Source organism: Amycolatopsis sp. (assembly GCF_035546795.1).
Classification (GTDB): Bacteria; Actinomycetota; Actinomycetes; order Mycobacteriales; family Pseudonocardiaceae; genus Amycolatopsis_E.
This window is the reverse complement of sequence record NZ_DASZWC010000014.1, coordinates 1-54,971: the sequence shown is the minus strand read 5'-3', so window position 1 is coordinate 54,971 and position 54,971 is coordinate 1. Positions and strand designations below refer to the sequence as shown.

The window sequence follows — 54,971 nt, the reverse complement described above, 5'->3', positions numbered from 1 at the left end:
TCCGACGGCCTGCTCCGGCAGCTGCGCGAAACCGGTCAGCTCGCCGAGGAGGTCGTGCAGGGGCTGCCGTCGGGCCGCATCCACACCCGCGTTGCCGACGGCCGCGTCGTACGGCCGGACGGCACGCCGCAGCACCGCTGGTTCTCCCTCGGCCCGCACACCAGCGCGCGCTCGGCCGGCGCCTTCACCCGGCCACGGACGAACTCCGTGTCATTCCGGCAGAACGACGCGGTGGCCAGGGAAATCCTCCGGACGATCAAGCCGCTTCTTCGGTCTCCCTGCCCGGAATAGCCGCGAGCAGCTCCTGCGTGTACGCGTGCCGTGGGTCATGCAGTACCTCTTCGGCCGGGCCGATTTCGACGAGCTTTCCGGCGCGCATCACGCCGACGCGGTCGGCCACCTGGCGCACCACGGCGAGGTCGTGCGAGATGAACAGGTAGGTGAGGCCGAGTTCGTCCTGCAATCGCACCAGCAGTTCCAGGATCTGCGCCTGCACCGACACGTCCAGCGCCGACACCGGCTCGTCGCATACCACGAACTCCGGCCGCAGCGCCAGTGCCCGCGCGATCGCCACCCGCTGCCGTTGCCCGCCGGAGAGCTCCGCCGGTTTGCGCCTGAGCATCGCCGACGGTAGCGCGACCTGGTCGAGCAGTTCGGCTGACCGATTGGGCAAACCGAAGGCGCGCAAAGGTTCCGAGACGATCCGTTCGACGCTGAGCTTCGGGTTCAGCGAGGCGTACGGGTTCTGGTAGATCAGCTGCATCCGCCTGCGCCACCGCCGCAGTTCGCGGCCGCGCACGCCGGTCAGCTCCGTCCCGTCGACGGAAACCGTGCCTTCGGTGGGTTCGGTGAGGCGCAGCAGCATCCGGGCGGTGGTGGTCTTGCCCGAACCCGATTCGCCGACGAGCGCGAGCGTCTGGCCGCGACCGATCTCGAAACTCACGTCGTCCACCGCGCGCCGGCCGCCGAAGTCCTTCGTCAGTCCACGCACGGAAATGAACGGGCTGCTCTCGGCACGCCGCGCGCGCAGCGGTGTGGTGGAAAGGCTTGGCGCGGCAGCCAGCAGGCGCTGGGTGTACTCGTGCGCCGGCGCCGCGAGCAGCTGGCCGCTCGGGCCTTCCTCGACCACGCGCCCTTCGGACATCACCGCTATCCGCGAAGCGCGATCCGCCGCCACCCCGAGATCGTGCGTGATCAACAGGATCGCGGTGTTCGACTCCGCTGCCAGCTGCTCCAGGTGATCGAGGATCTGGCGCTGCACCGTGACGTCGAGCGCGCTCGTCGGCTCGTCCGCGATGATCAGCTTCGGCCGCCCGGCGAGTGCTGCGGCGATCAGCACTCGTTGCCGCAGGCCACCGGACAGCTCGTGCGGATACTGCCGGGCACGCTCCTCCGGCTCGTCGATTCCCGCGCGCCGCAACAACTCCACGGCCTGTGCCGGCGCGGATCGCTTGTCCGCGAGGCCGTGGATGCGCAGCACCTCGGCGACCTGCGGCCCGATCCGCAGCACCGGATCCAGGGACACCGTCGGATCCTGCGGGATGAGCGCGATCTCCCAGCCGCGCACCGAACGCCAGGCCCGCGGGGAGAGGCTGGTCAACTCCTTGCCGGCAAAGGTGATCGAGCCTTGATCGACCTGCCCGCCGCGTGGCAACAGACCGATCGCCGCATGCGCCGTGGTGGTCTTGCCCGAGCCCGACTCGCCGACCACCGCCACGATCTGTCCGGAATGGACGGTCAGCTCGGCACCGCGCACCGCGGGCACACCCCGGTAGGAGACCTCGAGATCCTTGATGCGCAACAGTTCGTCAGTCATGGCGCTCTCCGTCCAATGCGCGCGAGACCCGGTTCGTGGCGAGCACCACCGCGGCGATCACCAACCCGGGCAAGGTCGTCATCCACCAGGCGGTGGCCAGGTACGAACGGCCGCCCGCCACCAGCGAGCCCCATTCCGGCGTCGGCGGCGTCGCCCCGAACCCGAGGAAGCTCAACGACGAAATCTCCAGCACGGCCGTGCCGAAGGTGAGCACCGCCAAGGCCAGGACCGGCCCCGAGGAGTTCGGCAGCACGTGCCGGTACAACACGCCGAACCAGCGCACGCCGCTCGCCCGCGCCGCCTCGACGAACACCCCGGTGCGCACCCGGAGCACCTCGGCGCGCATCAGCCTGGCGAAGTGCGCGACGTTCGCGATACCGACGGCGATCGCGACCTTCGTCGTGCCGAACCCCAAAGCGGTGACCAGGGACAGCGACAGCAGGATCGACGGGACCGCGAGCAGCACGTCCACCACTCGCATGATCACCGAGTCCAGCCAGCCCGGCCGCATCCCGGCAAGCAGGCCGAGCACGGAACCGGTCACGAGCGCGATCAGCACCGCGAGCACGGCCGCCCACAACGAAAGCGCGGCGCCGTGCACCACCCGGGCGTAGACGTCGCGGCCTGTCTCGTCGGTGCCGAACAGGTGCGCCGCGGACGGGCCCTGCAGCTTCTGCCGCGGGATGCCGGCGATCGGGTCGTAACCGGTGAACCAGTCCGGCACGATCGCCCACGCCACCACCAGCACGAGCACCAGCACACTCAGGATCAGCGCCGGGCGCCGGACGGCGAAACGCGTCCGGCTCAGCGTCAAGACGTCAGCCATTGGTCCTCACCCGTGGATCAAGCAGCGGATACACCAGGTCGACAACCAGGTTGAGCACGACGAAGAACAGCGCGGCCAGCACGATCACCGCCTGCACCACCGGGATGTCCTGCTGGTTCACCGCCGTGGCGGTCACCCGGCCGAGTCCGTCGCGGGAGAACACCGTCTCGGTGACCACCGAACCGGCGAGCAGCTGCCCGGCGATCACCCCGACCAGCGTCAGCGTCGGCATGATCGCGTTGCGCAGCGCGTGTCCGAAGTGGACACGAGACCGGCCGGCGCCCTTCGCCTGCACGATTTCCACGTAGGGCTCGGCGAGCTGGGTGCGCAGACTCTTCGCCAGCACCTGCCCGATCACCGCGCCGGTCGGCAGGGCGAGCGTGATCGCGGGCAGGATCAGCGACTCGAAACCCTTGTTGCCCAGCGCGGGCAGCAGCCTGAGCTGGAACGAAAAGATCTGCACCAGCACCAGCCCGACCCAGAACACCGGCAGCGAAATGCCGACCGAGGGCAGCGAAAGCAGGAACGTGCCAAGCCAGCGCAACCTGGTGAACGTGCCCAGCAACGCCACCCCGCCACCGAAGACCACCGCCAGCAGCAGGCCGAGCCCGGCCGCCGCCAGCGTGGGCGGCAGCGCGGTCAGCACCTGGTGCGTGGCCTGGTCCCCGGTGGCGATTGAGCGGCCGAAGTCCCCGTGCAGCGCGCCGAGCAAGCGCTTTCCGTACTGCACCGGCCACGGCTCGTCGAGGCCGTACGCCGCCCGCTCCTGCGCGATCTGCGCAGGAGTGAGCGTGGTCGAGCCCTCGCCACCGGCGATCTTCGCCAGCACGGCGTCGCCCGGCAGGAGGTACAGGATCACAAAGGACAGCGTGAACGCCGCCCACAGGACCAGTACCGCCTGCAGGATTCGCCTGAGCAGATAGGACTTCATGAGACCCAGGTGTCGAACAGCTGGAGCCGGGACGAAGCCTCGAAGTTCACCGCGTGCGCGTTCTGCCCGACCGCGACCACCTGGGTCAGTTCGAAGACCGGGATGGAGTACGCCTGGTCGACGATGATCCGCTGGGCCTGTTCGGCGGCAGGCTTCCTGGTGGCCGGGTCCACAGTGGACGCTTCGGTGTCCAGCTGCGCGTCCAGCGGGTTGCCCGGGGCCAGCCTGCTGCGGTTGTTCGCCTTGGTGGAGAAGCCGTTGCGCAGGATGTCAGGATCGGCCCTTGTCACGTTGTACCAGAGGAAGTCGTAGTCGAACCGCTGCTGGATCTGCAGGGTCTCCGCCGACGTGTGCAGTTCGAGCTGGAGGTCGAAGCCGATCTTGCGGAGCTGCTGCTGTACGAGTTCCAGCACGCTCTGGCTCTGGTTGAACACGCTGGCGAACAACACCTTCGCGGTCAGCCGCTGCCCGTTCTTGACCCGGATCCCGTCCGGCCCCGGCACCCAGCCGTCCGCGTCGAGCAGGGCCGTCGCACCGGCCGGGTCGAAGGCGAGATCGGTAGACAGGTCGGTGTAGAGCGGAGTCGTGGAGGCGAGGATGCTCGTCGCGGGTTTGTAGTTCGGGCTGAGCACGGTGTCGGTGACCTCCTGGCGGTTGATCCCCTTGGACACCGCCTGGCGCACCTTCTCGTCCGCCAGCACGCCCCGGGTGATGTTGGCCTGCAGGTTGAACACGATGCCGGGATTCGGCCGGGTGTTCTCGCTGAACCCGTTGCCCTGGAACTGTCCCTCGTCCACCGGCTGCACTTCGGTGGTCGCGTCGAGCTGGCCGGACAGCAGACTTCCGGTACGCACGCCGGGCTCCGGCACGATCTTGTAGTCCACCTTGTCGAGGTAGGCCTCACCCTGGTGCTGCCACAGCGACGAGCCCCACGCGTAGCCCTTGCGCTTGGCGATCACGATGTCGGCATTCTGCTTGAAGCTGGTGAAGACGAACGGCCCGGAGCCGATCAGCCCGTCCCCCTGGCACCGTTGGTCCGCCGTTTTCTGGTACGCCGCCGGGGCCAGGATGCCGAGCGACATCGTGGAGCTGGCTTGCAGGAACTGGGCGCTGGGCACGGAAAAATCGATGCGCACGGTCTGCGGGTCGACCACGGTGGAACCGCTGTAGGACGCCAGATATCCCGAACCCAGCTGGGCCTTGGCGCCGAGCGCCTTGATGCCGTCGAAGCTGGTCTTCACCGCGTTCGCGTCCAGCGGGGTGCCGTCGGAGAACGTGACACCGGAACGCAGGTGGAAGGTGAAGCTCGTGGAAGTGGCGTTGCTCTCCCATTTCTCGGCCAGCCACGGCTTGATCTGGCCGGTGGCCGGGTCCTGGTCGGTGAGCGAATCGACGAGCTGCCTGCCCACGTTGAGGGAGGCGTTGGTGCCCGCCTGCTGGGGATCGAGGCAGTCCGGATTGGAGCCGACGGCGATGGTCAGCGTGCCGCCGGGCTTCGGCGGGCCCGCGTCGGCACCGGTCGCGGCTGTGGACGAACAACCTGCGACGAGCAGAACCAGGGCCGTGGCGGGGACGATTTTGGCGCTACGACGGGAAGACACGGGATCACGGTAAGCAGAATTCCGCCCCGTGAACCCGTGTCTCAGTCTGTGGACGTCAGCAGTGGCCGAGCATGTCGGTCAGCGCGGACTTCTCCGCGGAGTTCACCGTGAGGTCGAACTTGTGCTTCACCGCGATCCACATTTCCGCGTAGGTGCACCAATACATGGTGAGCGGCGGTTTCCAGGTGTCCGGCGATGCGTCTCCCTTGGCCTGGTTGACGTTGTCGGTCACCGCGATCAGCTGCGGGTCGGACAGGTCGTTCGCGTAGGCCTGCCGCTGCGCGGTGGTCCACGACGCGGCGCCGGTGCGCCACGCGTCGGCGAGCGGCACGACGTGATCGATGTCCACGTCCGAGGCGGCGGTCCACGTCGCCCCGTCGTACGGGCTGTACCAGCTGCCGGACGTCGCCGCGCAGTCCGAACCGGTGACCACGTTGGTGCCGTCGCGCTTGAGCACCACTTCGCGGGTGTTGCAGTTGTTGCCCTGGTCGATCCAGTGCGGGAACTTGTCACGGGAGTAGCCGTCGAGGCTGCCGTCCGCGGCGACCGTCAGCGTGGCGAGTTCGGAACGGGCGGTGGTTTCGGACGGAATTCCGGGAGGAGTGGCCGCCGCGGTGCCGACGAAGGCGCCGACGGCGAGCACTGACACGGCCAGGACAGTCAACGAACGACGCATTTTGCCGCCTTCGGGTGAGCTGTGCGGGACCTGCCGACACTGACTCACGAAGATGGCGATAGCAATACCTGTGGGTGATTTACCGACGACAGTAGGTTAACGTTCTGTGATCATCGTCATTCACGCGAGACCGCGGATCAGGCGCAGATCCTCGGTGTGGCGGTACCAGGTCCACCGGTTGATCGCGCGTGGGAACGGCACGCCGTCCAGGCTCGGGCGGGTCGGGATGCAGCCGATCTGAAAAGCACGGCAGGCATGGGTCACCGGCCGCTTGAACAGCAGTCCCTTCAGCACGCGGACAACGAGCCCGGGCCCGCCCTCCCCGTCCGGGGAGACCTCGATCGAACGGGCGGCGCCACGGAGCGCGACGTCGTCATCGCAGTACGCGACCCCGCGGACAGCCCCGAATGTGCCTCTCCCCACTATCACTCCGCCGTTGTCGTCGCGGATCAACGGCACCGGGTCCACCTCACCGTTCAGCGCGACCGCCAGCGCCCGCGCCGGGTCGGTCGGCAGACCCCACAGCGCGGCCACCTCCGATGCCGGGTCGGCCGGCACGAAGCCGACCGGGGTCGAGCCGAGCTTTTCCTTGCGCAGCAACCTGATCACCACCGCCGCGAGGTCCGCGTCGGTGCCCGCGACGATCAACGGCCCGGCGTCGGTAAGCGGATCGACCTCCGCCTTGCCCGGCCGCTCCGCGACCCGGTGCACGGACAGCCCCTCCACCTCGGGCAGCGGCGGGGCCGACGCCCCGCAAACCAGTACCTGTCCCCGCACGTCGCGGCCCTCCGTTACGCTCATACATCGGCTTTCCATTCTTTGCCGATTATCTGGAGTGTCACATGCCGGCCATCGTGCTGATCGGCGCCCAATGGGGCGACGAAGGCAAGGGCAAGGCCACCGATTTGCTCGGCGACCGTGTCCAGTGGGTTGTCCGCTATCAAGGCGGCAACAACGCGGGGCACACTGTCGTGCTCCCCAACGGGGACAACTTCGCCCTGCACCTGATCCCTTCGGGCATCCTCACGCCGGGGGTGACCAACGTGATCGGCAACGGCGTGGTGGTCGACCCCGGCGTCCTGCTCGACGAGCTGGACGGGCTGGAGAACCGCGGGGTGGACACCGGGCGGCTGCTCATCTCCGCCGACGCGCACTTGATCATGCCGTATCACGTGGCGATCGATAAGGTCACCGAGCGTTACCTCGGCAGCCGCAAGATCGGCACCACCGGGCGCGGTATCGGGCCCTGCTACCAGGACAAGGTGGCCAGGGTCGGCGTGCGCGTGCAGGACCTGCTGGACGAGAAGATCTTCCGGCAGAAGGTCGAGGCCGCGCTGGAGTTCAAGAACCAGGTGCTGGTCAAGGTCTACAACCGCAAGGCGCTCGACGCCGAGCAGGTGGCCGACGAGGTGCTGGCCGCGGGTGAGAAGTTCGCGCACCGCATCGCGGACACGCGGCTGCAGCTGAACAAGGCACTGGAGCGCGGCGAGACGGTGCTGCTGGAGGGTTCGCAGGGCACGCTGCTCGACGTCGACCACGGTACGTATCCGTTCGTCACCTCGTCCAACCCGACTTCCGGCGGGGCGAGCGCGGGCTCGGGCATCGGACCGGGACGGATCACCACCGTGCTGGGCATCCTCAAGGCGTACACCACGCGCGTGGGCTCGGGCCCGTTCCCGAGCGAGCTGCACGACGAGATGGGCGAGCACCTGCGCAAGGCCGGCGGCGAGTTCGGCGTCACCACCGGGCGCTCACGGCGCACCGGCTGGTTCGACGCGGTGATCGCCCGGTACGCCACGCGGGTCAACGGCATCACGGACTACTTCCTGACCAAGCTCGACGTGCTCTCGGGCCTGGAGCGCGTACCGATCTGCGTCGGGTACGAGGTGGACGGGTTCCGCACCGAGGACATGCCGATGACGCAGACCGACGTGCACCACGCCGTGCCGGTCTACGAGGAGCTCCCCGGCTGGTGGGAGGACCTCTCGGAGTGCCGGACGTACGAGGAGCTGCCCGCCAACGCCCGCGCCTACGTCGAGCGCCTGGAGGAACTCTCCGGCGCCCGCATGTCGGCGATCGGCGTCGGCCCTGGCCGCGACCAGACCATCGTCCGGCACCAGTTCGCTTAGCCCAGCGAGGTTTTCGTCGGCGTCGGGTTGCGGAAGAGGTCGAGTACCGGGCAGTGCTCGTCGACCTGGCGCTTGAGTTCCTCGTAGCGTTCGGCGCCCGCCGGGCCGGTCAGCTCGACGTTCAGGCGCACGTCGGTGAAGCCCGGGCGCGTGTCCGCGAAGCCGAAGAACCCGTGCAGGTCGAGGTCCCCGTCCACGGTCACCTTCACCGATTCGAGCGGGATGCCCAGCTTCGCGGCCCAGAACTGGTACGTGATCACCTGGCACGAGCCGAGTGCGGCGAGCGCGTATTCGACCGGGTTGGCGGCCGTGTCGGTGCCACCGAGCGCGGCGGGCTCGTCGACCGAGAACGAGTGATCACGCACGTTCACCTCGACCACGGTCGCGGTGCCGGCCTTCAGCGCGTGCCCCACGCTGAAGGAGACCGCGGCGTTGGCGGGGTCGCTCTGCACGGCCTCGCGAGTTCCTTCGATGACGTCGTTCAGTGACACGGTCGGCTCCCTCATGATCGGCGGCTGGGAGTACAGGGTGGCCAGCTCCCGGCCCGGCATGCGAGGACTCCCAAACCGTGGGACCCGGAATGGGCTCGGGGCGGGCGGGGTTGGCGAGGACATGACCCTTGGGGTAGCACTCGCGACTTCGGACACCACCAACTACGTGGACGCGACGGTGGAGCTGGCGCGGCAAGCGGCGGACGCGGGCGTGCGGTCCGCCTGGTTCGGGCAGCGGCTGGACTACGACTCCGCCGGGCTGGCCGCGATCGTCGGGCGGGAGGTGCCGGGGCTGCACGTCGGCACGTCCGCGATCCCGGTGTTCGGCAGGCATCCGCTGCTCGTCGCGTCGCAGGCGCAGACCACCCAGGCCGCCACGCACGGCCGGTACCACCTCGGGCTCGCGCTCGGCGCCAAGTTCATCGTGGAGAACGCCTTCGGCCTGCCGTACGAGCGGCCGATCAAGCTGCTGCGCGAGTTCCTGACCGCGTTGCGCCCGCTACTCGAAAAGGGCACGGCCGACTTCCACGGCGAGCTGCTCACCGCCGCGCCGAATCTGCCTACCAAGGTGCCCGGCGCCGAACCGCGCGTGCCGATTCTCGTCGCCGCGATGGGGCCGCAGGCGTTGCGCGCCACGGGGGAACTCGCCGACGGCACGCTGCCGTACCTCGCCGGGCCCCGCACGCTCGGCGAGCAGATCGTCCCCGCCATCACGGAAGCCGCCGAAAGGGCGGGCCGCCCGGCGCCGCGGATCGTCGCGTTCTTGCCCGGCGTGCTGACCGCGAACGTCGACAAGGCGCGCGAGAAAGCCTTGGCGGACATGGCTTTCTACGAGCAGGTGCCCTCCTACCAGCGAGTGATCGCCGCTGAGGGGGCGACGCGCGCGGGCGACCTCGCCGCCATCGGGGACGAGAAAACCGTCGCCGCCGCCGTGCAGAGCTACTACGACGCGGGCGCCACCGAGGTTGTGGTCACCATGAGCGAACTCAACGGTCCCGAGGACCAGCAGCGCACCTTCGAGCTGCTCGGCTCACTCTGATCGGTAAAGCTCGGTTACCCCGGCGAGCACGGCCGCGCGCAGCTCGTCCGGGGGGAATCCCGGTGGGGCCGGCGGACGGCCCGCGCCGCGTGACCGCGTCGGCGGAGCTGCTCGTCCCGCTCACGTGAGCCGCGAGGTGAGCGTGTCCGACAGCGCCAGCTCCTCCAGATCCAGTTCCCGCAACACTTTCCGGAGCACGTCGTCGTCGAGCTCCCCCGCGTCGCGACATGCCAGCACCGCTTCCCGTTGTGCCAGCAGCAGTTCCCGGCGGGCTTGCACGAAAGCGGCGTGGGGGCTGGCTTCGCGATCCTCCTCGGACAACGAGATCGCCGCCAGCGCGCCCCGGTAGCGCGATTCGACGAGCCCGCGCAACCGGGCGGTCAGCCGTTCCGCCCGCTCTCGTGTGATGTCCACTTTGGACAGCAGCTCGGGCATCAGGGTGTTCAGCCGGTCCAGCGCCGCCTGCATCGCCGCTTCGCGGGCATGCAACTCTTCGGCCTCGTCCCGCTCCGCCTCCGCGTCGCTGTTCACCTTCAGCTTGCGGATCAGCACGGGCAACGTGAGCCCCTGGATGAGCAGCGTGCCGATCGCCACGGTGAAGGCGAACAGCTGGATCTCCTCCCGGCCGGGGAACGGCGCTCCGTCCCGGGTCAGCAGCGGCACACCGGTGGCCGCGGCCAGCGTCACGACGCCCCGCATCCCGGTCCACGACAGCACCGTGAAATACCGCCACGGGATCTTCATGCGGTCCCTGTCGAACAGCCGCATCGCCCGCGGCACCACGCCCGTGAGGAACACATAGGGGATCCGGATCAAGATCGTCACCGCGAGCACGACCAGCGCGCAGATCACGAGCGTGGTGTTGTCGGCGGCGGCCTGCTCGGTGTCCTCCAGCACGAACGGCAGCTGCAGGCCCATCAGCGCGAACACCAGTGTTTCCAGCAGCACGTCGAACGAGGCCCAGATCGTCGAGTCCTGCACGCGGGTGGCCGAGCCCGCGTGCAGCGACTGGTTCCCCAGGTACAGCCCGGCGGCGACGACCGCGAGCACGCCCGAGCCGCTGAAGTCCTCGGACAACGGGTGCAGATGCTCGGCGATCACGTACACCGCGAACGGCACGATGATCCCGAACGCCGATTCCATCAGCGGATCGTCCAGCCGCCGCCGGATGAACCCGACGATGACGCCCGCGAGCAGCCCGACCCCGATCCCGAGCACGGCGGCCACCAGGAAGATCAGGAACCCGTGCCCGATCGAGCCTGCCGAACCGAGCACGGCCGCGAGCGCGATCTTGTACAGCGTCAGCGCCGCCGCGTCGTTCACCAGGCTTTCCCCGGTGAGCACCGTCATCAGCCGCCTTGGCAGCCCGAGCCGTCGGCCGATGGCCACCGCGGTCACCGCGTCCGGCGGCGCCACCACCGCGCCCAGCACGAGCGCGGACGCCACCGGCAACTCGGGCAGCAGCAGGTGCACCACGAACCCGACGCCGAGCGCCGTCACGACGACCAGCACCACACCGAGCGCGATGATCGGCCGGGACGCCGACCTGAACTGTGCGAACGAGCTCTCCAGCGCGGTCGAGTAGAGCAGCGGCGGCAGTACCAGTGTCAGGATCAGTTCCGGGTCGAGCTCGACTCGCGGGACGCCGGGGATGAACGAAACCGCCAGCGCCACCACCACGATCAGCAGCGGCGCGGACAGGTTGTACCGGCGGGCGAGGGCTGTCAGGCCGAGCGCGCCGGCCAGCACGCCCATCAGAACCAGCAACTCCATGCCGGCAATCTTCGCTCAGCCGCGCGGTTCACACCGCGCGAAGATCTTCCTCCACGGCTTCCAGCTCCGCCGCCGAACCCTGCACCTTGGGCCCGGTGAACCACTTCCGCGCCGAGACGAACCACCAGATCGTCGCTCCGCCCAGCACGATGAGGAACGCGACCGGGGTGTAGTTGAAGGTGTCCACGGTGACCGGCGAGACCTGCGGCAGCATGAACAGCACGAAGATCAGCACCACCCAGATCGTCGCGATGATCCCGACCGGCCTGCCCCAGCGGCCGAGGTGCCACGGCCCCGGCTCGAACGCGTCGCCCTTGCGCACGCGCAGAAACACCGGGATCACGTACGCCACATACAGTCCGACCGTCGCGATGGAAGTCACAGCGGCGTACGCGGTGGCGCTCCACAGGTACGGCAGCGCGAGGATCAGCGCGCCGACCGCGGCGAACCACACCGAATTGGTCGGCGTCCGGGTGCGTTTGTTGATGCGGTGCCACAGCCGCGAACCCGGGATCGCGCCGTCACGGGCGAAGGCGTAGATCATCCGCGAGTTCGCCGTCACCGAGGCCATCCCGCAGAACAGCTGTGCGCCGATCGCGATCAGCAGCAGGAACTTCCCGGTGGTGGCGCCCGCCGCGTCGATGAAGATCTGCGCCGGCGGCACTCCGGTGGAGGTGTTTACGGCGCCGTCGTAGTCCTGGATCGCGAAGGTCAGGCCGATCAACAGGATCCAGCCCGCGACGAGGGAGACGAGGATCGAGTTGACGATCCCGCGCGGCCCGGCGCGGTCGGCGTTCTTCGTTTCCTCAGTCATATGCGCCGATGCGTCGTACCCCGTCAGCGTGTACTGGGCGACGAGCAGCCCGAGCGCGAACACGTACGGCGCGTAACCCCAGCCAGTGGCGTTCTCGAAATGGCCGAACACGAACGACGCCGACTGATGCTTGGCGGGCACGAACACCAGCACCCCGACGATCACCAGCACGCCGATCAGGTGCCACCACACGCTGACCCCGTTGAGCACCGCGACCAGGCGCACGCCGAAGGTGTTCAGCAGCCCGTGCAGCGCAAGGATGATCGCCAGCAGCAGGATCGTGTGCCCTGGCGTGGCGGCGAAACCCCATTGCAGGTCGAGGAAGGCGTTCAGGAACAGCGCGGCACCGAAGTCGATACCCGCGGTGACCGCGACCTGGCCGACCAGGTTGAACCAGCCGGTGAACCAGGACCAGGCCGCGCCGCCGGACGGGGCGAGCTTGGCGGCCCAGTAGTAGAGCCCGCCAGCCGTGGGATAGCTGGAGCAAACCTCGGCCATGCCGAGGCCGACCAGGATGACGAACACCCCGACCAGCGGCCAGCCCCAGATCATCGCGACCGGGCCGCCGGTTTTGAGGCCGAACCCGTAGAGCGTGAGGCAGCCCGACAGGATCGAGATGATGGTGAACGAGACGGCGAAGTTGGAGAACGCCGACATCGTCCGCTTGAGTTCTTGGGCGTATCCGAGTTGATGAAGCCGCGCACTGTCGTCGTCCACCGGGCTCACCCCAAAGGTCTACGAACGTTCCATTGCGGAATCGCAGCAACCTAGCCCGGTGGACGAACGCAGGTCAAGCAGCCGTCTCGGCAACCACCTCAGAATCCACCACCGGCACCGCCGGCCTACGCGGCAAGAACAACGCCGGAATCAGACACAACGCGATCAACACCAACGCCCACATGAACGTACTCGAAAACGCATCCGCCGACGCCGACGCCGCCACCTGATGCGTCTGCGGACTCATCAACGCCGCCGTCGCCGCCAGCTGACCCTGACTGGTGGGGACACCGAACTTCCCCGCGAGCAGGCTGGCCAGGATGATCGACACCACCGCGGCACCGATCCCGCCCGCCGCCTGCTGGATGATGTTCATCGACGTGGACGCGCGCGCCACCGAGCGCTGGGTGAGCGTCTGCAGCGCCGCGGCGCTGATCGGCATCATCGTCATGCCCATGCCAAGCCCCATCACGAACAGCCCCGCCAGCAGCAGCGGATACGACGTGTCCGCGCCGACCTGGGTGAACACCGCGAGCCCGGCGAGGATCACCACGATCCCCGGCAGCACGATCTTGCCGGGGCCGATCTTGTCCGCGAGCCTGCCGCCGATCGGCATGGTGATCATCGCGCCGATGCCCTGTGGTGCGAGCAGCAAGCCGGCCTGCAGGGCGGATTCACCGCGCACCAGCAGGAAGTACGTCGGCAGCACCAGCATCGCGCCCATGAACGCCACCATGAAGAACGTCATGGTGATCATGGCGACCGCGAACGTCCTGTCCTTGAACAGTTTCAGGTCCACCAGCGGGTTCGGGATTCGCGTCGCGCGCAGCACGAAGGCGACGATCAGCGCCAGACCCACCAGGCCCGGCAGCCACACGCTCGGCGACCCGATGCCGCCCTCCGCCGGGATCTTGGACACTCCGAAGATCAGCAGCGCGAGACCAGGCGAAAGCATCAACATGCCGGGGAAGTCGAACTTCTCCGTCGCGCGCGGGGCGTCCTTCGGCAGGATCCTCCACGCCAGCAGGAAAGCGACCGCACCGATCGGCACGTTGATGTAGAAGATCCAGCGCCAGCTGACCGCGTCGACGAGCCAGCCGCCGAGGATCGGGCCACCGATCGGGCCGAGCAGCATCGGCACGCCCAGCACGGCCATCACGCGGCCGACGCGGTGCGGGCCCGCGGCCCTCGTCATGATCGTCATGCCGGCGGGCATCAGCATCCCGCCGCCGAGGCCCTGCAGCACCCGGAACGCGATCAGCGACTCGATGTTCCACGCCATCCCGGCGAGCACCGACCCGAGCAGGAAAAGCCCGATGGACAACAGGTACGGCCGCTTGGTGCCGAAGCGGTCGCAGGCCCAGCCGGTCACCGGGATGACCGTGGCGAGCGCGAGCAGATAACCCGTCACGACCCACTGGATCGTGTCGAGCGAGGTCTGGAACTGCAGCGTGAGCGCCTGCAGCGCGACGTTGACGACCGTGGTGTCCAGGATCGCCATGACGGCGCCAAGGACGACCACGCCCGCGACCTTCAGCACGGCGGAATCCAGCTTGTCGGAGTCCCCGGGTCTTAGTTCGGCTGTAGTCATGAGGTCCGTTTCTCGGTGGCAGGAGGGCAGCGGGAAGCCGAAGAAGAACCGCAGCCCCGCGAGATCCCCCTCGACGTGCCACCGAGATTAGCGAAACGGAAAAACCCGGCGCTACTACATTTCGCTATCGGTAAAACGAGCTACGAACCGGTTACCGCGAGCAACGCCGTGTCCGGCTGGTCGGCGAAGAAACCGTCGATTCCGGTTGCCAGGAAAGCCGATTCCTCCGCGAAAATGTTGCCCCAGGCCGTCTTGTCACCGGCGGAACGCAGATTCGCCGGGAGGAAGTTGTTCTCGTTGCGGAAGGTGTACGGCGCCACCTTGAGCCCGGCGTCGTGGGCGTCGCGCACCAGCGAGGTCGGCTTGGTCAGGTTTCCGGCCGGGTCCAGCGGGATGATCTGCGCCTTGTCCGGGCCGATGTAGTTGGCGTAGGTGGAGATTTCCTTGAGCCCGGCCGGGGTGACCAGATCCGCATAGGTGCGCTTGTCGCCACTGGCGACGAAGTCGGCGGGCGCGCCGGTGGCCGAAGTCAGCTGCAGCAGCGGAACGCGCACCTGCTTGCTCAGCGCCTTGAGGTTCGCCACCTCGAACGACTGAATGATCACGGGCGCGCCGGGGCGGTTGAGCCCGTTGCGGTCGAGCAGGTCCACCAGCTTGGGCTCGGTCGGGTTGCCGATCGAGGCGAAGTACGTGGAGTGCTTGACCTCCGGGTATGTGCCCAGCGTGCGGTGCAGTTCGCGGCCGAGTCGCTTGGTCAGGTCCAGCACCTCCTGATAGGTGGGGATCTGCCAGCGGCCGTTGTAGATCGTGTTGTGCGGGCGCACATCCGGAATGCGCTCGGCCGCACGCAGGGTCTTCAGCTCGGCCAGCGTGAAGTCCTCGGTGAACCAGCCCGTCGTGCTCACCCCGTCGATGACCTTGGTGGTCCTGCGGGAGGCGAACTCGGGGTGCTGCGCCACGTCGGTGGTGCCGCCGATCTCCGGCTCGTGCCGGGCGACGAGCTGCCCGTCCTTGGTCGGCACGAGGTCCACGTCCACCCAGTTGACGCCCTGGCGGAACGCGAGCTCGTAGGAGGCGAGGGTGTGCTCGGGCCGGTAGCCGGGCGCGCCGCGATGACCGACGACCACCGCCCCGGTGTCGCCGTGCCCGCGGTCCTCGGCAGCCGTCGAGGAACCCGCCACCCCGAGCAGTGTCAGCCCGGACAACACCGCCACCACCAATCGTTTCCGCATGCTCTGCCGACCTCCGCATAGGGGACCTTCGGGACGTCCGGGCCACTCTCACCGGCCGGCACTACCGCTGCCAGTCGAGTGGACGAAATGCGGACAACGGGCAGGTGAACGGCACGTGCCCCCGGGCGACCATCTAGGCTTGGGCATCGTGCGCGTTCTCGTTGTCGGGTCCGGTGCCCGCGAACATGCCCTTGTCCTCGCCGCTGCTCACGACCCGGCGGTGACCGCGCTCGCGTGCGCCCCCGGCAACGCGGGCATCGCGGCCGTGGCCGAACAGCTCGGCGTCGACGTGGCCGATCCGGCCACCGTCGTCGAGGCGGCCACCGGCTGGCAGGCCGACCTCGTCGTGATCGGGCCCGAGGTGCCGCTGGTCGCCGGTGCCGCGGACGCGGTGCGCAAGGCGGGCATCGCCTGCTTCGGCCCCTCCGCCGCGGCCGCCAGGATCGAGGGCTCGAAGTCCTTCGCCAAGGACGTGATGGGCGCCGCGAAGGTGGCCACCGCGCACAGCGAGATCGTCGACAACCCCGCCCACCTCGACGCCGCGCTGAACCGGTTCGGCCCCACCTGGGTGGTCAAGGACGACGGGCTCGCCGCGGGCAAGGGCGTCGTGGTCACCACGGACTACGACCAGGCGCGGGCGCACGCGATGACGCTGCTCGACGGCGGCCACCCGGTACTGCTGGAGTCCTTTTTGGACGGACCGGAGGTGTCGCTGTTCTGCCTGGTGGACGGCCGCACCGTGGTGCCGTTGCTGCCGGCGCAGGACTTCAAGCGCGTCGGTGACGGCGACGCCGGCCCGAACACCGGCGGGATGGGCGCGTATGCGCCGCTGCCGTGGGCGCCGCCCGGGCTGGTGGACCGCATCGTCGCCGAGATCGTGCAGCCGGTGGTCGACGAGCTGGCCGAGCGCGGCACCCCGTTCGCCGGCCTGCTCTACGCCGGGCTGGTGCTGACCGCCGACGGGCCGCAGGTGATCGAGTTCAACTGCCGCTTCGGCGACCCCGAGACCCAGGTCGTGCTCGCCCTGCTGGCCACCCCGCTGGCCGGGCTGCTCAACGCCGCCGCCACCGGCACGCTGGCCGAACACCCGCCGCTGGAGTGGCACGACGGCGCCGCGGTCACCGTGGTGATCGCCGCCGACGGGTACCCGGGCGTCCCCCGCGCCGGGGATGTCATCACCGGTTCCGAAGCCGAGGGTGTGCTGCACGCCGGCACCCGCCGCCGTGACGACGGTGCGGTGGTGGCGCACGGCGGCCGCGTGCTGTCGGTCGTCGGCACGGGCCCGGACCTGACAGCGGCGCGCGAGCAGGCGTACGAGCGGGTGGCGAAGGTGCATCTGGCCGGTTCGCACCACCGCACCGACATCGCGCTGCGCGCGGCCGAGGGTGACGTCACCATTCCGGCTCGCTAGAACTCAGCCCCCGCTCATGCTCGCGTTGGTAGCCTTTCCTGCGGGAACTGGTTGGCTACCGTCCGTGAACGTGAGGTGTGTGCGGCAATGGCAGAGAACACCGTCAGCGCGTTGAGCACGGCCGTGCCCGCGGTACCCGGGCTGCTGGACATCCAGGTCGAGCCGGGGCACCTGCTGCAGGTCGCCAAGATCGTGAACGATCAGGCGGACGCGCTGGACGACCGCACCCGCCAGCTGCTCGTGGAGCTGAACATCGACGCCCCGGCGGGCGACGTGGTCAGCTCGACGGCGGCGGACGCGTGGAACAGGCTGGTCGCGCGTGGCGACGGTTCGTACGCGCATCGCGTACAGAACTACATCAACGCGCTGCGGCAGCTGTCCCGGCAGCTCCGCGAAGCGGCGCAGCACTACCAGTCGGGCGAGGACGAGAAGGTCGCGGCGTTCGGGGACCGCGGTGGCCACCAAGGCTGAGGCCGCCGCGGCGGGCCTGCTCGCGATGCTCACCCTCGGCGGCTGCACGTCGAGCGTGTCGGGCGTGGCCGCGCCGCCGTCGTCCACATCGGCCGTGCCGGAGCTGGTCGCGCGCTCGAAAGACCTTTCGCTGCAAGGAATCGACCCGTGCCGGCTGCTCACCGCCGCGCAGCTGACGGAGTTGAAGGAGAACGGCGCGCCCCGGCAGGCCCCGCCGCGGGACGGCCCGACGTGCGCCTTCGACGTGGACGCGACGGCGCCTTCGTACACGTACTACCTGGAGACGATCACGACGGCCGACGTCGTCGACTGGCTCTCCGGCGCGCGGCACAAGACGAGCATGACCCAGCAGCCGGTGTCCGTGCCCGGGTTCCCCGCGCTGGTCAACTTCGCGCCCAGCAACGGAATCCAGGACTGCGAAGCGCTCGTCGGCGTCGCGCCTGGGCAGACACTGCGCGCGGAAACCGCCCCGGACGACAGTTCGTTCAGCCAGGAACAGCTCTGCGACATGGCCACGAACGTGGCGAAAATGGCCGTCGAGACCTTGGAGACGTTGCGATGACCACCTTCGACAGCAGCCAGTACGACATCCCGACGCTGATCGGCAAACTGCGGGACCAGCGGTTCGACGGCTACGACAACGAAAGTCTCGCCCGCGAGGTGGAGAAGTTCCGCGACGGCGGCGGCACGGCGAGCATGGGCGACGCGGTGGACGCGCTGAAGCAGATCGCGGGCGCGCTCTCGCACACCGACACCACGTTGCGGGATCAGCTCAAGGCGCTCGGTGTCACCTGGCAGAGCAAGGCGGGCGGGCAGGCCAGCGCGGTGCTCGCCGAGCAGGCCGGTTTTTCCAGTGATGCCAACACGAAGGTCGCGCAGGCGGCGCAGCTCATCTTCGACCAGGGCGAGGCGTTCAGCCGCACCAAGAACAAGCTGCCGGATCCGGAGGCGCTGCGGCAGAGCGACGGCACGTATTCGGCCGCGGATTCGCTGTTCAGCCTGTTCGGTTTCGAGACCGACCACGCGAAGAACGTGCGCGGCAGCATCGAGGCGCACGCGCAGGCAGTGGACGCGCTCAACGCGTACGCGCACGACACGGGTGATTACCTGTCCTCGTCGCAGCCGGTGGAGGCGCCGCAGTCGATCGAGACGTTCGCGTCCCCGGGTGCGGCCGCGCAGAGCGTCGCCTCGCCGTCGATCCAGCCGGTGCCACCGGTTTCGTCAGTGCCGGACACTTCGCCGACGGTCGCGGCCGGCGCGAAGGACGCTCCGGTGGTGCACACCGCGCCGGTGGTGCACACCGCACCCGCACCGGCCGCCGCGAGCGCGCCCACGCCGCCGATCGGAATCCCTGCCCCGCAAACGGGTTCCGCCTCGGCGACCACGCCGCAGCACGTCACCGCGCCGAGCTCGTCGGCCCCGTCGCAAGGGCCCGCGACCACTCCGATCACCGGCGTGGCTGGAGGGACGAACCGGCCGGGCAACGCGGGAGACGCCACGCGCCAGGGCGGACCGAGCGCGGGCGTTCCGGGCGGCACATCCACGGGCGGCCCGGTCGCCGGCGCGCTCCCCGGTGGCGAGCGCTCTTCTTCGGCATGGGGCAAACCCGGTGCGGCGCAAGGGAATCCTGGCGCCCTCGAAAGCGGCGGTGGGGCACGGGTACCGGGCGCGGGCGAATCCGCCGCGCTGGGCAAGGGGAAGGTGTTCGGCTCGGCGCAGGTCAGCTCGTCGGCCACGAACGTGGGGCCAGGCCTGGCGAACGTCCGCGCGGCAGGCGGCGTGGGCGGTCTCGCCGAAGGCGCCCCCGCGATCGGCGCCGCGGGCGCGGCCGGAGCCACCAGCGGCGAGCGGGAACGCCAGGGCCGCGGCGCCGGCAAGAACACCGCCGGGAAGCGCGTGAGCCAGCTGCCGGTGGGTGACCTGCCGGAGGAAGAGGAGGCGCAGCGGGCGAAGAAGGCCGCGCCGGAGCCGCCCAGCCGCGAGCGCACGCGGTCGATCCTCGAGCCGGCCGCAACGCAGGACGGCGACGAGGACGCCGAGCACATCCGCCGTTACGGCGTCGACGACCGGGACCTGTTCACCGACCAGCGCGACGTCTCGCCGGACCTGATCGGTGAGGGCTCGGTCCCGGAAGACAGCCCGTGACCACCACCGAGGCACCGCACGCAGTGGGCGCGACGCAGGAGCGATCGCGTGGAGGACCGATCGGGTGTGGGTGTCCCACATGAGCGCTGTTCTGTCCACTTTGGAATTCGAGATGCTGTGGCAGGACGCGCGCCTGCCACCGCCGCATCCCGCGCTGCGTGTGCTCAGCCCCGGCCGCACCCACACCGAGCGGCGCGAGCTGGTCGGCAGGGCATGGGAGTCACTCGCCGCACGCGGGCTCGCGCGCGGGCAACGGGCGTCCGGCGAGGTCGTCGATCAGCTCAACCTGCTGGCCAATCCCAAGGTGAGCATCGACGTATGGGTGTGGAGCGACCGCGAGATCAAGGGGCTGGCCGTGAGCACCGGCAGCCAGGCGCTGCTCGGCGTGGTCGACCGCGACGAGGTGTGGCTGATCCCGGCACGGGACACGTCGCTGCCCGAGTCGGCGGTTTCGGTCGCCGGGGAGCTGGGCGCCGGGGTGGGCCGTTCGGTCAGCCTGCCGCACCAGGTGGTGCGTGCTGCCGACGCCGAAGCGAAGGGCGAGCCGAAAGCGCTTGTCACAGCGCTGGAGGACAAGGGCGTCGAGCTGTGGCAGGCCCAGGAGCTGGCCGGGATGATGGTCGGCGGGGTCGCGCGCGGCCAGTTCGGGGTGGAGCGGCTTGGCCGCGACGGCGCGATGCGCCGGGCCGGGCGGGTGATCGCCTTCCACGACACCGACGCCGGCCGGTACCTCGTCCAGCTCAGCAACAAGGGCGACGGGCAGGATTGGCTCACCGTGGCGCCGGCGGACAACCAGCTGCTCGCGACGCGGGTATGGGAATTGCTGGACGAGGTGTGAGCGCCGGTCCTGCCTGCTAAAAAAGACTCCGGGAACCGGCGCCCGCGTGCGGGCGTCGGATCAGGCGGAAGCAGCCGCGCGAAGGGGGATGACAGGCGTGCCGCAGAGCGATCCGGACTCATTGGAGCACGTGGCCGGCAAGGTCGAGGTGCTGCACGACCATTTCAAGGACTCGAAGGCCAAGATGACCGGGGTGACGGGGCAGAACCCGTTCGGCGACATCAAGCACCCGGACAACCGGCCCGGCGAGCACCCGTCGGAGCACGCGGTCAACGCGCTCGGCGGGTTCAAGGACCGGATGCACGGCCAGTTCGACGCGGCGGCAGAGTTGATGAAGTCCAGTGGGGGCGCGTTGCGCGAGGCAGCGAAGGCGCTGCGTGAAGCCGACGACGCGGCGAAGGACAGCATCACGGTCAAGGACGGAAGCCTCGACACATGAGCGAGCTTGCGAGTGAATCATTCAACACAGCGCGCCCAGGAATGCGGCCGCTGAGCGTCAGCGATGAGGCGCTATGACGGCGAAGGCTGAGTTCCCGCCGAACTGGCCGGACGTGGAAACCAAGACCCAGCAGGTGGAGAACGTCCGCCCGGCGGAGATCCAGAGTGTGGCCGATCAGTTCCAGCAGGCCTCGAAGGATTCCGCCGACCACACGGTGGCGCTGCGCAACGCGACCGCGGTGCTCGGCGGCGGCACCTGGACCGGCCCGTCCGCGGACGCGTTCTTCGACTATGTCAAGAAGATCGGTGACGCCGGGCAGAAGGTGAACGACCACCTCGACGAGGTGGCCACCGAGCTGGGCAACCTGCAGTCGTTCCTGGACCGCACCCAGAAAGAGGTGCAGCAGCTCCGCGACGACGCGCACACCAAGATCGACGGGCTGAACAAGGACGCGCAGGGCAAGGCCGACGCGGCGCAGGCGCAGATCGACGCGGTCAACGCCAAGCAGGACGGCGCCACCATGCCGGCCCAGACGCCGGACGCGATCATCGCGGCGAACCTCCAGGTCACCACCGGCATCGCGAACGACGCGCAGTCCCAGATCGGCGGCAAGCTGGACGCCGCGAACCAGGAGATCCAGCGCGTGATGGGCCTGGTGCAGAAGGACGTCGAGGGCGGTTATTCGTCGGTGCCGCCGCTGGGCACCGCGCCCGCGGCGGCGAAGAGCACCGGCGGCCTGTCCTCCGGTGGTTCACACCATGCCGGCGGCGGCGGTTCCGGTGGTGGCGGGGGCGGTGGCCTCGGCTCCAGCGGTGGCCCGCCGTCGAGCCCGCCGCCCGGCAACGTTCAGCAGTGGATCGAGGAAGCGATCAAGGAGCTGCAGGCGGCGGGCGTGAACGTGACCGACGCCGACATCAAGAACATCTGGTCGATCATCCAGCACGAGTCCGGCGGCAATCCGAACGCCATCAACCTGTGGGATTCGAACGCGTCCGCCGGCCACCCGTCCAAGGGCCTGATGCAGTGCATCGACTCCACCTTCAACGCCAACAAGCTGCCGGGCCACGACAACATCTACAACCCGGTGGACAACATCATCGCGGGTGTCCGGTACACGATCGGCCGCTACGGCAGCATCGCGAACACCCCCGGCCTCGCGGCGATGGCACACGGCGGCGGGTACGTCGGCTACTGATTACCAATCCGACTGAAAGTAGGCGGATACGGTCTCGGGCCGATCTGCTCGGAGACACCCGTTTCCGCCGTGGCTGCCGTCGGACTGGTAATGAACGACACAGCACTCACAATGTCGGCCGTGTGACTGACGGCAGCCCCTAACCTGGAAAGCATGGTCGATATCGCGGCACTTCCGGGTCCGGCAAGGCGCGCGGAGGTCGCGCCGTTCCATGTGATGGAGGTGCTGTCAGCCGCGGAGGCGCGGCAGCGCACGCACGGGGACGTGATCTCCCTGGCTGCCGGGCAGCCGACGGCGGGGGCGCCCGCACCGGTACTGGCAGCGGCCGAACGGGCGTTGCGGGAACAGAACCTCGGCTACACCGTGCAACTCGGCATCCCGGAGCTGCGCGAAGCGATCGCGGGCCACTACGAGCATCGGTACGGGCTGGCCGTGAGCCCGGAGGACGTCATCGTGACCACGGGTTCGTCCGGCGGTTTCCTGTTGTCCTTCCTCGGCGCGTTCGACGCCGGCGACCGGGTCGCGATGGCGCGGCCGGGCTACCCCGCGTACCGCAATCTGTTGACCGCACTGGGTTGTGAGGTCGTCGAGTTCGCCACCGACGAGCGCACCAGGTTCCAGCCGACGGTCGAGTTGCTCGACGAACTGGGCCCGCTGTCCGGCCTGGTCGTGGCCAGCCCGACGAATCCCGCGGGCACCGTGCTGCCGCCGGGCGAGCTGGCGGCGATCGCGGGCTGGTGTTCGAGCCACGGCGTGCAGCTGATCAGCGACGAGATCTACCACGGCATTTCCTACGACACCGAGCTCGGCTGCGCCTGGCAGAGCTCGCCGGAAGCGATCGTGCTCGGCTCCTTCTCGAAGTACTTCGCGATGACCGGCTGGCGCCTCGGCTGGATGCTGGTGCCGCGACGACTGCACCGCGCGGTCGACGTGCTGACCGGCAACCTGAACATCTGCGCCCCCGCGATCGCCCAGCACGCCGCGGTCGCCGCCTTCGAGCCGGAGTCGTACAAGGAGCTGGATCGGCACGTCGCCCACTATCGCTCGAACCGGGATCTGCTGCTGGCGGGGTTGCGGGGCATCGGCCTGGACAGGGTCGCCCCGGTGGACGGCGCCTTCTACGCCTACGTCGACGTCTCCGAGCACACCCGCGACAGCCTCAGCTGGTGTCAGCGGCTGCTCTCGGACACCGGCCTCGCCATCACTCCCGGCATCGACTTCGACCCGGTCGACGGCGGGAAGTTCGTCCGGTTCTCGTTCGCCGGCGCCGCGGCCGAGGTGGACGAGGGCGTGCGGCGGCTCGGGGACTGGCTCCGGTCAGGGGGAACCCCGGCTTTCCCCTGAACGTTGGCCAGAACACGAGCTTCGCGCGCCAGGAACTGGCAGCCTTGGCTCCAGCGGGCCGGACGGTTCGCGCGGCAACACCCGGAGGGATGCCATGTTCTGGAAGATCGTCGGGGCACTCATCGTCGCCTGGCTGGCGTTCATGGTGATCGGATCGGTGATCGGCTTCCTGCTCAAGGCCGTCATCTGGATCGCCATCATCGGCGGCGCCGTCTTCCTCGGCACCGCGGCCTACGGCGCCATCAAGGGCCGCAACGAACCGAAGCGCCTGCGCTAAAGCACCGCGTACGCGGAGCCGACGCCCTGCCAGCGGTGGGCACGCAGGCCGACAGCCCGCGCACCGTCCACATTGGACTGGCGGTCGTCGAAGAAGAGGCACTCGCCCGCCTGGGCCTCCAGGCGGGCGAGCAGCAGCTCGAAGATCTCCGCATCCGGCTTGGCGACACCCACATCGCCCGAGAACAGCCGGACCCGGAAATGCCGGGCCCACTCCTGCTTCTCCGCGTACCTGGCGAACGACGAAGGTGCGTTCGACAGCAAGGCCAACGCCGACCCGGCCTCGTCCAGCGCCGCCAGCAGCTCCAGCGACTCCGGCCGCACGCGGGACCAGCCGGCGATGTCGATCTCCGTCAGTCTGTCCGAAGTGGACTCATCAACCGAGACTCCGAGCGCGCCACCGATAGCGCCCCAGTACGCCAGATCCGGGCACCCGCGGTCGTAGGCGTCCCGCCTGGCCCAGTACTCCGGCTCGAACCGGGCGAGTTCGACTCCGAGCGTGGCGGCCAGTTCGCCCAATGCGTCCGTGCGGCCGCAGATCACCTCGCCGTAGTCGAAAACGACCCAGTCGGTCACGGATGACCCCCAGCCTTGATCCGGCGCAACGCCTCGTCGATGTCGTCCAAGGACAGGTCCCGGTGCGTGATGAACCGTACCTTTCCGGCCATCGGCAGGGCCAGCACACCGAGCGCCCGCAGGGATTCCAGAGTGACCGAAATGTCCGCGACGCGCGCCAGCACGATGTTGGTCTCCGGGGTGTTGACCTCCCACCCCAGCTCGACCAGTCCGGTCGCCAGCCGCCGCGCCTTCTCGTGGTCTTGTTCCAGGTCAGCGATCCGATCGAGGGCGACGAGCCCGGCCGCGGCGAGCACGCCGCCCTGGCGCACCCCGCCGCCGAGCATCTGCCGCATCCGCCGCGCGCGTTCGACGAAATTCGCACTCCCCGCCACCACCGAGCCGACCGGCGCGCCGAGGCCCTTGCTGAAGCAGGCCGAAACCGTGTCGACGCCGACTGTCAGCGCCGCGGGCGGCAGCCCGAGCGCGGTGGCGGCGTGCCAGAGCCGGGCGCCGTCGAGGTGTACCCGCAGGCCGGCCTGCCGCGCGGTAGACAGGAGTTGCGCGTGTTCGTGCGGCGGAGTCACCGCACCGCCGGCCGCATTGTGCGTGTTTTCCAAGCACAGCAAGGTAGTGCGCAGCGTGTAGTACGGGCCACCGCGCGCGCCGATGGCGGCCGTGAGGGTTTCCGGGGTGGGCCTGCCGGGGCCGGCGTCGTGCTCCAGCGGCTCGGGCATCCCGCCCGCGAGCCAGGCGGCCGAGCCAAGTTCGTTGGTCAGCACGTGCGCGCCCTTCGGCGCGAGAAACCTGTCGCCGCGCTGCAGGTGCACGCTCAGCGCGATCAGGTTGGCCATCGTCCCGCTCGGGGTCCACAGCGCCGCCGGCATACCCAGTACGCTCGCCGCGCGCTCTTCCAGCGCCCGCATCGTCGGGTCGACGTCGATGACGTTGTCCCCGACCTCCGCGGACGCCATCGCTCTCCGCATCGCTTCATCCGGCTGGGTGACGGTGTCCGAGCGGAAATCGAGCGAAGTGTCGCCAGTGAAGGTCACGGGGAGATCACATCACACGAAATAGTTGATCTACAACCCGCTATGCAACCGTAAAGTGCACAACTTCCGTCTATCCCTGTGAGACGCCCGGGAGGCCGGTGGACGCGCAAGAGGAACGTCAGTTCGCGGAGTATTTCGCTGCCAAGCGGGACTCCGTGCGCCGAAGCGCGTACCTGCTCTGCGGGGACTGGCATCGCGCGGACGATCTCGCGCAGACGGCGTTCGTCGCGCTGCACCGGCGGTGGCACAAGATCCGCGACCGCGGCGCGATCGACGCCTACCTGCGGAAAACGCTGATCCGTGCCTCGATCGACGAATCGCGCCGGCCGTGGCGAAGGGAGCAGTACACCGACCGGCTGCCGGAACCGGAGCCTGCCGGGGTGCGGCTCGACGAGCAGGTGGCCACCCGCGCCGACCTGATGGCCGGGCTGCGCGAGGTGCCGCCGAAGCAGCGGGCGGTGCTGGTCCTGCGATATTTCGAGGGCCTGGACGTGGCCGGGGTGGCCAAGGTGCTCGGCTGCAGCGAAGGAAACGTGAAGAGCCAGACGGCCCGCGGGCTGGCGCATCTGCGCACGGCACTCGGCGAGGAGGTGGAGACACATGGATGAAAAGGAGCTCGAAGAGCTGTTCCGCGCGGCGCCGGGGGAACCACCGCCGCCAGGGTTCGGCCTCGCCGAGGTGACAGGTGCCTCCGCACGCGCTGCCGCCCGGCGCCGTCAGCTGGTGCTGCTCGTGGCGACTTGCCTGGTCGTGCTGGTCGGCACTGCCGGAGTCGTCGGATTGACCTACTTTCGGAGTAACGGGACGTCCGCCGCGCAACCCGCGCTGGCACCGGCGCGTCCTCCGGACATCCTCACCACCCCGTCGGCCTCGCAGGGAACCGGCGGGAACGGGGAGGACGGCCCTCGGGCCGAAAGCACCTCCGGGTGCGACAAGGTCGACCGGGAGCTCGCCACTGCCCTCGCTGGCGAGCTTCCGGCGACCGGGGTGACCGGCCCTTATCCCGGTCGGGGCTGTGTGGCGGGCGCCCGCTCGGCGATGTTCCACGTGCCCGGCGGTTCGATCTCCGCGGCGCTGATTCCACACGGCGTGGAGTACCGGCTCGATCAGGTTCCCGGCCAGGTCGTGGCGAGCCAGCTGGCCCAGGTCAGCAGCGGCACGATCGTCGTGGTGAGTGTGCCGGACGCCGGGAGCACGGCCCCGCTGTCCGAGCAACTGACCCGCATCGCGACGGGCCTGGCAGCCCGTTTCTAAGGCCGGCCCCTCTCCCACCACCACCCTCAACGGAGCCGCTGCGCGCCGCAGCTAGATTCCAAGAATGACCGCAGCCAGCACGCCGAAGGGCGAGCGCAGGCGTTCCGCGTTGATCGAGGCCGCTGCCGAACTGCTCGCCGAGGGCGGGTTCGACGCGATCCGCCACCGCGCCGTCGCCGAGCGCGCCGGGCTGCCGCTGGCGTCGACCACCTACTACTTCGACTCGCTCGACGACCTGATCACGGCCGCGGTCGGGCACAAGGGCCGCGAGGAGCTGAGCGAGGGCTGGGCGCAGCTGGCCGAGCTGAGCACCGAACACCGCGACCTCGACGCCGTGGTCGAGCTGCTGCTGGATCAGCTGCTGGGCGTGGACACCAGGTACGAGGCCGTGCTGCTGCGGTACGAGCGGCTGGTCACCACCGGCAGGCGGCCGTACCTGCGGCCGTTGATGCGCGCCATGCAGGGCGAGTTCCACGAGCTGCTCACCGAGATCCTGCGCCGCTCGGACATGCCGATCGACTCCGACCGGCTGAGGCAGCTGATCGCGCTGGTCGACGGCGCCGTGGTGAACGCGCTGATCGAGGTCGACCCGGATCCGCGCGCCGTCGCCCGCGCGATGTTGCGCAAGGCACTGGCGGCCGACCGACCTCGGCGGGAGTGACCGACCGGCGTCTACGCTTGGGCCGTGACGCAGAAGCCCAGCATCCCGAACGTCCTCGCCACCCGTTACGCCTCGCCGGAGCTGGTCGCGCTCTGGTCCCCGGAACGCAAGGTGACCCTCGAACGCGAGCTGTGGATCGCGGTGCTGCGGGCGCAACAGGAGCTGGGCGTCGAGGTGGCCGACGAGGTCATCGCCGACTATGAGCGGGTCATGGAGCAGGTCGATCTGGCCTCGATCGCCGAACGTGAGCGGGTCACCCGGCACGATGTGAAGGCGCGGATCGAGGAGTTCAACGCCCTCGCCGGGCACGAGCACGTGCACAAGGGCATGACTTCGCGCGACCTCACCGAGAACGTTGAGCAGCTGCAGATCCGGCGTTCACTGGAGCTGCTGCGCGGGCGGGCCGCCGCGGTACTGGCGCGGCTGGCGTCGCTCGCGGTCGAGCATTCGGACCTGGTGATGGCCGGGCGTTCACACAACGTGGCGGCGCAGGCGACGACGCTGGGCAAGCGGTTCGCCACCGCCACCGACGAGCTGCTGGTCGCGTTCGAGCGGCTGGAGGACCTGATCAGCCGGTACCCGCTGCGCGGGATCAAAGGCCCGGTGGGCACCGCGCAGGACATGCTCGATCTGCTCGGCGATCAGTCCACTTTGGACCTTCTGGAGCGGAAGATCGCCCAGCACCTGGGTTTCCACCGCACGTTCACCAGCGTCGGCCAGGTGTACCCGCGCTCGCTGGACTTCGACGTGCTCTCCTCGCTGGTGCAGCTGGCGGCGGCGCCGTCGAGCCTGGCCAAGACGATCCGCCTGATGGCGGGGCACGAGCTGGTCACCGAGGGCTTCAAGCCGGGGCAGGTGGGCTCGTCGGCGATGCCGCACAAGATGAACACGCGCTCGTGCGAGCGGGTCAACGGGCTGGCCGTGGTGCTGCGCGGTTACCTGTCGATGACCGGTGAGCTGGCCGGCGACCAGTGGAACGAGGGCGACGTGTCGGACTCGGTGGTCCGCCGGGTCGCGCTGCCGGACGCCTTCTTCGCACTCGACGGGCTGCTCGAAACGTTCCTCACCGTGCTGACCGAGTTCGGCGCGTTCCCCGCCGTGGTAGCGCGCGAGCTGGACCGGTACCTGCCGTTCCTCGCGACGACGAAGGTGCTGATGGCCGCGGTACGCAAGGGCGTCGGCCGCGAGACGGCACACGAGGCGATCAAGGAGAACGCGGTCGCCGCCGCACTGGCGCTGCGGGAGCAGGGCCTCACCGAGAACGACCTGCTCGACCGGCTCGCCGCGGACGAGCGGCTGCCGCTGGACAGGGCCGAGCTGGACAACCTGCTGACGGACAGGCTGTCGTTCACCGGGGTGGCTCCGGCCCAGGTCACGGCGGTGGCGAAGCAGGTGGAGAACGTGCTGACCCGCTTCCCCGAGGCGACGAACTACGTGCCGGAGCCGATCCTCTAGCCCACATTGTGGAACAATCCCACAAGTCCACACTCACTCGTTAGGTTGGCGGGACTATCCCGTTGACCTCACGAGTACGGACAAAATTCATGAGATCCCCCCTCAAGGCGCTCGCCGTCCCGGTGCTCGCCGTCGCTTTGCTGGCCACCGTGACCGCCTGCGGTGGCGACGATTCCGGCACCCTGCGCGTCGGCACCCTCCCCGACGCGCCGCCCAACATCTACGTCCAGAACGGCACCTACACCGGATTCGACAACGAACTGCTGCGCGCGATCGCCACCAAGGAGGGCCTGCGGCTGGAGTTCGCGTCGACGGACTTCTCCGCGCTGCTGGGGCAGGTCGCCAACGGCCAGTTCGACATCGGCAGCTCGGCCATCGCGCAGACCGAGGCGCGTAAGAAGACCGTGGACTTCTCCGACGCCTACGACTTCGAAGTGATGAGCATCCAGACCAAGGCCGACTCGCCGATCACGGACGAGACCGCACTGGCGGGCAAGCGCGTCGCCGTCATCCAGGCCACCGTCGGCGACAACTGGCTGACCTCGACCGTGCCGAGCGCGCAGGCCGTGCGCTTCCCGGACTACGCCGCCGCGCTCACCGCGCTCAAGAGCGGCAGCGTCGACGCCTACATCCTGGACGAGTCGATCGCCGAGCAGAACGTGCAGCAGACCAAGGACAGCCCGCTCAAGGTGGTCAAGTCGTTCACCACCGACGTGCCGCACGGCTTCGCGGTGCGCAAGGGCAACAGCGACCTGCTGAACAAGCTCGACGACGGGCTGCGCCAGGTCATCGCGGACGGCACCTGGGTGCGCCTGCACCAGCAGTTCCTGCCGACCCAGCCGGTGCCCGACCGGTTCAAAGCCACGGCCTGATGGACCTCTTCCTCAACACCTTCCTCAACTGGGACTACATCCGGGAGGTCTTCCCGGACCTGCTGCGGACGGGGATCGAGAACACGCTCCTGATCGCCGTGTGCTCCGCGGCGATCGGGACCGTGCTCGGCATGGGTCTGGCGATCTTGGGCCTGTCCACGAAACGACGGCTGAGGTGGCCAGCGCGGGTGTACACCGACGTGTTCCGCGGCCTGCCCGCCATCGTCACCATCCTGCTGATCGGGCAGGGGCTGGCGGTGCTCGCCCGCGGGCTCGTCGGCCGGAATCCCTACCCGCTCGGCATTCTGGCGCTCAGCCTGATCGCGGCGGCCTATCTCGGGGAGATCTTCCGCTCCGGCATCCAGAGTGTCGACAAAGGACAGTTGGAGGCCGGGCGGGCGCTCGGCATGAGCTACGCGAAGGCGATGGCGCTTGTCGTCGTGCCACAAGGCGTGCGCCGGGTGCTGCCCGCGCTGGTGAACCAGTTCATCGCACTGGTCAAGGACTCCAGCCTGTTGTACGTGCTCGGTTTCCTTGTCTCACAACGGGAACTGTTCCGCATCGGGCAGGATCTCGCGGCCAACACCGGAAATCTGTCGCCACTGGTCGCGGCCGGGTTCTGCTACCTGGTGCTCACGGTCCCGCTGACCCACCTGGTCAACTACATCGACCGGCGGCTGCGCACGGGTCGGAAGGTCACCGACGAGCTGGTCGCCGCCGGAAAGGTCGCCTGATGCGTTCGACGAGTGTCCAGCTGCGGGACATCCACGTGTCCTTCGGCACGACGCAGGTGCTACGCGGGGTGGACCTGGCTGTCGGTCAGGGCGAGACGGTGTGCGTCATCGGGCCGTCCGGCTCCGGCAAGTCCACCCTGCTGCGGTGCGTGAACCGCTTGCAGGAGCCGGATTCCGGCGAGGTGTGGCTGGGTGGCGAGAACGTCACGCACGCCGACCCGGACCGGCTGCGCCAGCGCGTCGGGATGGTGTTCCAGCATTTCAACCTGTTCGGGCACCGCAGCGTCCTGGACAACATCATGATGGCGCTGCGCAGTGTGCGGCGGTTGAACAAGGCCGACGCCGAGGAGATCGCGCGGGCCCGGCTGGCCGAGGTCGGGCTGGCGGACAAGGCGCCATACCGGCCGAGCGCGCTGTCCGGCGGGCAGCAGCAACGGGTCGCGATCGCGCGTGCGCTGGCGATGGAACCGGAGGTGATGCTGTTCGACGAGGCGACCAGCGCACTGGACCCGGAATTGGTGAAGGGCGTGCTGGAGCTGATGGCCGGGCTGGCCGAGCGCGGGCTCACGCTCGTCGTGGTCACCCACGAGATGGGCTTCGCCAGGCAAGTCGCCGACCGGGTCGCGTTCATGGACCAGGGCCGGATCGTGGAGTCCGGGCAGCCGGACGCCGTCTTCGACGAACCTTCCAGCCCGCGCCTCCAGCAGTTCCTCTCGCAGGTGCTGTGAGTTCAGCGTCAGGTCACCCGTGCCTGTCTCAATGGAGTCATGGCTGCCCGTCTGCTGGTCTCACTGTCCGGCATCGGTCCCCGGACCCTGCATCGCTGCGCCGACCTGGCCTCGGAGCTGGACCGGCGCGAAGTCCCGTTGTCCCTGTTGTTCGCCCCGCGCACGGAGAGCACTCCGGCCGTCGACACGTGGATCCGCACCCGCACGCAGAACGGGGACGGGCTGCTGTTGCACGGTTCCGACCACCGGATCACGCCTTCACACCGGGCGCATTTCGGCCGCCGTGCCGAGTTCGCCGCGCTGCCGGCGCACGAGGCGCGGCTCCGGCTGATCGCCGCGCAGGCGGCGCTGGAATCGGCCGGGCTCGCCGCCGACGGGTTCGCGCCACCGCGCTGGCTGGCTTCGCGCGGAACACTGGATGCCTTGCGCGGTCAGGGTTTCCGGTACTGCGCGAGCCTCACCGCGGTGCACGACCTGCGCACCGGGGCCCTGCATCGCGCCCGCGTGCAGGAGTTCTCCAGCCAGCAGCGCGCCGAAACCGTGCGGTGTTTCGCGCTCGTGCTCGCCGCCGCACGGACCGCCAAACGCGGCGGTCTCGTACGGCTCGGCGTGCACGCGGCCGATCTCGCCCGGCCCGGTCTCCGCCAGGCGCTGCTCGACGCCGTGGACGTTTCGCTGGAGAACCGGGCCTTCGGCGCGACCTACGAAAGCTTCTCGAACTCGCCGCGGGCGGCGACCCGGACCTCGGTGCCCTCCGGCGCCAGGTTGGTGAACAACCCGTAGTGCAGCCCCGGGTTCGCGAGCACCGCCTCGTGGATCGGGACCGCGAGCCGCGGGGAGACCGCGCGCAGGAAGTCGACCGCTTCGCCGGCCTTGAGCCAGGGCGCGCCGGTCGGCAGGCCGAGCACGTCCACCTGCTGCTCGGGAACGTGGAACGAGTCGCCGGGGTGGTAGAAAGCGCCATGGCCGAACAGGTAACCGACGTTCGGGATGACCGGGATGTCCTGGTGGATCACCGCGTGCTGGCCGCCGACGACGTTGACCGCCGTCCGGCCGATCTCGAACGCGTCACCCGGGCGGGCGACCTCGAACTCCAGGCCCAGCTTGGCGACGGTCTCCTCGGTGCCGGGGTCGACGATCAGCTTCGCGCCCGGGTTGGCCTTGAGCAGCACCGGCAGCCGCTCGGCGTCGATGTGGTCGAAGTGCTGGTGGGTGATGAAGACCGCGGACAGCTCGCGTTCGGCCTCGAAACCCTGGGAGAACGCGCCAGGGTCGAGCAGGATGCGCTCGTCGTCGGTCTCCAGCAGCACACAGGCGTGTCCATAGTGGACAATGCGCATTTTGGTTCGCTCCTTGGGCAGATGACCGGTTCAGCGTATGCCCGCCAGCAGAGCCTCGCCAAGATCACTACGTCGGTATCGCACCTGGTGTCCGGTCCTGGCGGCGGTGAGGATGCCCACGTCCCGCAGCGCGGTCAGGTGCTCGGACACCGTGCCGGGCGCCAGTCCGAGCCACGCCGCCAACGCCGTGGTGCTCGCCGGCTCGTCGAGGGCCAGTAGTAAAGCCGCCTTGCTCCGGCCGAGGACGGCGGCGAGGCGGGAGTCCGGTTTCGGTTCCGGCGACCACAGCCGGGCCACGCCGCGCGCGGGGTAGAGCAGCGCGGGCTGCCACGGTTCGAGCAGCATCACGCCGACGCGCGGCCAGGCGAAGGTGCACGGGATCAGCAGCAGCCCGCGTTCGTCGAGCCGTCCCTTGGCGCGGCCGAGGCTTTCGATCAGCAGCGAGTCGCCGGACAGCCGGACGCGCGGGCTGAGTTCGTTCAACGCCAGGCCGATGCCGCCTTCGGCCAGCCGCCTCGACCGGTACGCGATGTCCTCGGTGAGCGCGGCGCGCATCCGCGGCCAATGCGGTTCGACGAGTTCGCTCCACACGGTCGCCATCTCGTCGGCCAGCTGGTCGCGCGCCTGTGCCGGTTCGGCAGGCAGCTCCGACAGATCGGCGTCGACCATGGCGAGTTCGGCAGCGACCTGCGCGGGCGGGGTCCGGCGGATGGCCGTGAGCTGGAGTCCGGCGGTGGTCTCCGGGCCTTCCGGCGGTGGGCTGAGGAAATCGGTGATGTACTGCCGCGCCGACAACACCCGGCGCAGCCCGTCGATCGGTAGTTCCGCCGCCGTCCGCCGGGCGCCGTCCAGCCAGGGCAGGTAGGCGGGATGCCCGCGCAGACCGAGGATCACCTGCACCGCTCCCAGCGCCTCCTCCAGCGGGGAGATGGCGAACCTGATCCGGTGCGCGCCCGTGGTGGTCAGTTCCAGCTCGATCATGCGAACCCGACTTTCGGCTATACCCGAAACAGTACGACGGAGCCAGCGTGCGGAGAAGCGTTTCCGGCATGGCACTGACGCGTGAGTACTGGCGCTGGTCGGCCGGGATCCAGCTGGCGCGGCTGCCCGCGAGCATGGCCCCGCTCGCGTTCACGCTGCTGACCAGCGCTATCACCGGCTCCTACCGGCTGGGCGGGGTGATGATGGCCGTGTTCGTGGCCGCCGAACTGCTTGGCGCCGTGCCCTCGGGCCGTTTGCTCGACAGGCTCGGTCGCGCACGTGGCCTGGTGCTGCTGTTGACCTGCGCGGGCGGCACGCTCGGGGCCATCACCTTCGCCGCGTGGGCCGGGCTGCCCGGGCCCGTGCTCTTGGCGCTCGTCGTGTTGCCGGGCGCGATCACCGGCGGGCTGTCCGGCGGCTTCCGGTCTTTGCTGCCTGGCAACGGAAACTCGTTGGCCCGCGCGGTGTCCGTGGACGCGATGATCATGGAAGGGGTGCTCATCGCCGGGCCGCTGCTGGTGTCGGTGTGTGGTCTCGCGAGCGCGTTGCTGCCGCTGGGCGTGATGGCGGGGTCGTACCTGACCTCGGCGATTTTGGTGCCACGCAAGGAAGTCCGGTCCGAGCGAGCCACCGGCGCGAAGTTGCCACTCGGTCCGGCGGCTCGATGGCTCGCGTGTCAGTTCGCGATCGGGCACCTGCTGTCGACGATGGAGGTCGCGCCGTTGCCGCTGGTGCAACGGCTGGGCGCCGGGCCAGGAACGGCCGGGCTGGTCATCGCCGTGCTCAACGGCGCGAGCATCCTCGGCAGCGCGCTCTGCGCCTGGCGGACGCCGGGCTTCGCGCCCGCCCGCCAGGCCAAGATCCTGTTGTGCGGCTTCATCCTCGGTGGGTCCGTGGTGGCCGCGAACCTCGGCTGGGCCGGACTGCTCGGCGGCGCCGCGATCATCGGCCTGTGCACCGGGCCGTTGGTCACGGTGGCCTCCGTCCAGCTGCAGCGACTACTGCCCGATGGCCGACGCGCGGAGGGGTTCTCGCTGTCGTTCGCGGTGCAGGGCACGGGCTTCGCGCTCGGCTCGCTCAGCCTCGGGCTACTACCGTTGTGGGCAGCACCTTCGCTCGCGATAGTGAGCTCGGCCACGGCTTGTGCCATGCTGTCCGTACTGACCAGTAGGGAGGCTCAGGATGACCGCGGTGGAACCGAAACCGGCCGTCACGCAGGACACCTTCGACTCGCTGAACCCGGGGACGGATGAGGTCGTCGGTACCTACCCCGTGCATTCCGCGGAGCAGGTCCAGCAAGCCGTCGACCAGGCCAAAGCCGCCGCGAGCTGGTGGGCGTCGCTCGGGTTCGACGGGCGCGCGGAGCGGTTGCGCAGGTGGAACGCGGCGATCACGCGGCGGATGTCCGAGCTGATCGACGTCGTCTGCCAGGAGACCGGGAAGCCCTACGGCGACGCGCAACTGGAGATCGTGCTGGCGATCGAGCACATCGCCTGGGCAGGCAGGCACGCCGGCAAGATCCTGGGCCGCAAACGCCGTTCCTCCGGGCTGTTGCTGAGCAACCACACCGCGACGGTCGAGTACCTGCCCCTCGGTGTCGTCGGCGTGATCGGGCCGTGGAACTACCCGGTGTACACGCCGCTGGGCTCCATCACGTACGCGCTCGCGGCGGGCAACGCCGTGGTGTTCAAGCCGAGCGAATACACCCCTGGCGTGGGCAAATGGCTCGCCGACACCTTCGCCGACGTGGTGCCGGAGCAGCCGGTGTTCCAGCTGATCACCGGCTTCGGCGCCACCGGTGCCGCGCTCGTCGGGGCCGGGGTGAACAAGATCGCCTTCACCGGTTCGACGGCCACCGGCAAGAAGATCATGGCCGCCGCGGCGGAGACGCTGACCCCGGTCGTGATCGAAGCCGGCGGCAAGGACGCGCTGCTGGTCGACGACGATGCCGACGTGGACGCGGCGGCCGACGCCGCGGTGTGGGGCGCCTTCTCGAACTCCGGCCAGACCTGTATCGGCGTCGAGCGGGTGTACGTGCACGAGCGTGTGTACGACTCGTTCGTCGACAAGGTGGTGGCGCTGACCGGGAAGGTCAAGCCCGGCACCCAGTACGGCCCGATGACCATGCCCTCCCAGCTGGACGTGGTGCGCCGGCACATCGCCGACGCGCTCGCCAAGGGCGGCCGCGCGCTGACCGGCGGCAAGGACGCGGTCGGCGACCGGTTCGTCGAGCCGACCGTGCTGGTCGACGTCCCGGAGGACTCCGAAGCGGTGCGCGAGGAGACCTTCGGCCCGACCATGACGGTGGCCAAGGTCAAGGACATGGACGAGGCCGTGGACAAGGCCAACGCGACCACGTACGGCCTGGGTTCGACGGTGTTCTCCAAGCACAACGGACCGCGGATCGCCGAGCGGCTGCGCTCGGGCATGACCTCGATCAACGCGCCGTTCTCGTTCGCCGGGATGGCGTCGCTGCCCTTCGGTGGCGTCGGCGACTCGGGCTTCGGGCGCATTCACGGGCCCGAGGGGCTGCGCGAGTTCTCCCGGCCGAAGGCGGTCGCGCGGCAGCGGTTCAGCGCGCCCATCAACCTGACCACCTTCTCCCGCACGGAGAAGACTGAGAAGCTGGTGCAGCGCCTGGTCACGGCGCTGCACGGGCGCGGCGGGAAACGCTGAAGCGTCCGATATTCCGGACGGGGCTTGGGTGCCAAGCCGATCTGAAGTAGGCCGCCCCGATGATGGGCGGCCGTGGCTGACGATCGGCTTGGCACCGGCCGGCGCAGTATGTTGACCACATGCCCCGCCTCGTACCCGCCGTGCTGCGGGCGGCCGACATCCTCGAACTGTTCCTCGGTCCCGAGGCGACCTTGACCGCCGCCCAGATCACGACCCGGCTCGACCTGCCACGGTCCACCGCGCACGAACTGCTGACCACGCTCGTCGCACGGCGCTATCTGGCCAGGCAGGCTGGCGAGGAAACCACGTACCGGCTCGGCCCGGTGCTGCTCGAACTGGGCTCGCGATACCAGCAGCGGCTGGAGTTCGCGGCCGAGGCGGACGCCGTCGCCAGGTCCGTCGCCGCGCAGTGCGGGGAGACCGTGCACGTCGGCGTGCTCGACGGGCTCGACGTGGTCTATGTGTCCAAAATAGACTCGACGCATTCGGTGCGGCTGATCTCCGAGGTGGGCAGCAGGCTGCCGGCGCACTGCACGGCGGTGGGCAAGGCCCTGCTGGCCGGACTGCCGGCCAGCGAGCTGGCCCGGCTACTCAAGGGGCACAAGCTCACGGCGCTCACCCGACGTAGCATCACCTCGCGCACGGATTTGCTCGCACAGCTGGACGAAGTCCGCACCACGCGCATCGCCCACGAACGCAGTGAGTCCAATGTGGACGCCGGTTGCGTCGCCGCACCGGTGGTGGACGCCGAGGGCAGGTGGGTGGCCGCGATGAGCATCTCCATCCCGACGTCCCGGCACAACGAAGAGGCTTGGAGCCGCTGGGAAAAGCTGGTCCGCGACGGAGCGGCGGAGTTGTCTTCGAGGCTCGGGGCCGGGTTTAGGCCTTCGGACGCCAATCAGCAGCCCAGGCGTCCAGCCGGAGAAGGGTCTTCAACAGCGATTTCCCCTGTCCGGTAACGCTGTAGCCCGCACCGGCGTGTTCGACGAGATCGGCTTCGCCGAGTTCGCGAAGCCGATCCGCGAGCACGCTGGACGAGATCCGGTCGCAGCGTTGCTGAAGCTCGCGGAAGGTCGGGGCCGCGTCGTCGCGCAGCTCCCACAGAACGCGCAGCGCCCAGCGCCTGCCGAGGAGATCGAGCAGCGCCATGATCGGGCGGCCGGTCTCCGAGCCGCGCACCTTCCGGCCGGGAAGCGGGGTCGGTTCGCTTGTCATCTGCTTTCCTTTCCGAAGCGTCGATGTTAGCGTACCGACATGCCTCTGAAATCGAAGCGGCCGCGGATAGCGCCGCTCGAACCGCCGTACGACGAGCAGACCGAGGTCGCACTCGACCTGCTCGGGCCGCCGATCCAGCTGTTCCGCGTGTGGGCCCGCAGGCCCGACCTCGCCCGGGGGATCGCGGGCTGGGGCCGCTACTACCTTTCCCGGCGTTCCGCGCTGACGCTCCGCCAGCGCGAACTGGTCATCGACCGGACGACCTCGCGGTGCGGCGCCGATTACGAATGGGGCGTGCACGTGGCGACCTTCGCCGAAAAGGCGGGGTTCGACGCCGAGCAGATCCGCTCACTGGCGACCGGCAGCGCGGCGGACGCTTGCTGGGACGCGAACGACCGGGCGGTGCTCGACGCCGTCGACGAACTCCACGCCACGTCAGACCTCTCCGACGAGACCTGGACACAGCTCGTCGACGCCGTCGGGGAAGACGCCACGCTCGAGGTGATCCTGATCTGCGGCTGGTACCACGCGATTTCGTTCACCGTCCGGGCGCTGCGGCTCCCGCAGGAACCCGGCACGCCCAGCCTTACGTCCCCCGACGGTTTCGGGTGTTCTTCGTACCCCTGAACTGCCAGTCCTCCGCGTAGAGATCGAACGGCGCGGCCCGGAACGGGTGCTCCGCGATGAAGTCCGTGTTCAGCTCCACGCCGAGCCCGGGCGCCTCCGGCAGCGGGAAGTAGCCGTCCACCACGGCGGGCAGGCCCGGCGCCGCCTCTCGCACGTGCTCGTCGGCGAAATCGTTGAAATGCTCCTGGATCTTGAAGTTCGGTGTGGTGGCCGCCAGGTGCAGGTTCGCGGCGGTCAGCACCGGGCCGCCGACGTTGTGCGGGGCGACGAGCACGAAATGTGTTTCCGCGGTGGCGGCGAGTTTGCGGGTCTCGGCGATCCCGCCGAGGTGCCCGATGTCCGGCTGGATCACGTCCGCCGCCTGCAGTTCGAACAGCTCGCGGAACTCGGCGCGGTCGTGGATCCGTTCGCCGGTGGCGATCGGCAGATCCACCTGCCCCGCGACCTTGGCCAGTGCCTTGAGGTTTTCCGGCGGCACGGGTTCTTCCAGCCAACCGGGGTCGAACTGCGCGAGGGAGCGGGCGATGCGCACGGCCTCCGAGGGGGCGAACCGGCCGTGCATCTCCACCAGGATCTCCACGTCCGGCCCCACCGCGTCCCGCACGGCGGCGACCAGATCGATCGAGCGCCGGCGCTCCGGCGCGGACAGTTCCCATTGCCCCGGCCCGAACGGGTCGAACTTCAGCGCCCGGTACCCGCGTTCGACCACCCGGCGGGCCGCGGCCTGGAACTCCGCTGGCTCACGTTCGACGGTGTACCAGCCGTTCGCGTAGGCCTTGATCCGCTCGCGCACCTTGCCGCCGAGCAGCCGCCAGACCGGCTGGCCCAGCGCCTTGCCGACGATGTCCCAGCAGGCCATCTCGACACAGCCGATACCCGACATCACGATCTCGCCCGCGCGCCCGTAGTCGCCGCGTTTCATCCGCTGCACCAAGGATTCGATGTCGAACGGGTCGCTCCCGACGACGTGCCTCGGCACGGCTTCGGCAAGATACCCGCGCAGCGCTTCGGTGTGCCCGAGCATCCTCGTCTCGCCGACGCCGGTCAGCCCGTCGTCGGTGTGCACGCGGACGAAGGTGAGATCACGCCAAGGCGTGCCGAGCACGAACGTTTCGACCCGGCTGATCCTCACACCAGCTCCTCGACGGGTTTGGGCACCGCCAGGCCCGCGGCCGGCAACTTGGATCCGATCGCGCCGGGCGCGTAGCACTGCAACAGCTCCAGCCCGATTTCCGCGCGGCGCACCCGTTCCCGGCTCAACGCGACCGCGGTCGGCGTCAGGTGCGTGCCGCTCGGGTAGATGTTCGGCGCGTTGCGCAGGCCGAACTTGAGGTACACCGGGGCGGCGACGCGCACCAGCTCGGCGATCTCGAAATGCCGGATGAACCCGCCGAGGTCGTCCGGGGCCTCGACGTAGATGTCGAGCGGGATGTCGATGGTGGCGCGAATGGCGGCCAGCTGGGCGAGGCTCAGGTCCGTCGGCACGTTGTAGGTGTCGGCCCCGGCCTGCTCGGCGAGCCGGATGGACGCCGGATTCGCCAGCCCCATCTGCACGCTGATCTTGAACTGCAGATCCGCCGGCAGCTCCCCGGCCGCGCGCATCTTCGCCGCGACCGTGAGTACGCCGAGATCCGTGATCAGCACGCTGCGGATCCCGGCGGCGGCCGTGCGGCGGATGTCCTCCAGGACGTGTACCAGCTGCTCGGTTCCGCGCGCCTGCGCGGCGAACGGCCCGCCACCGGTCGCGACCGACGCGGCGCCGGTGTCCCAGGCCGCTACCGGCCGGGCGAACAGGCTCACCTCGACCGAGCGCGCGTGCGCGTAGCGGCCGATCGAGCTCAGCTCGCGGCGTGTGAGCAACATCCCGCCGCTGCCCTGCGAGACGCGATGGATGACGACCCCACGGGCGTCGGCCTCGGTGTACACGGCTTCGAGCGCTTCCGGCCCTTCGACGCTCGGGATCTCGACCCGGTACTGCGCCCCGTCGGGGAAGCGTTTGGTGCTGCTGGGCAGGTCGGCCGGGTCGCCACCCGGCAGGCCGAGCGAGCGCAGGAAGTTTCGGGTCCGTTGCACCGGCACACCGCCTTGTTCGATATTTCGGACCATATTCGTGATCTCAGACGAGAGTAAGGAGGCTCACCGCGGCGGTCAAGGTATCCGGCGAAGGCGTTGGTAAACTCCGGAGGTACCGCCTACCTGCGAAGACATGGGAGCGCCCACCGTGGCCCGAGTCGTGGTCGACGTCATGCCCAAGCCCGAGATCCTGGACCCGCAAGGCCAAGCCGTGGCAGGCGCTCTGCCGCGCCTCGGCTTCACCGGCGTGGCCGAGGTCCGGCAGGGCAAGCATTTCGAGCTGGAGGTCGACGACTCGGTCGACGACGAGACCCTCGCCAAGATCGCCGAGGGTTTCCTGGCGAACCCGGTGATCGAGGAGTGGACCGTGCGGAGGGTCTCGTGAAGATCGGGGTCATCACCTTCCCCGGCACGCTGGACGACACCGACGCCGCCCGCGCCGCCCAGTACGCCGAAGCCGAGGCCGTGTCCCTGTGGCACGGCGACGAGGACCTGCACGGCGTCGACGCGGTGATCGTGCCCGGCGGTTTCTCGTACGGGGATTACCTGCGCTGCGGCGCGATCGCCCGCTTCGCGCCGGTGATGAACTCGGTCATCGAGGCGGCGGGCAAGGGCATGCCGGTGCTCGGCATCTGCAACGGCTTCCAGATCCTGTGCGAGGCCGGGCTGCTGCCCGGTGCGCTGGTGCGCAACGACAAGCTGCACTTCGTGTGCCGCGATCAGTGGCTGCGGGTGGAGAACACCAGCACCGCGTGGACCACCCGGTACGAGAAGGACGCCGAGGTGCTCATCCCGCTGAAGTCCGGCGAGGGCGGCTTCATGGCGGACAAGTCCACTTTGGACGAACTGGAGGGCGAGGGTCGCGTGGTGTTCCGCTACGTCGGCGAAAACCCCAACGGCTCACGCAACGACATCGCCGGCGTGTGCAGCGCCAACGGCCGGGTCGTCGGCCTGATGCCGCACCCCGAACACGCGATCGACGCCCTCACCGGCCCCTCGGACGACGGCCTCGGCATGTTCTACTCGGCGATCGACGCGCTGGCGAAGGTCGCCTAGGGAAGTTTCGCCGGGCCCCGCGGCGGGGCCCGGCGGCGCGGCTCAGTGGTCGTTCAGGAACGTGTGCGTGGCCGAGAACTTCAGCCCGGCCTGGCCGCTCTTGCCCAGCCCCACGGTCACCGTCACATTCTCGTTCTCCGGAATGTTGTCAATTGCGCTCGTGCTCGCCCCCTGCTGATTACAGTTTCCGTTCCCGCTCGCGGACAGCCCGTTGCCGACCGGAATCCCGTCCGAACCCTTGTAGTTGTAGCCGACATACGCGTAGTAGCCATCCGCGTCGGTGTCGCAGATCCTGACCACATCGCCGTATTCCCGGATATAGACGGTCGCGCCCGGGTTGGCGTCGGTACTCGTCCAGACGTGGTCCCAGCTGGCGGCGGCCGCGGTGCCCGTGGTGGCAAGGCACGCGCCTGCCGCCCCGAGCGCGACGGCGAGCGTGGTGACCGATTTGGCAAACTTCATCCGTTTTCCTCGTTTTAGGTAATTCCAAAAACCATCCCTCGAAAATTACCGAGCACGACCGGCAATTCCCGGAAACAAAGGGAACGCCTTTCCGGCCATCAACGTGCAGCCTGCGGGAAAGGCGCGGCCACGGTACGGCTCAGGCCGCTGCGCCCGCGGCCACCAGCCCGGCATAAGACCCGCCGCGCGCCAGCAGTTCCGCGTGCCCGCCGAGCTCGGTGATCCGCCCGTCCTCCAGTACCGCCACCCTGTCCGCGGCGGCCGCCGTGTGCAGCCGGTGCGCGATGGCGATCACCGTCCGCCCGGCCAGGACGCCGTTCAACGACCGCTCCAGCGACCGCGCCGACGACGTGTCGAGCAGCGAAGTCGCCTCGTCGAGCACCACCGTATGCGGGTCGGCGAGCACGACACGGGCCAGCGCCAGCTGCTGCGCGGTGGCTGCGGGTACCGCGCGCGCAGCCGTGCCGAGCCGGGTGTCCAGCCCTTCCGGCAGCGCGGCGAACCACTCCCGCAGGCCCACGGTTTCCAGCGCTGCCACCAATTCCGCGTCGCTCCACTCGCCGGCGGGCAACGTCAGGTTCGCCCGCAGCGAGCCCGCGAAGACGTGGTGCTCCTGCGTCAGCAACAGCACCTCGCCGCGCAGCACGTCCTCGGCCAGCCCGGACACCTCCGCGCCGCCGATGGTCACCGAACCCGCGCCGGGCGCGGCCACCCCGGCGATCAGCCTGCCCAGCGTCGACTTGCCCGCACCGGAAGGACCGACGATCGCCAGCCGCTCACCCGGCGGCACCCGAAGGTCGACGCCGTGCAGCACCTCACGCCCGGCCGAGTAGCCGTACCGCACAGCGCGCACCACGATTTCCCTGCCACGCGGCCGATTCGAGGACACCGTCGGCGGAACCCCGCGCACGCCCAGCACGCGGCGCAGCGCCGTGCCGGAGACCTGCACGTCCTCCATCCACCACAGCACCTCCTCCATCGGCCCGCCGAGCGCCTGCACGTAGACCACCATCGTGGTCAACGTGCCGAGCCCCACCAGACCGTGCGGGTACGCCCAGGCCCCGATCAGCAGGATCGCCGCGATCGGCAGCACCTGCGCCAGCTGGACCCATGGCAGCCACCGCATCGACAGCGAGCGCAGCTTGAACTCCCACCCCACGGCCCTGTCCACGGCGCGGTTCCCCAGCGCTATCCGGCTATCCGTCAAGCCGAGCGCTTCCGCCGTGCGCGCACCGTCGGCCGTTTCGTGCACGCCGGTCTGCACGTCCGCCCACGCGTCCAACATCGGTTCCACTGTGGACGGAACGCGCCGCCAGTACCAGCGGAATGTCAGCACCACCATCGGCAGCCCGACCAGCAACCCCAGCGACAGCAACGGCGACGTCACCACCATGGCCGCCATGGTCAGCGTCACCGTGACCGACGCGACCAGTACCTCCGGTGCGGCGTTGCGCACCGCGTGGTCGATCCGGTCCGCGTCCGTGGTCGCGCGACTGAGCAGATCGCCGGTCCCGACCGCCTCGACCGTGCCCAACGGCAGCCGTAGCGCCCGCCCGACGAACCCCTCCCTGGTCTCGGCCAGCACCTGCTCACCGAGCATCCCGGACCGCACCCGCGCGGTGCGCTTCAGCCAGGCCTGCACGACCAGCAGCACCACGAACATCCCAGCCAGCAGCTCGATGTTCGCGTGCCCTTCGGCGACCGCATCCACCAGCCTGCCCAGAATCTGCGGCCCGGCGAGCCCGGCGATGGCGGCCAGCCCGTACAAGCCCAGCACCACGACGCACGCGCGCCGATGAGTCCGCCAGGTCGCGCGCGCCCAATCGCGCGCCGCCTTGCCGGTGGCCAGCGGAAGTCTCATCGGCATGTGATCACCTCGTCCGCGACGATCGTCCACAGTGGACTCTCGGTGAACACCACGGTCGTACGGCCGCGCCGGGCTTCCGCGATGCGCTCGGTGATCCGGGCCTCGGTATGCGTATCCACCGCCGAAGTCGGCTCGTCGAGCAGCAACGTGTCGGCATCCAGCGCCAGCGCGCGGGCCAGGCTCAACCGCTGCCGCTGTCCGCCGGAAACCTCGCGGCCGCGCTCACCGATCAGTTCGTCCAGGCCGTCCGGGAAGCCCGCCACGATGTCCCCGGCGTCGGCCGCCCACAACGCTTCCTCGGCTCGCTGCCGGGGAACCAGCTGATCCCGCAACGCACCCGAGAACCACAGATCCTGGTTGTGTGCATACACGACGCGGGCACGCAGCTCCGACAACGCGACGTGGTCCGCCGGCACTCCGGACACCAGCACCCGCTGGCCAGGCTTCGCGTCGGCGAATCTCGCCATCCGTTCGGCCAGGGCCTCGGCTTCGGCACCGGCGTCGATCACGGTCAGCTTGCCCGCCACCGCGGTGAACCCGGTCTCCGTGTCGTGGAGTTCCAGCGGCCCCTCCGGCAACCCGATCGGTTCGGCCGGCTCGGCCAACGAAGGCCGCAGGCTCAGCACCCCGCAGATCTTGCGGGCCGACACGATCGCCGAAGTGAACGCTGCCGTCGCCTCGGTCGCGGTGCTCACCGGCACCACCAGGAAGGCGGCCGCCGCGTAGAAGGTGACCAGCTCACCGACGTCGATCGATCCCGCCACCACCAGCCGCGCGCCGAGCCACGTGATCAACACCGTGACCAGCCCCGGCAACAGCACCTCCGCCCCGACCAGCCAGGACTCACTGCGCGCGACCTCGACACCGGCCCGGCGCACCCGCTGGCTCGCGCCGCCGAACCGGCCGAGGAACTGCCGCTCACCACCGACCCCGCGCAGGATCCGTAGGCCGGACACGATGTCCGCGCCGATCGCGTTCACTTCGGACAGCTGCTCGCGCTGCACACCCTTGCGGCGTTGCAGCGGCGCGATCAGCTTCCCCATGCCCAGCACCGCGAGCGGCACCCCGGCCAGCGCGATCGCGCCGAGCAACGGCGAGAAGAACACCAGCACGATGCCCACCGTGAGGAACGCCACGACCGAACCGAACAGCCGCCCGGACACCTCGAACGCGGTCCCGATCCGGGCGATGTCGCTGGAGGAGATGGCCATCACGTCACCGGTCGCGGCCTGCGCGCGCAGCGAAGCGCCGAGCCGCGCGGTGTGCTCGGCGACGATCCGCTGGCTGGCGGACGCGCCGTGGATCCAGGCTCCGTGCGCCACATACAGAAGCAAGGTGCCGAACACCGCCTGCGCCACCCCGAGCACGGCGATCAGCAGCACCTGAGCGGCGATGTTCTCGTGCGCACCGACCGCGGCGACCGTGTTTCCGATCACCACCGGCAACACCGCGCCGGGCAGCAACCAGATCGCGCCCAGCACACAGGAGGACACGGCCAGTACAGGTCGTGCCCAGAGCAGGGCTCCGAGATAGCGCAACGGAGTCAGCCGGGTCGGCAGGCGCATTCCTTCAACGGTATGGAGCCGATCTGTCCTGGTCGACCGATTTTCCGGCCCGGGAGGCACTCACCTACCCTGGAACCGTGACGGAAACCCTGGTCATCGACACGACCGCCCGCGCCGCCGAAACCCCGGACACCGCCCAGCCCTACCTCGAACTGGGGCTGGCCGAGGACGAGTACGCCCGCATCCGCGAGATCCTCGGCCGCCGCCCGACCGACGCCGAACTGGCCATGTACTCGGTGATGTGGAGCGAGCACTGCTCGTACAAGTCCTCGAAGAAGCACCTGCGCTACTTCGGCGAGACCACCACGCCCGAGATGCAGGCCAAGATGCTGGCCGGGATCGGTGAGAACGCCGGGGTGGTCGACATCGGGGACGGCTGGGCCGTCACCTTCAAGGTCGAGAGCCACAACCATCCGTCCTATGTGGAGCCGTACCAGGGTGCGGCGACCGGGGTCGGCGGCATCGTCCGCGACATCCTCGCGATGGGCGCGCGGCCGCTGGCGGTGGCCGACGCGCTGCGTTTCGGCCCGGCCGACGCCCCGGACACCCGCCGCGTGCTGCCCGGCGTGGTCGCCGGTGTCGCCGGGTACGGCAACTGCCTCGGCCTGCCCAACATCGGCGGCGAGGTCGTGTTCGACCCCAGCTACGCGGGCAACCCGCTGGTGAATGCCATGTGCGTCGGCGCGATGCGCACCGAGGACCTGCACCTGGCGTTCGCGTCCGGCACGGGCAACAAGATCATCCTGTTCGGCGCGCGCACCGGGCTGGACGGCATCGGCGGCGTGTCCGTGCTGGCCAGCGACACCTTCTCCGGTGACGAGTCCGCGGCGGGCCGCAAGAAGCTGCCCAGCGTCCAGGTCGGCGACCCGTTCACCGAGAAGGTGCTCATCGAGTGCTGCCTCGAACTGTTCGCCAAGAAGCTGGTCGTCGGCATCCAGGACCTCGGCGGCGCCGGGCTGTCCTGCGCCACGTCGGAGCTGGCGGCGGCCGGTGACGGCGGGATGCACATCGAGCTCGATCAAGTTCCCTTGCGCGCCAAGGGAATGACCCCGGCCGAGATCCTCTCCAGCGAATCGCAGGAGCGGATGTGCGCGGTCGTCGAACCATCCAAAGTGGACGAGTTCATGGCGATCTGCCGCAAGTGGGACGTGATCGCCACCGAGATCGGCGAGGTCACCGACGGCGAGCACCTGGTGATCACCTGGCACGGCGAGACGGTGGTCGACGTGCCGCCGCGCACCGTGGCGCACCAGGGCCCGGTCTACGACCGCCCGGTCGTCCGCCCCGCGGCGCAGGATTCGATCCAGGCCGAGGGCACCGCGGGCCTGGCCCGCCCGAAGACGAACGACGAGCTGCGCGAAACCCTGCTGCGGGTGATCTCCTCGCCGAACCAGGCCTCGAAGGAATGGGTCACCGAGCAGTACGACCGGTATGTGCGTGGCAACACCGTGCTGGCCCAGCCCGCCGACTCCGGGCTGATCCGGATCGACGAGCGGACCGGCCGCGGCGTCGCCGTGTCGACCGACTGCAACAGCCGGTTCGTCTACCTCGACCCGTACCAGGGCACCCAGCTCGCGCTGGCCGAGTCCTACCGCAACGTCGCGACCAGCGGCGCACTGCCGCTGGCGGTCACCAACTGCCTCAACTTCGGCGCCCCGACCGACCCCGGCGTGATGTGGCAGTTCGAGCAGGCCGTGCACGGGCTCGCCGACGGCTGCGCACAGCTCGGCATCCCGGTCACCGGCGGCAACGTGAGCTTCTTCAACCAGACCGGGGAAACCGCGATCCTGCCGACCCCGGTGATCGGGGTGCTCGGCGTGATCGACGACGTGCGCCGCCGCATCACCACCGGGATCGGCGCCGAGGCCGGGGAGACCCTGCTGCTGCTCGGTGAAACCCATGACGAGCTCGACGGTTCCGCGTGGGCGCAGGTCATCCACAACCACCTCGGCGGCCGCCCGCCGAAGGTGGACCTGGAGCGCGAGCGCCTGCTGGCCGAGATCCTCGTGGCGGGCTCGCGCGACGGCATGATCTCCGCGGCGCACGACCTGTCCGACGGTGGCCTGGCGCAGGCGCTGGTGGAGACGGTGCTGGTCGGCCAGTGCGGCGCGCGGGCGATCCTCGACGAGGACGTGGACCCGTTCGTCCAGCTGTTCTCCGAATCCTCGGGCCGGGTGCTGGTCGCCGTGCCGCGCAGCGAGGAGCTGCGGTTCACCGAGATGTGCACCGCGCGCGGCCTGCCGTGGCGCCGGGCCGGCGTGGTGGACCCGGAGTCCGGGGCGCTGGAGATCCAGGGCGTGACCACGTTCGGCCTCGACGAACTGCGCGCCACCTGGGAAGGCACGCTGCCGAAGCTGTTCGGCTAGGAGGGATCACCCGTAGACGAGGACGTGGGCTCCCATTCCGCTGGGAGCCCACGCGGCGGCTCGGTGAACTCCGCGTCCCGGAAGTTGACTTCCCCGCGGAAAATGGTCCCGGTGAAGTCGGCCGGCGCACCGAACTCCGTGCCGCTGAACCAGGCGCGTCCCTCGAAAACCGTTCCCCGGCAACGAAAACGCCCGCTCAACCGGCCGCGCCCGATAGCCGACCGGGTGAACCAGGCCGGCCCGTCGAACCGGCAGTCGCTGAAGTTGTTGCTGCTCAACAGAGTTGCGTACCGCAGGACGAGCGTGCCGACCCGGTGGCCGGAAAGATCGAAGTACTCCAGCGATGCTCCGGTCAGGTCCAGATCGAAACCCGGCTCTGGACTGTCCACTGTGGGCAGTAGCTCCGCGATCAGCCGTTGCGCGGTCAGCCGCACCTGCAACTCGCGTTCGGCCTCGGGATCGGATTCTTCGGCAAGGTGGGGGTTTTCGAACGGCCGGCGCAGATACGAACACAGCACGTCGAGCACGGTCTGGGTGTAGCCGGGTTCGCCGCGGGCAACACCGGCGAGTGCGTGCATCGCGCCGACGCGAACCTGATCGGCCTCGCTGCCGAGGAGTTCGATCGACTTCGCGAACCGCTCGTCCGTCACCCGGCTGCGATCGCGGTCGGCGCGCAGCAACTCCAGCTCGTAGCGTTCCCGCTCGGTCTGTTGCCGGTTTTCCTCGACCTTGCGTCGCCGGTCGTTGAGCCACAACGCATACAACGCGACCACCGCGCCCGCGGCCAGCCCGCCGGTGCGCAGCGCGTCCGCGCGAGTGGTGGCCGGATCAGTGAGCAGCCAGCCGCTGACGCCGACCAGCAGGACGACCGACAGCGCAAACGTGCCCAGCAGCGGGGATCTCCACGGCGGTCGACCGGTCACGGTCGCTCACCCTAGAGGGTGCGCTGCAACAGCATGGTGTCGAGCCAGCGGCCGTGTTTGAACCCGACCCTCGCGAGCCGCCCCGCGTCGACGAAGCCGCGGCGGCGGTGCAGCGCGGGAGAAGCGCCGTTCGTGCCGGTATCGGCGATCACCGCGATCACTTCACGGATTTCCGCCGCAGCGCAGGCCTCGAGCAACGCGTCGAGTAGCAATCCGCCCAAGCCCTGACCGGTCGCGCCAGGAGCGAGGTAGATCGAGTTCTCCACCGTCTGCCGGTACGCCGGCCGGGCCTTCCACGGCGTGCAGTAGGCGTAGCCCGCGACTTTGCCACTGGACTCGGCGACGAGGAACGGCAGACCTGCGTCGGTGATGGCGGCGAACCGGCGCGCCCATTCCGCCTCATCCGGCGACTCCAGCTCGAAGGTCACCTGGCTGTTTTCGACGTAGTAGGCGTAGATCTCCGCGATCGCGGCCAGGTGCTCTCGGCGACCCGGTTTCACTATAGGAGAATCAGTCACTACTATAGAATACATGGACCTCAAGGTGCTCGGCGAGAGAATTCAGGCGGTGCGCGGTGAGCGAGGCCTGACCCTGCAGGCGCTGGCCGACCGCTCGGCGGTCAGCGTCAGCATGCTTTCTTCGGTGGAACGCGGGGCGAAGGCACCGACCATCGTGGTGCTGGACCGGATCGCCGACGGGCTCGGCGTCCCGCTCGCGCAGTTGCTCACCCAGCCGGAGCGGATCATCATCCGGCGCGACGCCGACCAGGACACCGTGCGCGAGCCGGGCGGCTGGCAGCGGACCATCCTCACCCCGGTGGTACCCGGGGTGAACTTCGAATGGATCCGCTCGGAGCTGCCACCGCACTGCGAAGCGGGCACCTATGCTCCATACGCGGCCGGCTCGCACGAATTCGTCGCCGTGCACTCGGGCGAGCTGACCCTGACCGTCGACGACGAAACGATCGTGCTCGCCACCGGGGATTCGCTCTATCTCGCCGCGGACGTGAGTTTGAGCTATGCCAACAGATCCGCGCGCCCCTGCACGTACTACGTGGCGGCGATGATCATGCGCCCGCGCCGCCCCGGCCTCGGAACCGTTGCCGCGCAATGAAAAAGGCCGCACCGAGCCAGTCCGGCTCGGTGCGGCCCGAAAGCCCCGACCGATCAGTAGAAGTCGAAGTTGTCGATGCAGGCGACGTTGTTCGAGATCTCGTCGGTGCTGATGAAGCCACCGCTGATGGTCTCGCCGCCGACGCTGCCCTTCAGGTCACCGAGGCCGATGCCGTCGATGCCGGACATGTCCGCGCTCAGCTGCGACCCCGAGGAGGTGGCCTTCGAGACGTTCGGCTGGATGTCGGAAACGTCGGCCTGGCAGACCAGCGCCATCGCACCCGAGCTGTCACCGCCGTTGACCTTGCTCAGGAAGTCCTGCGCCACCACGTTGTACGAGTCGCCACTGCCCGAGGAGCTGGAGCTCGACGAAGTCGGCGAGCTACTGCTGCTCCGGCTGCTCCTCGTGCTGGAGGTCGAGCTCGAGTCCGAGCTGCTGACCTTGATGTCCTGCCAGCACCACTTGCCGTTCTGGTTCGACAGGGTGCCGGTGGCCGTACCCGAGTCACCGTCCACCGTGACCGCGACCGCTGCCGTCGCGGTGTTGCCGTTGACCTGCACACCGCTCAGCGTGGCCTTGTCGACGGAGGAGATGTCGTTGATCGCGCTCTTCACGGCGCTGGTCGCGTTCGCGCAGGCGACCGCGTTGAGCGCGTTCTTGTCGTGGCCGTTGATGCCGGCGACGATCGACTGCGCGAGCGACTGCGCCCCGTTGTCCCCGGACGCCTTGTCGTCACCGAGGAAGAACCCGGGCACCCAGAAACCGGTGATGCCCAGGGCGGCGAGGATGACGACGAGGCCGACGGTCAGGCCGATCCACAGCCCCTTCTTGCCGCCGCCCCCGGGAGGCGGAGCACCGTAGCCACCCGGCGCGCCATAGCCGCCGGTGGGCGGGTAACCACCACCGCCGGACTGGTCGTAGGTCGGATACGGCTGGGTGTATCCAGGCTGCTGGCCGTAACCCGGCTGCTGCCCGTAACCCGGTTGCTGGCCATAGCCGGGCTGTTGCCCGTACTGCGGATTGCCCTGCTCAGGAAAGCCACCGGAAGACGGGTAGCCCCCCGGCTGCTGGCCGTACCCGCCTGGCTGCTGACCGTAGGGATCGGGCTGCTGGCCGTAATCCGGCTGCCCCGGCTGCGGTGGATAGGTCATCGACGTCGCCTTTCAACAGTCACTACGCCCGTCGGACGTATCGCCGCCCAGCCCGGTTCCCCCTGGCGCGTGAACGGGCCCAGAAGAGGAAAAGTACGCGAATAGGGCTCCCGGTCGGCGAACCGGGAGCCCTATTGTGATCAAATCAGTCGTGATTGGTGGCCAGCGTCACCAGCCGGTCGTAGGCGCCATTGAAGGTGTCCTGGTCGATGGGGCTCGACGTGTACTGCCAGAACGTGTAAACGGTCCAGCCGCCGGGCAGGGTGCCGACGCTCGAGGAGTAGCGCGCCACCCAGAGCGGGTTGGTCGAGCTGAAGTCCCCGTTCACGCACTGGCTCCACCAGGTCGTGCTGGAGTAGATCGTCGGGTACTTGTTCGTCAGCGCGTGGTAGGTGTCGCTGAAGTCCTTGATCCACGACGTCATGGCGCTGGTGGACTTGCCGTAACAGGTCGCGCCGTAGGGGTTGTACTCCATGTCCAGCGCGCCGGGCAGGGTCTTGCCGTCCGCCGACCAGCCGCCCCCATGCGCGACGAAGTACTGGGCCTGCGCGGCGCCGCTCGAAGTGTCCGGGGTGGCGAAGTGGTAGGCGCCGCGGATCATGCCCACGTTGTAGGAACCGTTGTACTGCTGCGCGAAGTACGGGTTGGTGTAGGTCGTGCTCTCGGTGGCCTTGACGTAGGCGAACTTGACGCCGTTGCTCCAGTGGCTGGCCCAATCGACGTTGCCCTGGTAACCGCTTACATCGATCCCCGGCACGGTCGCCGTGGCGGTCACGCCGTCGAGGTTGAGCCCCTGCGGCCGCGCCGCCGCGGACTTGGTCGACGGGCTCGACTGATCACCTTCGACCCGGCGGATCTGCGAGCCCATCGGATGGTCGTACTGCGCGACGTACTGGTCCACGGTCATCCCGGCCGGGATGACACTGGCCTGTTCGTCGGCGCCGGCCGGGCTCAGCGTGCCGAGCAGGAGCACGCTGGCGGACGCGACGACGACGGCTGCGGCGAACGAGCGCCGTCTTCTTCGTTGCTCGGACATGAGGTGACCCTTCTGAAGTTGCCCTCGCGGTCTGGACGGCCGTTGCAGGGAGCCATCCGCGCGTGATTCTTTATGACGACATACCGACTTGTCACCAACTTCCGTGAACTTCCGCTGTCAGGTGGGTGATTTACGCGTGTCCTGCCAGGGAAACCGACTTTCGTCGTCGCCCTGATGGACTAGACCATCACCGGTTGAGCGCCAATTCGCGCACGCTCGCCTGCGGTCCGTTGAACAGGTTCTGATCTCCCGGCAGCGCGCCGGTATCCGCGTACTGCCAGATCGTCTGCTCGGCCCAGCCCGCGGGCAGGGCACCGATTTCGGAGTTGTAGCGGGCCAGCCACAACGGATTCGCGCCGAAGCCGGCGTTGTTCCCCGTGCACTTGACCCACCAACTGGTGGAGGTGTAGATCGCGGGCAGCCGACCGGTGCGTGCCCGGTAGGTGTTCGAGAAATCGGCCAGCCACTGGCTGATCGCCGCCGGGCTCAGGCCATAACAGGCGTCGCCGTACGGGTTGTATTCGGCGTCGATAGCGCCGGGCAACGTGCGGCCGTCATTCGACCAGCCACCCCCGTGCGCGAGGAAATAGTCGGCTTGTGTGGCGCCACCGGAAATGTCGAAACGCGCGAAGTGATAGGCACCGCGCACCATCCCGACGTTGTAGGAACCGTCGTACTGTTGACCGAAATTCGGATTGGTGTAACCGGTGCCTTCGGTGGCCTTCACGTAGACGAACCGGCCGCCGCTACCCCAGGCGGCGTTCCAGTCGACGGCACCCTGGTGCCCGCTCACGTCGTGCCCGAGCAGGCCGTTCGCGGCGACGTACTTCGGGGCCGGGCCGACCCCTTCGACACGGGCTATCTGCGATCCGGCGGACGTGGTGTCCGCGCGGCCGTAGTCCACTGTGGCGGCCGCGGACTGCCCCGCCCCGACGGTCAGCCCACTCGAGACGACCATCGCGGCGGCAATACACCACGACCGCCTGAAACTCCAACGACACACGGTGACTCCCATCCTCCCGGAGTCACAATGCCTCGATAGAGCGGACTTAGCGAATCGGTTGTCACTCTGTCGAGTGGCATTCGCTGGTCAATTCGTGAGAATTCTTAGCGACCCTCTTGGGCGAGCGCCTGCGCGAGATGCTCGGCGGGCACCACCGCGGTCACCACGTCGTGCGGGTTGATCGCGACCGGGTGACCCGCCAGCAGGGGCACCATGTCGCGGCCGAGGACCGCCCGCGCGTGCGGCCACTCGCGCGGCACCAGCGACTTGGAGGTGTACGCCGGCACCAGGACACGGCCGTCGGTGTTGTGGAATCCGATCACCGTGCGCTGCAGCGGCGACATCGCGTAGACGAAGAGAGTGGCGTTGAGGACCACCGACGGCAGGTCCTCGGCAGGCCGGTGATTGGTCCGGACCAACTGCAGCAGCCGCTCGAGTTCGTTGCCCGGCTCGGGAAACCCGAGCGCCTTCGGCGAGGGGCGGTAGCGGTCGTTGGGGTGGAAGTCCTCCACGATGCCGCCCGACGAGTTGACCGGGTACGCGCCGACCACGGCCCACGATGGGACCGGGCCGTTGGGGTCGAAGGCCTCGTCGATCACGTACAGCCAGCTGTTCGGGTTGGCCCTGGCGTTGGCGCGCATCTCGTCGGTGATCTTGGGCTTGCCGAGCCTGCCGGCCGGCTGGGGATTCGGTACGAGCCGGTCTGCTTCGTCCCGCTGCGCCATGTTCAACCCCACGTCTCGCGTGCTTTCCTGCCGACGTTCACTCTACTGTTCCTCCCATGCCCACTTCGCGTTCGGTCGACCCCGCAGAGTTACGCGCCGCGGTGCAAGCGGTCTCGGCTTGGTTGAGCGGAGAAGAAGAGAAGCCGGCGCGTCCCACACTGGCCGCCGCCGTGCGGCTCAGCCTACGCGCCCTGGCCGCCGACGCGCCCGGACGAAGCGTGGAGGTGCGGGTCCCGCCGTTCGCCGCGGTGCAGTGCATCGAAGGCCCCCGGCACACCAGGGGAAACCCGCCGAACGTGATCGAGACCGATCCCCGGACCTGGCTGGAACTCGCCACCGGCCGTCTACAGTGGACAGATGCGGTGCAGGCCGGCCGGGTTTCCGCGTCGGGAACCCGGGCCGACCTCACACACTGGCTGCCGGTACTGAGGCTCTGACTGGCCCTGCGAAGCGGCGGGCCGCTTGCCGTGGGCCGTCACCTTGCACCGCTACCGGCACCGCCACGCAAACCGCTCACTCAAAAATTCCTCACGGCTTGCGGCCGATGCCGCCGGCGATGCAGTGCTGCACCTGGTTCAGCTCGCGCAGCTGGGGGCCGTCCGGCCACCAGTCGACGCAGCGGACGACGCCGGGGGTCACCATCTCGAGCCCGTCGAAGAGCGCCTCGATCTCCGGCAGGGTCCGGAAGGTGCCCGAGCCCATCATGCTGTGCCGGAAGGCCTCCTCCATCCTGCGGGCCACTACGCTGTGCTCGTTCTCCGGATCGAGGAAGTGGCTGATCACCACGTACGAGCCCGACGGGATGCGCTCGATGTACTCGCGCATGATCGCGGCCGGTGCGTCGCGGTCGCCCTCGTAGTGGTGCAGCGTGCCCACCTGCAGCAGCGCGAGCGGCTGGTCGAAGTCGAGGAAGTCGCGGGCGTAGCTGTTGTCCAGCACCGCCGCGGGCTGGAAGATGTCCTCCGCGATGAAGTGCGTGAGCTCGTTCTCCTCCAGCAGCGCCCGGCCGTGCGCGAGCACCACCGGGTCGTTGTCCACGTAGAGGACCTTGGTGTCCGGGTTGATCCGCTGCACGACCTGGTGGGTGTTCTCGGCCGTCGGCAGCCCCGAGCCGCAGTCGAGGTACTGGCGGAGATCGGTCTGCGCGGCGAGGAACCGGCAGGCCCTGATCAGGAAGCCGCGGTTCTCGGTGGCCAGTTCCTGGGCCTCCGGCGCGGCCTTCTGCACCCCCCGCAGTACCTCCCGGTCGATCTCGTAGTTGTCCTTGCCGTTGAGGAACGCGTCGTAGACACGGGCGATGCTGGCCCTCGTCGGATCGACGCCCACTGGGACCGCGGTCGGGTAGGAGGCTGCGGTATCGGTCATCTAATTCTCCCGGCTGGGATGATCGGCGGAGTGTTCTTGGGCACACCTAGCGTAGGGATCTCCACCGTCCGGGTAAATGCGCGGCTGCTCTTGACCGCGTCCCGGCGCGGTGTACCTTCAGTAGTCGGGTGTTTTGCGCACTGAAGATCCCGGCACCAGGAAGGCCCTCCCGATGTCCTTGGCCGATCCTCCCGAACTCGAGCAGGGAACCGGACCGACCGCGCGGCGGATGATCCTGGGGACGCAGTTGCGGCGCTTCCGCGAGGTCGCGGGCATTTCCCGGGCACAGGCCGCCTGGGAGATCCGCGCTTCGGAATCCAAGATCAGCCGGATGGAACTCGGCCGCGTCGGCTGCAAGGAA

Annotated in this window: 58 protein-coding genes (1 of these 58 running past the window's edge); 30 read left to right on the top strand and 28 right to left on the bottom strand. The window is 69.2% G+C overall.

Going from position 1 to position 54,971, the window contains the following annotated elements:
• Positions 1-291, top strand: partial view of an FAD/NAD(P)-binding protein gene (locus VHD82_RS10420; RefSeq protein WP_325700283.1) — the 3' portion only. The gene continues 1,578 nt to the left of window position 1, outside the view; the window shows 291 of its 1,869 coding nt (coding positions 1,579-1,869); its start codon lies beyond the left edge, outside the window; the stop codon is at positions 289-291.
• On the opposite strand, the gene VHD82_RS10415 is transcribed toward VHD82_RS10420, so the two are convergent.
• From VHD82_RS10415 to VHD82_RS10390, 6 genes are all read right to left on the bottom strand, one after another.
• A complete protein-coding gene (locus tag VHD82_RS10415; protein WP_325700280.1) occupies positions 257-1,816 on the bottom strand; it encodes an ABC transporter ATP-binding protein in 1,560 nt (519 codons plus the stop codon). The two genes, VHD82_RS10420 and VHD82_RS10415, sit on opposite strands and share 35 nt — an antisense overlap.
• Complete coding sequence (locus tag VHD82_RS10410; RefSeq protein ID WP_325700277.1) at positions 1,809-2,642, bottom strand: ABC transporter permease; 834 nt, start codon at positions 2,640-2,642, stop codon at positions 1,809-1,811. Before VHD82_RS10410 ends, VHD82_RS10415 begins: the two co-directional genes overlap by 8 nt.
• Positions 2,635-3,573 (bottom strand): ABC transporter permease, encoded by a 939-nt coding sequence (locus VHD82_RS10405; protein ID WP_325700273.1) that lies wholly within the window; start codon positions 3,571-3,573, stop codon positions 2,635-2,637. The genes VHD82_RS10410 and VHD82_RS10405 overlap by 8 nt, the downstream gene beginning before the upstream one ends.
• Complete coding sequence (locus VHD82_RS10400; protein ID WP_325700270.1) at positions 3,570-5,174, bottom strand: ABC transporter substrate-binding protein; 1,605 nt, start codon at positions 5,172-5,174, stop codon at positions 3,570-3,572. Before VHD82_RS10400 ends, VHD82_RS10405 begins: the two co-directional genes overlap by 4 nt.
• A 55-nt stretch (positions 5,175-5,229) precedes the next feature.
• Positions 5,230-5,850: an HNH endonuclease family protein gene (locus VHD82_RS10395; RefSeq protein WP_325700267.1), complete on the bottom strand. Its 621-nt coding sequence runs from the start codon at positions 5,848-5,850 to the stop codon at positions 5,230-5,232.
• A gap of 120 nt (positions 5,851-5,970) precedes the next feature.
• Positions 5,971-6,651, bottom strand: a complete 681-nt coding sequence (locus VHD82_RS10390) for a hypothetical protein (protein WP_325700264.1) — start codon at positions 6,649-6,651, stop codon at positions 5,971-5,973.
• 41 nt (positions 6,652-6,692) lie between these two features.
• Here VHD82_RS10390 and VHD82_RS10385 point away from each other — a divergent pair, with 41 nt between their 5' ends.
• The gene (locus VHD82_RS10385; RefSeq protein ID WP_325700261.1) at positions 6,693-7,979 is read left to right on the top strand and encodes an adenylosuccinate synthase; all 1,287 of its coding nucleotides are present in this window, start codon (positions 6,693-6,695) and stop codon (positions 7,977-7,979) included.
• Here VHD82_RS10385 and VHD82_RS10380 read toward each other — a convergent pair.
• Positions 7,976-8,470, bottom strand: a complete 495-nt coding sequence (locus VHD82_RS10380; RefSeq protein WP_325700487.1) for an OsmC family protein — start codon at positions 8,468-8,470, stop codon at positions 7,976-7,978. The two genes, VHD82_RS10385 and VHD82_RS10380, sit on opposite strands and share 4 nt — an antisense overlap.
• Positions 8,471-8,591: 121 nt before the next feature.
• Here VHD82_RS10380 and VHD82_RS10375 point away from each other — a divergent pair, with 121 nt between their 5' ends.
• Positions 8,592-9,509 carry an LLM class F420-dependent oxidoreductase gene (locus tag VHD82_RS10375; protein WP_325700258.1) on the top strand — a complete coding sequence of 306 codons (918 nt, stop codon included), beginning with the start codon at positions 8,592-8,594 and terminating at the stop codon, positions 9,507-9,509.
• A 120-nt stretch (positions 9,510-9,629) separates the two neighbouring features.
• On the opposite strand, the gene VHD82_RS10370 is transcribed toward VHD82_RS10375, so the two are convergent.
• The 4 genes from VHD82_RS10370 to VHD82_RS10355 form a co-directional block, all read right to left on the bottom strand.
• The gene (locus VHD82_RS10370) at positions 9,630-11,282 is read right to left on the bottom strand and encodes a Na+/H+ antiporter (RefSeq protein WP_325700255.1); all 1,653 of its coding nucleotides are present in this window, start codon (positions 11,280-11,282) and stop codon (positions 9,630-9,632) included.
• 28 nt (positions 11,283-11,310) lie between these two features.
• Positions 11,311-12,753, bottom strand: a complete 1,443-nt coding sequence (locus VHD82_RS10365; RefSeq protein WP_325700484.1) for an amino acid permease — start codon at positions 12,751-12,753, stop codon at positions 11,311-11,313.
• 133 nt (positions 12,754-12,886) lie between these two features.
• On the bottom strand, positions 12,887-14,404 hold the full coding sequence (locus VHD82_RS10360) for a DHA2 family efflux MFS transporter permease subunit (protein WP_325700252.1): 1,518 nt from the start codon (positions 14,402-14,404) through the stop codon (positions 12,887-12,889).
• A 140-nt stretch (positions 14,405-14,544) separates the two neighbouring features.
• A complete protein-coding gene (locus tag VHD82_RS10355; protein WP_325700249.1) occupies positions 14,545-15,636 on the bottom strand; it encodes a glycerophosphodiester phosphodiesterase in 1,092 nt (363 codons plus the stop codon).
• 148 nt (positions 15,637-15,784) lie between these two features.
• Between VHD82_RS10355 and purD the strand changes: the two genes are divergently transcribed.
• The 9 genes from purD to VHD82_RS10310 all read left to right on the top strand — a co-directional run bounded on the left by purD (position 15,785) and on the right by VHD82_RS10310 (position 23,756).
• The gene (gene purD / locus VHD82_RS10350) at positions 15,785-17,047 is read left to right on the top strand and encodes a phosphoribosylamine--glycine ligase (protein ID WP_325700246.1); all 1,263 of its coding nucleotides are present in this window, start codon (positions 15,785-15,787) and stop codon (positions 17,045-17,047) included.
• A gap of 87 nt (positions 17,048-17,134) precedes the next feature.
• A complete protein-coding gene (locus VHD82_RS10345; RefSeq protein WP_325700243.1) occupies positions 17,135-17,518 on the top strand; it encodes a hypothetical protein in 384 nt (127 codons plus the stop codon).
• Positions 17,502-18,080, top strand: coding sequence for a DUF3558 domain-containing protein (locus tag VHD82_RS10340; protein WP_325700240.1), 579 nt, complete (start codon positions 17,502-17,504; stop codon positions 18,078-18,080). The genes VHD82_RS10345 and VHD82_RS10340 overlap by 17 nt, the downstream gene beginning before the upstream one ends.
• Positions 18,077-19,663: a hypothetical protein gene (locus VHD82_RS10335; protein WP_325700237.1), complete on the top strand. Its 1,587-nt coding sequence runs from the start codon at positions 18,077-18,079 to the stop codon at positions 19,661-19,663. Before VHD82_RS10340 ends, VHD82_RS10335 begins: the two co-directional genes overlap by 4 nt.
• A 79-nt stretch (positions 19,664-19,742) precedes the next feature.
• A complete protein-coding gene (locus VHD82_RS10330; RefSeq protein ID WP_325700234.1) occupies positions 19,743-20,501 on the top strand; it encodes an ESX secretion-associated protein EspG in 759 nt (252 codons plus the stop codon).
• An 88-nt stretch (positions 20,502-20,589) separates the two neighbouring features.
• The gene (locus tag VHD82_RS10325; protein WP_325700231.1) at positions 20,590-20,940 is read left to right on the top strand and encodes a hypothetical protein; all 351 of its coding nucleotides are present in this window, start codon (positions 20,590-20,592) and stop codon (positions 20,938-20,940) included.
• 73 nt (positions 20,941-21,013) lie between these two features.
• Positions 21,014-22,135, top strand: a complete 1,122-nt coding sequence (locus VHD82_RS10320) for a transglycosylase SLT domain-containing protein (RefSeq protein ID WP_325700228.1) — start codon at positions 21,014-21,016, stop codon at positions 22,133-22,135.
• Positions 22,136-22,288: 153 nt separating this feature from the next.
• Positions 22,289-23,479, top strand: a complete 1,191-nt coding sequence (locus VHD82_RS10315) for an aminotransferase class I/II-fold pyridoxal phosphate-dependent enzyme (protein ID WP_325700225.1) — start codon at positions 22,289-22,291, stop codon at positions 23,477-23,479.
• A gap of 94 nt (positions 23,480-23,573) precedes the next feature.
• On the top strand, positions 23,574-23,756 hold the full coding sequence (locus VHD82_RS10310; protein WP_325700222.1) for a hypothetical protein: 183 nt from the start codon (positions 23,574-23,576) through the stop codon (positions 23,754-23,756).
• On the opposite strand, the gene VHD82_RS10305 is transcribed toward VHD82_RS10310, so the two are convergent.
• Both VHD82_RS10305 and VHD82_RS10300 read right to left on the bottom strand, forming a co-directional pair.
• Entirely contained in the window at positions 23,753-24,331 is a 579-nt protein-coding gene (locus tag VHD82_RS10305; protein WP_325700219.1) for an HAD family phosphatase, read from the bottom strand. The genes VHD82_RS10310 and VHD82_RS10305 overlap by 4 nt on opposite strands.
• The gene (locus VHD82_RS10300) at positions 24,328-25,362 is read right to left on the bottom strand and encodes a GntG family PLP-dependent aldolase (RefSeq protein ID WP_325700216.1); all 1,035 of its coding nucleotides are present in this window, start codon (positions 25,360-25,362) and stop codon (positions 24,328-24,330) included. Before VHD82_RS10300 ends, VHD82_RS10305 begins: the two co-directional genes overlap by 4 nt.
• Before the next feature lie 98 nt (positions 25,363-25,460).
• Here VHD82_RS10300 and VHD82_RS10295 point away from each other — a divergent pair, with 98 nt between their 5' ends.
• From VHD82_RS10295 to VHD82_RS10260, 8 genes are all read left to right on the top strand, one after another.
• A complete protein-coding gene (locus VHD82_RS10295; protein WP_325700213.1) occupies positions 25,461-25,970 on the top strand; it encodes a SigE family RNA polymerase sigma factor in 510 nt (169 codons plus the stop codon).
• Complete coding sequence (locus VHD82_RS10290) at positions 25,963-26,616, top strand: hypothetical protein (protein ID WP_325700211.1); 654 nt, start codon at positions 25,963-25,965, stop codon at positions 26,614-26,616. Before VHD82_RS10295 ends, VHD82_RS10290 begins: the two co-directional genes overlap by 8 nt.
• A 64-nt stretch (positions 26,617-26,680) precedes the next feature.
• On the top strand, positions 26,681-27,277 hold the full coding sequence (locus tag VHD82_RS10285) for a TetR/AcrR family transcriptional regulator (protein ID WP_325700208.1): 597 nt from the start codon (positions 26,681-26,683) through the stop codon (positions 27,275-27,277).
• A 24-nt stretch (positions 27,278-27,301) separates the two neighbouring features.
• Positions 27,302-28,732 carry an adenylosuccinate lyase gene (purB, locus tag VHD82_RS10280; RefSeq protein WP_325700205.1) on the top strand — a complete coding sequence of 477 codons (1,431 nt, stop codon included), beginning with the start codon at positions 27,302-27,304 and terminating at the stop codon, positions 28,730-28,732.
• A gap of 89 nt (positions 28,733-28,821) precedes the next feature.
• Positions 28,822-29,604, top strand: coding sequence for an ABC transporter substrate-binding protein (locus tag VHD82_RS10275; protein WP_325700202.1), 783 nt, complete (start codon positions 28,822-28,824; stop codon positions 29,602-29,604).
• A complete protein-coding gene (locus VHD82_RS10270) occupies positions 29,604-30,338 on the top strand; it encodes an amino acid ABC transporter permease (protein WP_325700199.1) in 735 nt (244 codons plus the stop codon). Before VHD82_RS10275 ends, VHD82_RS10270 begins: the two co-directional genes overlap by 1 nt.
• Complete coding sequence (locus tag VHD82_RS10265) at positions 30,338-31,066, top strand: amino acid ABC transporter ATP-binding protein (protein ID WP_325700196.1); 729 nt, start codon at positions 30,338-30,340, stop codon at positions 31,064-31,066. Before VHD82_RS10270 ends, VHD82_RS10265 begins: the two co-directional genes overlap by 1 nt.
• 39 nt (positions 31,067-31,105) lie before the next feature.
• On the top strand, positions 31,106-31,849 hold the full coding sequence (locus tag VHD82_RS10260) for a DUF2334 domain-containing protein (RefSeq protein ID WP_325700193.1): 744 nt from the start codon (positions 31,106-31,108) through the stop codon (positions 31,847-31,849).
• On the opposite strand, the gene VHD82_RS10255 is transcribed toward VHD82_RS10260, so the two are convergent.
• Entirely contained in the window at positions 31,768-32,406 is a 639-nt protein-coding gene (locus VHD82_RS10255; RefSeq protein ID WP_325700190.1) for an MBL fold metallo-hydrolase, read from the bottom strand. The genes VHD82_RS10260 and VHD82_RS10255 overlap by 82 nt on opposite strands.
• A gap of 30 nt (positions 32,407-32,436) precedes the next feature.
• Positions 32,437-33,387 (bottom strand): ArsR/SmtB family transcription factor, encoded by a 951-nt coding sequence (locus tag VHD82_RS10250; protein ID WP_325700187.1) that lies wholly within the window; start codon positions 33,385-33,387, stop codon positions 32,437-32,439.
• A gap of 68 nt (positions 33,388-33,455) precedes the next feature.
• Between VHD82_RS10250 and VHD82_RS10245 the strand changes: the two genes are divergently transcribed.
• The 3 genes from VHD82_RS10245 (at position 33,456) to VHD82_RS10235 (ending at position 37,022) form a co-directional block, all read left to right on the top strand.
• Positions 33,456-34,640 carry an MFS transporter gene (locus VHD82_RS10245; RefSeq protein WP_325700184.1) on the top strand — a complete coding sequence of 395 codons (1,185 nt, stop codon included), beginning with the start codon at positions 33,456-33,458 and terminating at the stop codon, positions 34,638-34,640.
• Positions 34,570-36,063 (top strand): aldehyde dehydrogenase family protein, encoded by a 1,494-nt coding sequence (locus VHD82_RS10240; protein WP_325700181.1) that lies wholly within the window; start codon positions 34,570-34,572, stop codon positions 36,061-36,063. Before VHD82_RS10245 ends, VHD82_RS10240 begins: the two co-directional genes overlap by 71 nt.
• 119 nt (positions 36,064-36,182) lie before the next feature.
• A complete protein-coding gene (locus tag VHD82_RS10235; RefSeq protein WP_325700178.1) occupies positions 36,183-37,022 on the top strand; it encodes an IclR family transcriptional regulator in 840 nt (279 codons plus the stop codon).
• On the opposite strand, the gene VHD82_RS10230 is transcribed toward VHD82_RS10235, so the two are convergent.
• The gene (locus VHD82_RS10230) at positions 36,943-37,278 is read right to left on the bottom strand and encodes a helix-turn-helix domain-containing protein (RefSeq protein ID WP_325700175.1); all 336 of its coding nucleotides are present in this window, start codon (positions 37,276-37,278) and stop codon (positions 36,943-36,945) included. The genes VHD82_RS10235 and VHD82_RS10230 overlap by 80 nt on opposite strands.
• 39 nt (positions 37,279-37,317) lie before the next feature.
• Between VHD82_RS10230 and VHD82_RS10225 the strand changes: the two genes are divergently transcribed.
• A complete protein-coding gene (locus VHD82_RS10225) occupies positions 37,318-37,905 on the top strand; it encodes a carboxymuconolactone decarboxylase family protein (protein WP_325700172.1) in 588 nt (195 codons plus the stop codon).
• Here VHD82_RS10225 and VHD82_RS10220 read toward each other — a convergent pair.
• Together VHD82_RS10220 and VHD82_RS10215 are read right to left on the bottom strand one after the other, a co-directional pair.
• Positions 37,865-39,037 (bottom strand): mandelate racemase/muconate lactonizing enzyme family protein, encoded by a 1,173-nt coding sequence (locus tag VHD82_RS10220; protein ID WP_325700169.1) that lies wholly within the window; start codon positions 39,035-39,037, stop codon positions 37,865-37,867. The genes VHD82_RS10225 and VHD82_RS10220 overlap by 41 nt on opposite strands.
• Positions 39,034-39,978 (bottom strand): U32 family peptidase, encoded by a 945-nt coding sequence (locus tag VHD82_RS10215; RefSeq protein ID WP_325700166.1) that lies wholly within the window; start codon positions 39,976-39,978, stop codon positions 39,034-39,036. The genes VHD82_RS10220 and VHD82_RS10215 overlap by 4 nt, the downstream gene beginning before the upstream one ends.
• A gap of 148 nt (positions 39,979-40,126) precedes the next feature.
• Between VHD82_RS10215 and purS the strand changes: the two genes are divergently transcribed.
• Both purS and purQ read left to right on the top strand, forming a co-directional pair.
• Positions 40,127-40,363: a phosphoribosylformylglycinamidine synthase subunit PurS gene (purS, locus tag VHD82_RS10210; protein WP_325700481.1), complete on the top strand. Its 237-nt coding sequence runs from the start codon at positions 40,127-40,129 to the stop codon at positions 40,361-40,363.
• Positions 40,360-41,034: a phosphoribosylformylglycinamidine synthase subunit PurQ gene (gene purQ, locus VHD82_RS10205; RefSeq protein ID WP_325700163.1), complete on the top strand. Its 675-nt coding sequence runs from the start codon at positions 40,360-40,362 to the stop codon at positions 41,032-41,034. The genes purS and purQ overlap by 4 nt, the downstream gene beginning before the upstream one ends.
• Positions 41,035-41,076: 42 nt before the next feature.
• Here purQ and VHD82_RS10200 read toward each other — a convergent pair whose 3' ends face one another.
• The 3 genes from VHD82_RS10200 to VHD82_RS10190 all read right to left on the bottom strand — a co-directional run bounded on the left by VHD82_RS10200 (position 41,077) and on the right by VHD82_RS10190 (position 44,928).
• Complete coding sequence (locus tag VHD82_RS10200) at positions 41,077-41,496, bottom strand: hypothetical protein (RefSeq protein WP_325700160.1); 420 nt, start codon at positions 41,494-41,496, stop codon at positions 41,077-41,079.
• Between the two features lie 139 nt (positions 41,497-41,635).
• On the bottom strand, positions 41,636-43,363 hold the full coding sequence (locus VHD82_RS10195) for an ABC transporter ATP-binding protein (RefSeq protein ID WP_325700157.1): 1,728 nt from the start codon (positions 43,361-43,363) through the stop codon (positions 41,636-41,638).
• Positions 43,354-44,928: an ABC transporter ATP-binding protein gene (locus VHD82_RS10190; protein WP_325700154.1), complete on the bottom strand. Its 1,575-nt coding sequence runs from the start codon at positions 44,926-44,928 to the stop codon at positions 43,354-43,356. Before VHD82_RS10190 ends, VHD82_RS10195 begins: the two co-directional genes overlap by 10 nt.
• Before the next feature lie 77 nt (positions 44,929-45,005).
• Between VHD82_RS10190 and purL the strand changes: the two genes are divergently transcribed.
• Entirely contained in the window at positions 45,006-47,294 is a 2,289-nt protein-coding gene (purL, locus tag VHD82_RS10185) for a phosphoribosylformylglycinamidine synthase subunit PurL (RefSeq protein ID WP_325700152.1), read from the top strand.
• On the opposite strand, the gene VHD82_RS10180 is transcribed toward purL, so the two are convergent.
• Positions 47,291-48,217 (bottom strand): pentapeptide repeat-containing protein, encoded by a 927-nt coding sequence (locus VHD82_RS10180; RefSeq protein ID WP_325700149.1) that lies wholly within the window; start codon positions 48,215-48,217, stop codon positions 47,291-47,293. The two genes, purL and VHD82_RS10180, sit on opposite strands and share 4 nt — an antisense overlap.
• A gap of 11 nt (positions 48,218-48,228) precedes the next feature.
• Positions 48,229-48,735, bottom strand: coding sequence for a GNAT family N-acetyltransferase (locus tag VHD82_RS10175; RefSeq protein ID WP_414637484.1), 507 nt, complete (start codon positions 48,733-48,735; stop codon positions 48,229-48,231).
• A 13-nt stretch (positions 48,736-48,748) separates the two neighbouring features.
• Between VHD82_RS10175 and VHD82_RS10170 the strand changes: the two genes are divergently transcribed.
• Positions 48,749-49,330 (top strand): XRE family transcriptional regulator, encoded by a 582-nt coding sequence (locus VHD82_RS10170; RefSeq protein WP_325700143.1) that lies wholly within the window; start codon positions 48,749-48,751, stop codon positions 49,328-49,330.
• A gap of 53 nt (positions 49,331-49,383) precedes the next feature.
• Here VHD82_RS10170 and VHD82_RS10165 read toward each other — a convergent pair whose 3' ends face one another.
• The 4 genes from VHD82_RS10165 to VHD82_RS10150 form a co-directional block, all read right to left on the bottom strand.
• A complete protein-coding gene (locus VHD82_RS10165; protein ID WP_325700140.1) occupies positions 49,384-50,481 on the bottom strand; it encodes a hypothetical protein in 1,098 nt (365 codons plus the stop codon).
• A gap of 145 nt (positions 50,482-50,626) precedes the next feature.
• A complete protein-coding gene (locus VHD82_RS10160) occupies positions 50,627-51,517 on the bottom strand; it encodes a lysozyme (RefSeq protein ID WP_325700137.1) in 891 nt (296 codons plus the stop codon).
• A gap of 187 nt (positions 51,518-51,704) precedes the next feature.
• Positions 51,705-52,475, bottom strand: coding sequence for a lysozyme (locus tag VHD82_RS10155; RefSeq protein ID WP_325700135.1), 771 nt, complete (start codon positions 52,473-52,475; stop codon positions 51,705-51,707).
• Positions 52,476-52,624: 149 nt separating this feature from the next.
• Positions 52,625-53,245, bottom strand: coding sequence for a type VII secretion system-associated protein (locus VHD82_RS10150; RefSeq protein WP_325700132.1), 621 nt, complete (start codon positions 53,243-53,245; stop codon positions 52,625-52,627).
• A gap of 56 nt (positions 53,246-53,301) precedes the next feature.
• Between VHD82_RS10150 and VHD82_RS10145 the strand changes: the two genes are divergently transcribed.
• Positions 53,302-53,682, top strand: a complete 381-nt coding sequence (locus tag VHD82_RS10145) for a sterol carrier family protein (protein WP_325700129.1) — start codon at positions 53,302-53,304, stop codon at positions 53,680-53,682.
• A 91-nt stretch (positions 53,683-53,773) separates the two neighbouring features.
• Here the strand turns inward: VHD82_RS10145 and VHD82_RS10140 are convergent, their stop codons facing one another.
• Positions 53,774-54,571: an SAM-dependent methyltransferase gene (locus VHD82_RS10140; RefSeq protein ID WP_325700478.1), complete on the bottom strand. Its 798-nt coding sequence runs from the start codon at positions 54,569-54,571 to the stop codon at positions 53,774-53,776.
• Between the two features lie 211 nt (positions 54,572-54,782).
• On the opposite strand from VHD82_RS10140, the gene VHD82_RS10135 reads away from it, so the two are divergent.
• The coding region (locus VHD82_RS10135; RefSeq protein WP_325700126.1) for a helix-turn-helix transcriptional regulator at positions 54,783-54,971 on the top strand (189 nt) is incomplete at its 3' end.

Excerpts from the sequence above, each read along its gene's own strand:
- VHD82_RS10415 (WP_325700280.1), bottom strand. The coding sequence starts at position 1,816 with ATGACTGACGAACTGTTGCGCATCAAGGATCTCGAGGTCTCCTACCGG.
- VHD82_RS10410 (WP_325700277.1), bottom strand. The coding sequence starts at position 2,642 with ATGGCTGACGTCTTGACGCTGAGCCGGACGCGTTTCGCCGTCCGGCGC.
- VHD82_RS10405 (WP_325700273.1), bottom strand. The coding sequence starts at position 3,573 with ATGAAGTCCTATCTGCTCAGGCGAATCCTGCAGGCGGTACTGGTCCTG.
- VHD82_RS10395 (WP_325700267.1), bottom strand. The coding sequence starts at position 5,850 with ATGCGTCGTTCGTTGACTGTCCTGGCCGTGTCAGTGCTCGCCGTCGGC.
- VHD82_RS10390 (WP_325700264.1), bottom strand. The coding sequence starts at position 6,651 with ATGAGCGTAACGGAGGGCCGCGACGTGCGGGGACAGGTACTGGTTTGC.
- VHD82_RS10385 (WP_325700261.1), top strand. The coding sequence starts at position 6,693 with ATGCCGGCCATCGTGCTGATCGGCGCCCAATGGGGCGACGAAGGCAAG.
- VHD82_RS10375 (WP_325700258.1), top strand. The coding sequence starts at position 8,592 with ATGACCCTTGGGGTAGCACTCGCGACTTCGGACACCACCAACTACGTG.
- VHD82_RS10370 (WP_325700255.1), bottom strand. The coding sequence starts at position 11,282 with ATGGAGTTGCTGGTTCTGATGGGCGTGCTGGCCGGCGCGCTCGGCCTG.
- VHD82_RS10365 (WP_325700484.1), bottom strand. The coding sequence starts at position 12,753 with ATGTCGGCGTTCTCCAACTTCGCCGTCTCGTTCACCATCATCTCGATC.
- VHD82_RS10360 (WP_325700252.1), bottom strand. The coding sequence starts at position 14,404 with ATGACTACAGCCGAACTAAGACCCGGGGACTCCGACAAGCTGGATTCC.
- VHD82_RS10355 (WP_325700249.1), bottom strand. The coding sequence starts at position 15,636 with ATGCGGAAACGATTGGTGGTGGCGGTGTTGTCCGGGCTGACACTGCTC.
- VHD82_RS10345 (WP_325700243.1), top strand. The coding sequence starts at position 17,135 with ATGGCAGAGAACACCGTCAGCGCGTTGAGCACGGCCGTGCCCGCGGTA.
- VHD82_RS10335 (WP_325700237.1), top strand. The coding sequence starts at position 18,077 with ATGACCACCTTCGACAGCAGCCAGTACGACATCCCGACGCTGATCGGC.
- VHD82_RS10330 (WP_325700234.1), top strand. The coding sequence starts at position 19,743 with ATGAGCGCTGTTCTGTCCACTTTGGAATTCGAGATGCTGTGGCAGGAC.
- VHD82_RS10325 (WP_325700231.1), top strand. The coding sequence starts at position 20,590 with ATGACAGGCGTGCCGCAGAGCGATCCGGACTCATTGGAGCACGTGGCC.
- VHD82_RS10320 (WP_325700228.1), top strand. The coding sequence starts at position 21,014 with ATGACGGCGAAGGCTGAGTTCCCGCCGAACTGGCCGGACGTGGAAACC.
- VHD82_RS10315 (WP_325700225.1), top strand. The coding sequence starts at position 22,289 with ATGGTCGATATCGCGGCACTTCCGGGTCCGGCAAGGCGCGCGGAGGTC.
- VHD82_RS10310 (WP_325700222.1), top strand. The coding sequence starts at position 23,574 with ATGTTCTGGAAGATCGTCGGGGCACTCATCGTCGCCTGGCTGGCGTTC.
- VHD82_RS10290 (WP_325700211.1), top strand. The coding sequence starts at position 25,963 with ATGGATGAAAAGGAGCTCGAAGAGCTGTTCCGCGCGGCGCCGGGGGAA.
- VHD82_RS10285 (WP_325700208.1), top strand. The coding sequence starts at position 26,681 with ATGACCGCAGCCAGCACGCCGAAGGGCGAGCGCAGGCGTTCCGCGTTG.
- VHD82_RS10275 (WP_325700202.1), top strand. The coding sequence starts at position 28,822 with ATGAGATCCCCCCTCAAGGCGCTCGCCGTCCCGGTGCTCGCCGTCGCT.
- VHD82_RS10270 (WP_325700199.1), top strand. The coding sequence starts at position 29,604 with ATGGACCTCTTCCTCAACACCTTCCTCAACTGGGACTACATCCGGGAG.
- VHD82_RS10265 (WP_325700196.1), top strand. The coding sequence starts at position 30,338 with ATGCGTTCGACGAGTGTCCAGCTGCGGGACATCCACGTGTCCTTCGGC.
- VHD82_RS10260 (WP_325700193.1), top strand. The coding sequence starts at position 31,106 with ATGGCTGCCCGTCTGCTGGTCTCACTGTCCGGCATCGGTCCCCGGACC.
- VHD82_RS10255 (WP_325700190.1), bottom strand. The coding sequence starts at position 32,406 with ATGCGCATTGTCCACTATGGACACGCCTGTGTGCTGCTGGAGACCGAC.
- VHD82_RS10250 (WP_325700187.1), bottom strand. The coding sequence starts at position 33,387 with ATGATCGAGCTGGAACTGACCACCACGGGCGCGCACCGGATCAGGTTC.
- VHD82_RS10245 (WP_325700184.1), top strand. The coding sequence starts at position 33,456 with ATGGCACTGACGCGTGAGTACTGGCGCTGGTCGGCCGGGATCCAGCTG.
- VHD82_RS10240 (WP_325700181.1), top strand. The coding sequence starts at position 34,570 with ATGACCGCGGTGGAACCGAAACCGGCCGTCACGCAGGACACCTTCGAC.
- VHD82_RS10235 (WP_325700178.1), top strand. The coding sequence starts at position 36,183 with ATGCCCCGCCTCGTACCCGCCGTGCTGCGGGCGGCCGACATCCTCGAA.
- VHD82_RS10230 (WP_325700175.1), bottom strand. The coding sequence starts at position 37,278 with ATGACAAGCGAACCGACCCCGCTTCCCGGCCGGAAGGTGCGCGGCTCG.
- VHD82_RS10225 (WP_325700172.1), top strand. The coding sequence starts at position 37,318 with ATGCCTCTGAAATCGAAGCGGCCGCGGATAGCGCCGCTCGAACCGCCG.
- VHD82_RS10200 (WP_325700160.1), bottom strand. The coding sequence starts at position 41,496 with ATGAAGTTTGCCAAATCGGTCACCACGCTCGCCGTCGCGCTCGGGGCG.
- VHD82_RS10195 (WP_325700157.1), bottom strand. The coding sequence starts at position 43,363 with ATGCCGATGAGACTTCCGCTGGCCACCGGCAAGGCGGCGCGCGATTGG.
- VHD82_RS10190 (WP_325700154.1), bottom strand. The coding sequence starts at position 44,928 with ATGCGCCTGCCGACCCGGCTGACTCCGTTGCGCTATCTCGGAGCCCTG.
- VHD82_RS10170 (WP_325700143.1), top strand. The coding sequence starts at position 48,749 with ATGGACCTCAAGGTGCTCGGCGAGAGAATTCAGGCGGTGCGCGGTGAG.
- VHD82_RS10165 (WP_325700140.1), bottom strand. The coding sequence starts at position 50,481 with ATGACCTATCCACCGCAGCCGGGGCAGCCGGATTACGGCCAGCAGCCC.
- VHD82_RS10160 (WP_325700137.1), bottom strand. The coding sequence starts at position 51,517 with ATGTCCGAGCAACGAAGAAGACGGCGCTCGTTCGCCGCAGCCGTCGTC.
- VHD82_RS10155 (WP_325700135.1), bottom strand. The coding sequence starts at position 52,475 with ATGGTCGTCTCGAGTGGGCTGACCGTCGGGGCGGGGCAGTCCGCGGCC.
- VHD82_RS10150 (WP_325700132.1), bottom strand. The coding sequence starts at position 53,245 with ATGGCGCAGCGGGACGAAGCAGACCGGCTCGTACCGAATCCCCAGCCG.
- VHD82_RS10145 (WP_325700129.1), top strand. The coding sequence starts at position 53,302 with ATGCCCACTTCGCGTTCGGTCGACCCCGCAGAGTTACGCGCCGCGGTG.